This window comes from Bradyrhizobium sp. CIAT3101 (assembly GCF_029714945.1).
Classification (GTDB): Bacteria; Pseudomonadota; Alphaproteobacteria; order Rhizobiales; family Xanthobacteraceae; genus Bradyrhizobium.
In genome coordinates this window covers 7,890,418-7,944,707 of sequence record NZ_CP121634.1, presented here as the reverse complement: position 1 = coordinate 7,944,707, position 54,290 = coordinate 7,890,418, and the positions used below count along the sequence as shown (strand labels likewise).

General features: G+C 65.2%; 63 protein-coding genes and 1 riboswitch (1 of these 64 running past the window's edge). Of the genes, 35 read left to right on the top strand and 28 right to left on the bottom strand.

Features of this window, described 5'->3' with window-relative positions; all coding sequences use genetic code 11:
* The first annotated feature begins 3 nt into the window (after positions 1-3).
* Positions 4-178: riboswitch (FMN riboswitch) on the top strand.
* A 74-nt stretch (positions 179-252) separates the two neighbouring features.
* The 10 genes from QA645_RS37125 to QA645_RS37080 all read left to right on the top strand — a co-directional run bounded on the left by QA645_RS37125 (position 253) and on the right by QA645_RS37080 (position 10,947).
* Complete coding sequence (locus QA645_RS37125; RefSeq protein WP_254134382.1) at positions 253-804, top strand: 6,7-dimethyl-8-ribityllumazine synthase; 552 nt, start codon at positions 253-255, stop codon at positions 802-804.
* 254 nt (positions 805-1,058) lie between these two features.
* Complete coding sequence (locus tag QA645_RS37120; RefSeq protein WP_283046082.1) at positions 1,059-2,261, top strand: MHYT domain-containing protein; 1,203 nt, start codon at positions 1,059-1,061, stop codon at positions 2,259-2,261.
* A gap of 122 nt (positions 2,262-2,383) precedes the next feature.
* Positions 2,384-3,571: an IS481 family transposase gene (locus QA645_RS37115; protein WP_283046081.1), complete on the top strand. Its 1,188-nt coding sequence runs from the start codon at positions 2,384-2,386 to the stop codon at positions 3,569-3,571.
* Between the two features lie 191 nt (positions 3,572-3,762).
* A complete protein-coding gene (locus QA645_RS37110; RefSeq protein WP_283046080.1) occupies positions 3,763-4,626 on the top strand; it encodes a xanthine dehydrogenase family protein subunit M in 864 nt (287 codons plus the stop codon).
* A 13-nt stretch (positions 4,627-4,639) separates the two neighbouring features.
* Entirely contained in the window at positions 4,640-5,140 is a 501-nt protein-coding gene (locus QA645_RS37105) for a (2Fe-2S)-binding protein (protein ID WP_283046079.1), read from the top strand.
* The gene (locus tag QA645_RS37100; RefSeq protein ID WP_283046078.1) at positions 5,137-7,557 is read left to right on the top strand and encodes an aerobic carbon-monoxide dehydrogenase large subunit; all 2,421 of its coding nucleotides are present in this window, start codon (positions 5,137-5,139) and stop codon (positions 7,555-7,557) included. The genes QA645_RS37105 and QA645_RS37100 overlap by 4 nt, the downstream gene beginning before the upstream one ends.
* 2 nt (positions 7,558-7,559) lie before the next feature.
* Positions 7,560-8,426 (top strand): MoxR family ATPase, encoded by an 867-nt coding sequence (locus QA645_RS37095; RefSeq protein ID WP_283046077.1) that lies wholly within the window; start codon positions 7,560-7,562, stop codon positions 8,424-8,426.
* Positions 8,423-9,631, top strand: a complete 1,209-nt coding sequence (locus QA645_RS37090) for a VWA domain-containing protein (RefSeq protein ID WP_283046076.1) — start codon at positions 8,423-8,425, stop codon at positions 9,629-9,631. The genes QA645_RS37095 and QA645_RS37090 overlap by 4 nt, the downstream gene beginning before the upstream one ends.
* A gap of 11 nt (positions 9,632-9,642) precedes the next feature.
* The gene (locus QA645_RS37085; protein WP_283046075.1) at positions 9,643-10,482 is read left to right on the top strand and encodes an XdhC/CoxI family protein; all 840 of its coding nucleotides are present in this window, start codon (positions 9,643-9,645) and stop codon (positions 10,480-10,482) included.
* Between the two features lie 6 nt (positions 10,483-10,488).
* Positions 10,489-10,947, top strand: coding sequence for a carbon monoxide dehydrogenase subunit G (locus QA645_RS37080; RefSeq protein WP_283046074.1), 459 nt, complete (start codon positions 10,489-10,491; stop codon positions 10,945-10,947).
* Between the two features lie 90 nt (positions 10,948-11,037).
* On the opposite strand, the gene QA645_RS37075 is transcribed toward QA645_RS37080, so the two are convergent.
* Positions 11,038-11,613, bottom strand: a complete 576-nt coding sequence (locus QA645_RS37075) for a DUF1700 domain-containing protein (protein WP_254134374.1) — start codon at positions 11,611-11,613, stop codon at positions 11,038-11,040.
* Entirely contained in the window at positions 11,610-11,939 is a 330-nt protein-coding gene (locus tag QA645_RS37070; RefSeq protein WP_254134373.1) for a PadR family transcriptional regulator, read from the bottom strand. The genes QA645_RS37075 and QA645_RS37070 overlap by 4 nt, the downstream gene beginning before the upstream one ends.
* A gap of 97 nt (positions 11,940-12,036) precedes the next feature.
* Here QA645_RS37070 and QA645_RS37065 point away from each other — a divergent pair, with 97 nt between their 5' ends.
* The gene (locus tag QA645_RS37065; protein ID WP_283046073.1) at positions 12,037-13,122 is read left to right on the top strand and encodes a serine hydrolase domain-containing protein; all 1,086 of its coding nucleotides are present in this window, start codon (positions 12,037-12,039) and stop codon (positions 13,120-13,122) included.
* A 9-nt stretch (positions 13,123-13,131) separates the two neighbouring features.
* Here QA645_RS37065 and QA645_RS37060 read toward each other — a convergent pair whose 3' ends face one another.
* The 8 genes from QA645_RS37060 to QA645_RS37025 form a co-directional block, all read right to left on the bottom strand.
* Positions 13,132-14,166 (bottom strand): ATP-grasp domain-containing protein, encoded by a 1,035-nt coding sequence (locus tag QA645_RS37060; RefSeq protein WP_283046072.1) that lies wholly within the window; start codon positions 14,164-14,166, stop codon positions 13,132-13,134.
* Positions 14,163-15,191, bottom strand: a complete 1,029-nt coding sequence (locus tag QA645_RS37055; RefSeq protein ID WP_254134370.1) for a putative zinc-binding metallopeptidase — start codon at positions 15,189-15,191, stop codon at positions 14,163-14,165. Before QA645_RS37055 ends, QA645_RS37060 begins: the two co-directional genes overlap by 4 nt.
* 217 nt (positions 15,192-15,408) lie before the next feature.
* On the bottom strand, positions 15,409-16,362 hold the full coding sequence (locus QA645_RS37050; RefSeq protein WP_187437466.1) for a ribose-phosphate pyrophosphokinase: 954 nt from the start codon (positions 16,360-16,362) through the stop codon (positions 15,409-15,411).
* Between the two features lie 194 nt (positions 16,363-16,556).
* Complete coding sequence (locus tag QA645_RS37045; RefSeq protein ID WP_283046071.1) at positions 16,557-17,180, bottom strand: hypothetical protein; 624 nt, start codon at positions 17,178-17,180, stop codon at positions 16,557-16,559.
* A 119-nt stretch (positions 17,181-17,299) separates the two neighbouring features.
* Entirely contained in the window at positions 17,300-18,067 is a 768-nt protein-coding gene (gene pgeF / locus QA645_RS37040; protein ID WP_283046070.1) for a peptidoglycan editing factor PgeF, read from the bottom strand.
* Entirely contained in the window at positions 18,067-19,185 is a 1,119-nt protein-coding gene (locus QA645_RS37035) for an SAM-dependent methyltransferase (RefSeq protein WP_254134367.1), read from the bottom strand. Before QA645_RS37035 ends, pgeF begins: the two co-directional genes overlap by 1 nt.
* Before the next feature lie 18 nt (positions 19,186-19,203).
* Complete coding sequence (lgt, locus tag QA645_RS37030; protein WP_283046069.1) at positions 19,204-20,046, bottom strand: prolipoprotein diacylglyceryl transferase; 843 nt, start codon at positions 20,044-20,046, stop codon at positions 19,204-19,206.
* Positions 20,047-20,054: 8 nt separating this feature from the next.
* Positions 20,055-20,792, bottom strand: a complete 738-nt coding sequence (locus QA645_RS37025; RefSeq protein WP_283046068.1) for a dienelactone hydrolase family protein — start codon at positions 20,790-20,792, stop codon at positions 20,055-20,057.
* A 195-nt stretch (positions 20,793-20,987) separates the two neighbouring features.
* Here QA645_RS37025 and QA645_RS37020 point away from each other — a divergent pair, with 195 nt between their 5' ends.
* From QA645_RS37020 to ychF, 4 genes are all read left to right on the top strand, one after another.
* Positions 20,988-21,239, top strand: coding sequence for an accessory factor UbiK family protein (locus tag QA645_RS37020; protein ID WP_148777675.1), 252 nt, complete (start codon positions 20,988-20,990; stop codon positions 21,237-21,239).
* A 320-nt stretch (positions 21,240-21,559) separates the two neighbouring features.
* The gene (locus QA645_RS37015) at positions 21,560-22,285 is read left to right on the top strand and encodes a 50S ribosomal protein L25/general stress protein Ctc (RefSeq protein WP_254134364.1); all 726 of its coding nucleotides are present in this window, start codon (positions 21,560-21,562) and stop codon (positions 22,283-22,285) included.
* Between the two features lie 61 nt (positions 22,286-22,346).
* The gene (gene pth, locus QA645_RS37010; RefSeq protein WP_283046067.1) at positions 22,347-22,952 is read left to right on the top strand and encodes an aminoacyl-tRNA hydrolase; all 606 of its coding nucleotides are present in this window, start codon (positions 22,347-22,349) and stop codon (positions 22,950-22,952) included.
* Positions 22,953-22,957: 5 nt separating this feature from the next.
* Entirely contained in the window at positions 22,958-24,055 is a 1,098-nt protein-coding gene (ychF, locus tag QA645_RS37005; protein WP_254134362.1) for a redox-regulated ATPase YchF, read from the top strand.
* An 18-nt stretch (positions 24,056-24,073) separates the two neighbouring features.
* On the opposite strand, the gene QA645_RS37000 is transcribed toward ychF, so the two are convergent.
* Entirely contained in the window at positions 24,074-24,370 is a 297-nt protein-coding gene (locus QA645_RS37000) for a DUF4282 domain-containing protein (RefSeq protein ID WP_254134361.1), read from the bottom strand.
* Between the two features lie 159 nt (positions 24,371-24,529).
* Between QA645_RS37000 and QA645_RS36995 the strand changes: the two genes are divergently transcribed.
* The 3 genes from QA645_RS36995 (at position 24,530) to QA645_RS36985 (ending at position 25,824) form a co-directional block, all read left to right on the top strand.
* Complete coding sequence (locus tag QA645_RS36995; protein WP_283046066.1) at positions 24,530-24,982, top strand: MaoC family dehydratase; 453 nt, start codon at positions 24,530-24,532, stop codon at positions 24,980-24,982.
* Positions 24,982-25,461: a MaoC family dehydratase gene (locus QA645_RS36990; RefSeq protein WP_283046065.1), complete on the top strand. Its 480-nt coding sequence runs from the start codon at positions 24,982-24,984 to the stop codon at positions 25,459-25,461. The genes QA645_RS36995 and QA645_RS36990 overlap by 1 nt, the downstream gene beginning before the upstream one ends.
* A gap of 216 nt (positions 25,462-25,677) precedes the next feature.
* The gene (locus tag QA645_RS36985) at positions 25,678-25,824 is read left to right on the top strand and encodes a hypothetical protein (protein WP_283046064.1); all 147 of its coding nucleotides are present in this window, start codon (positions 25,678-25,680) and stop codon (positions 25,822-25,824) included.
* A gap of 65 nt (positions 25,825-25,889) precedes the next feature.
* On the opposite strand, the gene QA645_RS36980 is transcribed toward QA645_RS36985, so the two are convergent.
* The 6 genes from QA645_RS36980 to QA645_RS36955 form a co-directional block, all read right to left on the bottom strand.
* The gene (locus tag QA645_RS36980; RefSeq protein ID WP_254134358.1) at positions 25,890-26,027 is read right to left on the bottom strand and encodes a hypothetical protein; all 138 of its coding nucleotides are present in this window, start codon (positions 26,025-26,027) and stop codon (positions 25,890-25,892) included.
* A 293-nt stretch (positions 26,028-26,320) separates the two neighbouring features.
* Positions 26,321-26,752, bottom strand: coding sequence for a hypothetical protein (locus QA645_RS36975; RefSeq protein WP_254134357.1), 432 nt, complete (start codon positions 26,750-26,752; stop codon positions 26,321-26,323).
* Between the two features lie 172 nt (positions 26,753-26,924).
* The gene (locus QA645_RS36970; RefSeq protein WP_283046063.1) at positions 26,925-27,842 is read right to left on the bottom strand and encodes a hypothetical protein; all 918 of its coding nucleotides are present in this window, start codon (positions 27,840-27,842) and stop codon (positions 26,925-26,927) included.
* Between the two features lie 245 nt (positions 27,843-28,087).
* Positions 28,088-28,528 carry a nuclear transport factor 2 family protein gene (locus tag QA645_RS36965; RefSeq protein ID WP_254134355.1) on the bottom strand — a complete coding sequence of 147 codons (441 nt, stop codon included), beginning with the start codon at positions 28,526-28,528 and terminating at the stop codon, positions 28,088-28,090.
* Between the two features lie 200 nt (positions 28,529-28,728).
* A complete protein-coding gene (locus QA645_RS36960; RefSeq protein WP_254134354.1) occupies positions 28,729-28,992 on the bottom strand; it encodes a hypothetical protein in 264 nt (87 codons plus the stop codon).
* Positions 28,993-29,061: 69 nt separating this feature from the next.
* Positions 29,062-29,538 (bottom strand): nuclear transport factor 2 family protein, encoded by a 477-nt coding sequence (locus tag QA645_RS36955; protein WP_283046062.1) that lies wholly within the window; start codon positions 29,536-29,538, stop codon positions 29,062-29,064.
* Positions 29,539-29,788: 250 nt separating this feature from the next.
* Between QA645_RS36955 and QA645_RS36950 the strand changes: the two genes are divergently transcribed.
* The 3 genes from QA645_RS36950 (at position 29,789) to QA645_RS36940 (ending at position 30,802) form a co-directional block, all read left to right on the top strand.
* Complete coding sequence (locus tag QA645_RS36950) at positions 29,789-30,025, top strand: hypothetical protein (RefSeq protein ID WP_283046061.1); 237 nt, start codon at positions 29,789-29,791, stop codon at positions 30,023-30,025.
* Positions 30,026-30,122: 97 nt separating this feature from the next.
* Positions 30,123-30,305 (top strand): hypothetical protein, encoded by a 183-nt coding sequence (locus QA645_RS36945; RefSeq protein ID WP_283046060.1) that lies wholly within the window; start codon positions 30,123-30,125, stop codon positions 30,303-30,305.
* Between the two features lie 110 nt (positions 30,306-30,415).
* Complete coding sequence (locus QA645_RS36940) at positions 30,416-30,802, top strand: hypothetical protein (RefSeq protein ID WP_254134350.1); 387 nt, start codon at positions 30,416-30,418, stop codon at positions 30,800-30,802.
* Positions 30,803-30,915: 113 nt separating this feature from the next.
* On the opposite strand, the gene uvrB is transcribed toward QA645_RS36940, so the two are convergent.
* The 4 genes from uvrB to QA645_RS36920 form a co-directional block, all read right to left on the bottom strand.
* On the bottom strand, positions 30,916-33,879 hold the full coding sequence (gene uvrB / locus QA645_RS36935; protein WP_283046059.1) for an excinuclease ABC subunit UvrB: 2,964 nt from the start codon (positions 33,877-33,879) through the stop codon (positions 30,916-30,918).
* 92 nt (positions 33,880-33,971) lie between these two features.
* Positions 33,972-34,202, bottom strand: a complete 231-nt coding sequence (locus QA645_RS36930) for a hypothetical protein (protein ID WP_254134347.1) — start codon at positions 34,200-34,202, stop codon at positions 33,972-33,974.
* A gap of 43 nt (positions 34,203-34,245) precedes the next feature.
* The gene (locus tag QA645_RS36925) at positions 34,246-34,473 is read right to left on the bottom strand and encodes a hypothetical protein (protein WP_254134346.1); all 228 of its coding nucleotides are present in this window, start codon (positions 34,471-34,473) and stop codon (positions 34,246-34,248) included.
* Between the two features lie 174 nt (positions 34,474-34,647).
* Positions 34,648-35,562: a LysR substrate-binding domain-containing protein gene (locus tag QA645_RS36920; protein ID WP_254134345.1), complete on the bottom strand. Its 915-nt coding sequence runs from the start codon at positions 35,560-35,562 to the stop codon at positions 34,648-34,650.
* A 193-nt stretch (positions 35,563-35,755) separates the two neighbouring features.
* Between QA645_RS36920 and QA645_RS36915 the strand changes: the two genes are divergently transcribed.
* From QA645_RS36915 to QA645_RS36905, 3 genes are all read left to right on the top strand, one after another.
* The gene (locus QA645_RS36915; RefSeq protein WP_254134344.1) at positions 35,756-36,535 is read left to right on the top strand and encodes a sulfite exporter TauE/SafE family protein; all 780 of its coding nucleotides are present in this window, start codon (positions 35,756-35,758) and stop codon (positions 36,533-36,535) included.
* Entirely contained in the window at positions 36,532-36,762 is a 231-nt protein-coding gene (locus QA645_RS36910) for a hypothetical protein (RefSeq protein WP_283046058.1), read from the top strand. The genes QA645_RS36915 and QA645_RS36910 overlap by 4 nt, the downstream gene beginning before the upstream one ends.
* Before the next feature lie 99 nt (positions 36,763-36,861).
* On the top strand, positions 36,862-37,560 hold the full coding sequence (locus QA645_RS36905) for a glutathione S-transferase family protein (protein WP_283046057.1): 699 nt from the start codon (positions 36,862-36,864) through the stop codon (positions 37,558-37,560).
* A 77-nt stretch (positions 37,561-37,637) separates the two neighbouring features.
* On the opposite strand, the gene QA645_RS36900 is transcribed toward QA645_RS36905, so the two are convergent.
* Positions 37,638-37,841, bottom strand: coding sequence for a cysteine-rich CWC family protein (locus QA645_RS36900; RefSeq protein WP_283046056.1), 204 nt, complete (start codon positions 37,839-37,841; stop codon positions 37,638-37,640).
* 114 nt (positions 37,842-37,955) lie between these two features.
* Between QA645_RS36900 and QA645_RS36895 the strand changes: the two genes are divergently transcribed.
* The 3 genes from QA645_RS36895 (at position 37,956) to QA645_RS36885 (ending at position 41,169) form a co-directional block, all read left to right on the top strand.
* On the top strand, positions 37,956-39,539 hold the full coding sequence (locus QA645_RS36895) for a DUF1800 family protein (protein ID WP_283046055.1): 1,584 nt from the start codon (positions 37,956-37,958) through the stop codon (positions 39,537-39,539).
* Between the two features lie 2 nt (positions 39,540-39,541).
* Positions 39,542-40,759 (top strand): DUF1501 domain-containing protein, encoded by a 1,218-nt coding sequence (locus QA645_RS36890; RefSeq protein ID WP_283046054.1) that lies wholly within the window; start codon positions 39,542-39,544, stop codon positions 40,757-40,759.
* A gap of 86 nt (positions 40,760-40,845) precedes the next feature.
* Entirely contained in the window at positions 40,846-41,169 is a 324-nt protein-coding gene (locus tag QA645_RS36885; protein ID WP_283046053.1) for an antibiotic biosynthesis monooxygenase, read from the top strand.
* Between the two features lie 18 nt (positions 41,170-41,187).
* Here the strand turns inward: QA645_RS36885 and QA645_RS36880 are convergent, their stop codons facing one another.
* From QA645_RS36880 to QA645_RS36855, 6 genes are all read right to left on the bottom strand, one after another.
* Positions 41,188-42,129 (bottom strand): aldo/keto reductase, encoded by a 942-nt coding sequence (locus tag QA645_RS36880; RefSeq protein ID WP_283046052.1) that lies wholly within the window; start codon positions 42,127-42,129, stop codon positions 41,188-41,190.
* Between the two features lie 343 nt (positions 42,130-42,472).
* Positions 42,473-42,928, bottom strand: a complete 456-nt coding sequence (locus tag QA645_RS36875; protein ID WP_254134338.1) for a GNAT family N-acetyltransferase — start codon at positions 42,926-42,928, stop codon at positions 42,473-42,475.
* Between the two features lie 164 nt (positions 42,929-43,092).
* Entirely contained in the window at positions 43,093-43,899 is an 807-nt protein-coding gene (locus tag QA645_RS36870; protein WP_254134337.1) for a PAS-domain containing protein, read from the bottom strand.
* Between the two features lie 129 nt (positions 43,900-44,028).
* Entirely contained in the window at positions 44,029-44,175 is a 147-nt protein-coding gene (locus QA645_RS36865) for a hypothetical protein (protein WP_254135579.1), read from the bottom strand.
* Between the two features lie 84 nt (positions 44,176-44,259).
* Positions 44,260-44,436: a hypothetical protein gene (locus tag QA645_RS36860; RefSeq protein ID WP_254134336.1), complete on the bottom strand. Its 177-nt coding sequence runs from the start codon at positions 44,434-44,436 to the stop codon at positions 44,260-44,262.
* Positions 44,437-44,592: 156 nt separating this feature from the next.
* The gene (locus QA645_RS36855; RefSeq protein WP_254134335.1) at positions 44,593-45,243 is read right to left on the bottom strand and encodes a glutathione S-transferase family protein; all 651 of its coding nucleotides are present in this window, start codon (positions 45,241-45,243) and stop codon (positions 44,593-44,595) included.
* A 551-nt stretch (positions 45,244-45,794) separates the two neighbouring features.
* Between QA645_RS36855 and QA645_RS36850 the strand changes: the two genes are divergently transcribed.
* The 8 genes from QA645_RS36850 to QA645_RS36815 form a co-directional block, all read left to right on the top strand.
* Positions 45,795-46,997 carry a pyridoxal phosphate-dependent aminotransferase gene (locus tag QA645_RS36850; RefSeq protein ID WP_254134334.1) on the top strand — a complete coding sequence of 401 codons (1,203 nt, stop codon included), beginning with the start codon at positions 45,795-45,797 and terminating at the stop codon, positions 46,995-46,997.
* Positions 46,998-47,164: 167 nt separating this feature from the next.
* Positions 47,165-47,644, top strand: a complete 480-nt coding sequence (locus tag QA645_RS36845) for a DUF992 domain-containing protein (protein WP_254134333.1) — start codon at positions 47,165-47,167, stop codon at positions 47,642-47,644.
* Between the two features lie 188 nt (positions 47,645-47,832).
* On the top strand, positions 47,833-49,881 hold the full coding sequence (locus QA645_RS36840; RefSeq protein WP_283046051.1) for an elongation factor G: 2,049 nt from the start codon (positions 47,833-47,835) through the stop codon (positions 49,879-49,881).
* A 454-nt stretch (positions 49,882-50,335) separates the two neighbouring features.
* Positions 50,336-50,608: a helix-turn-helix transcriptional regulator gene (locus tag QA645_RS36835; RefSeq protein WP_254134331.1), complete on the top strand. Its 273-nt coding sequence runs from the start codon at positions 50,336-50,338 to the stop codon at positions 50,606-50,608.
* 95 nt (positions 50,609-50,703) lie between these two features.
* Positions 50,704-52,434 carry a SulP family inorganic anion transporter gene (locus QA645_RS36830; RefSeq protein ID WP_283046050.1) on the top strand — a complete coding sequence of 577 codons (1,731 nt, stop codon included), beginning with the start codon at positions 50,704-50,706 and terminating at the stop codon, positions 52,432-52,434.
* 67 nt (positions 52,435-52,501) lie between these two features.
* Entirely contained in the window at positions 52,502-53,146 is a 645-nt protein-coding gene (locus QA645_RS36825; protein WP_283046049.1) for a YoaK family protein, read from the top strand.
* Positions 53,147-53,206: 60 nt separating this feature from the next.
* A complete protein-coding gene (locus QA645_RS36820; protein ID WP_283046048.1) occupies positions 53,207-54,040 on the top strand; it encodes a shikimate dehydrogenase in 834 nt (277 codons plus the stop codon).
* A gap of 57 nt (positions 54,041-54,097) precedes the next feature.
* Positions 54,098-54,290, top strand: partial view of a hypothetical protein gene (locus QA645_RS36815; RefSeq protein WP_254134327.1) — the start only. It continues 434 nt past the right edge of the window; 193 of the gene's 627 nt are visible here — the first part of the coding sequence; the start codon lies at positions 54,098-54,100; the stop codon falls past the right edge of the window.

The window sequence follows — 54,290 nt, the reverse complement described above, 5'->3', positions numbered from 1 at the left end:
GGCCGATGTTCTCAGGGCGGGGTGAAAGTCCCCACCGGCGGTAAGGGCCGAAAGGCCTAAGCCCGCGAGCGCCTTCCCAGAGGGGTTTCCTGAAAAGGATTTTCTCCAAAGGAAAGGGTCAGCAGATTCGGTGCAACTCCGAAGCCGACGGTTAAAGTCCGGATGAAAGAGAACGGTCGGTGGCAGACGCATCGCAGGATGCGGCTGTTTGTCGTTCCGTGTGCCCTGATTCTGGTCCTTTGAAGGAAAGCCATGAATCAGATGTTGCAAGATCCCCAAACCGAAACTTCCGAAGTCGTCCAACCGCCGGTTCCACCGGCGACCGAACATCCGCGCTTCGCAAAGCCGCAGCGGGTGGCCTTCGTGCAGGCCTGCTGGCACCGCGACGTGGTCGAGGAAGCCCGCATCGCTTTCATCAAGGAAGCCGAGGCGCGGCATCTCACCCATGTCGACGTGTTCGAGGTGCCGGGCTCGTTCGAGATCCCGCTGCATGCGCAGGTCCTCGCCAAGACGCGGCGCTACACCGCGATCGTCGCGGCAGGCCTTGTCGTTGACGGTGGCATCTATCGCCACGAGTTCGTCGCCGACACCGTGATCAAGGCGCTGATGGACGTCCAGCTCCGCACCGAGGTGCCGGTGTTTTCCGCCGTGCTGACGCCGCAGCAATTCCACGAGACCGAAGTGCACTACGACTTCTTCCGCAGGCACTTCACGACCAAGGGCATCGAGGTCGCGGCCGCCTGTGCGGAGACGTTGCACGGCCTGGAGCGCCTGCGCGGCCAGGTCGCGGCGGGAATTGTGTAGGGGCGACAGAGACGCGCGCTCCTCATCCTGAGGAGCGCGTCAGCGCGTCTCGAAGGATGAAGGCCACAGTTGGGCCTGCATGGTTCTCCAGGCGATGCGAAGCATCGTCCGGAGACGGCGCTGCGCGCCTCCTCACCATGAGGGTCTGGCATTGCCGCCGCTTCACACGCCGCTGATTGTCAATCCCGCCGCCGTCCCTATAAAGTCGGCGGCGGGAGGAGGCCGGGCCGTGGAGACGGGCGGCCGACAAGATCATGTTCGAAGGACACGATCCCTATCTCGTCGCGCTCTCTGTGGCGATCGCGAGTCTGGGCGGCTATACCGGCTTTGCGCTTGCTGCTCGCATCCGCAACACGCCCGGCGTCAGCAACCGCGTTCTGCTCGCGGGTGCGGCCGCGTTTCTGGCCGTCGGCATCTGGACCATGCATTTCGTCGGCATGCTGGCGGCGCCGCTGCCGCCGGACACGGTGTATCTCGTTCTTCCCACCATCATCTCGTTCCTGATCTGCGCGCTGGTGGTCGGGATCTCGCTTTTCTTTGTCTCGATCGGCGAGCCGAGCTTGAAGCGCGTGGCGTCGTCGGCGGTGCTGCTCGGCGTCGGGATTGCGAGCATGCATTATGTCGGGATCCATGGACTGGCCGGTCCGTTCGGCATCGTGCACGACCCGGTCATGGTGCTGCTGTCGGTCGTGGTCGCGGTCGTCACGGCCTATGGCGGTCTGCGCGCTTTTCTGGCGCAGCAGGAAGGCGTTCGGCTGATCGTCAGTTCGATCGTCTTCGGCATTGCGGTCTCCGGCATGCACTATACGGCGATGCTGGGCATGCACTTCGAGCCGCTGACCGGTGCGGCGCATCACCATGCCGGCGTCGGCCTTGCCGCGTCGCAGCAAGTCTTGTCGATCATCGTCGCGGTGCTGTGCTTCGTCATCGCGGCGGGCTTCCTGTTGTCGCTGGTTCCCGACCAGCGGCGTCAGGCCTCGAATTCCGCTGCCGCCGAACCGGTTGCTTCGCCGGTAGCGGAGGCGGCCATTGAACTGATCGCCGCACCGGCCGCAGCTCCGCGCGCGGCGGCTCCGCTCGGTGGCCTTGGCCAGCCGCCGCGTGCGCCGGTTCCGAGGTTGCCGGTCGAAAGCGCTGACGGCACGCATTTCATCGAGACGGCCAATGTCCGTAGCGTCCGCGCCGACGCACATTACACCCGCGTCCATGACGGCACACGCGAGCGGATGTGCCCATGGTCGATCTCGGAAGCCGAGGCCCAGCTCGATCCCTCGCTGTTCCTCCGGGTGCATCGCAGCCATATCGTCGCCATCCCCCATGTCGCCCTGGTCCGCAAAGAGGGCGACGGTGCGGTGCTCGAGCTCGACGGCCCGTCGCCGCACCGGGTGCCGGTGAGCCGCGCCAAGATCGCCGAGGTGAAGGCGAGGCTGGGGCTGGTGAACCGGCGGCAGGCGTAGAGGTCACGAAGCACAGGAGGCGAGCCCACTTACCCTCCCCCTCTGTTCAGACCGGGGAGAAGGTGGACAGGTGTTCGGAGACATCGTGGACACTTTCGACAGCTCAGTAAGGAGGCTGTCGGATGCCGTTCCACGAGGTGTCCCGGATGGACGCGAGATCGGAGTTTGTCGTGCTGGCCTCGGACGAGGGAGCCAATGTTCGGCAGTTGTGCCGTCGGTTCGGCATCAGCCCGACGACCGGCTACAAGTGGCTGGAGCGTTGGCGAGCGGCCGGGATGAGCGGGCTTCAAGAGCAGTCGCGGCGGCCACAGACGTCGCCGGCACGCAGTGCTGCGGCGATCGAGGAGGCCGTGCTTGCGCTTCGAGCCGAGCATCCGGCCTGGGGCGGGCGGAAGATCGCCAGGCGGCTGAAGGATCTGGGGCAGGAAGCCGTTCCGTCGCCCTCGACGGTGACGGCAATCCTGAAGCGTCATGGGGTGGAACTGGGCAAGTTTGGTGGCGGCTCGCCCACCTTCACTCGCTTCGAGCGGTCGCGGTCGAACGAGTTGTGGCAGATGGACTTCAAGGGCCACGTGGCCATGCACACCGGCCGGCTTCATCCATTGACCGTGCTCGACGATCATTCGCGCTTTTCGGTGACACTGGCGGCGTGCGCCGACCAGCAGACCGAGACGGTCAGGCAGCACCTCATCGCGGCCTTCCGCCGCTATGGCCTGCCCGAGAGGATGATCACCGACAACGGTTCGCCCTGGGGCGACGGTCCGGGCAGCCCGTTTACCCCGCTTGGCGTCTGGTTGATCGAGCATGGCGTCAAGATCAGCCATTCCCGGCCCTATCATCCGCAGACCATGGGCAAGGACGAGCGCTTCCACCGCAGCCTCAAGGCCGAAGTGTTGTCGGCTCCTGCCTTCGCCGATATCGCTGCCGCTCAGCGGGCTTTCGAGCGATGGCGTACCGTCTATAACACGCAACGGCCGCACGAAGCGCTCCAGCTCGCAGTGCCGGCCAGCCGCTATCAACCGAGCCCGCGCGATTATGTCGAGACGATCGCGCCCTTCGAATACGCACCAAACGACGCTGTGCGCCGGGTTCAGCAGAGCGGTCACGTCAGCTTCCGCGGTCGCAATCTCAAAGTCCCGAAGGCCTTCCGCGGCAAAGACATCGCATTCCGGCCAACCATGGAGGATGGCGTCTTCGACGTCCTCTTCAGAACCCAGACGATTGCAACCGCCGACATCCGACCTCTCGACGGACGGCTCGAAAGTGTCCACGATGTCTCCGAACACCTGTCCACCTTCTCCCCGGTCTGAACACCCTCCAGGGGAGGGTAAGTGGCCGCGCCATACGTCGCCACACCTGACGCAATTCGTGCGTTCCCAGCCGCAACTCGTGCGAAATCCGCTGTTCCGTGCCCGAATGATTGCGGCTTGCCCGGTCCGGAGTGACCGTCCCCTCCAACGTCCGCGCCGTCACGCGCCAAGGACGAATATGGGAGGAGATGATGATCCCGGGCTCATTCAGCTATTACCGGCCGGCGAGTGTCGCCGACGCCGTGAAACTGTTGTCAGACCTCGGCGAGGATGCGCGGCCACTGGCCGGCGGGCACAGCCTGGTGCCGATGATGAAGCTTCGGCTCGCCACCCCCGCCCATCTGATCGACCTCCACGGCATCGCCGCCTTGAAGGGCATCAGCCGCAACGGCAATAATCTCGTCATCGGTGCGATGACCACCCAGCACGAGCTGCTGGCCTCCGATGACATCGCCAAATCCATGCCGATCCTGCATGAGGCGGCTCTGCTGATCGCCGACCCGCAGGTGCGCTACCGCGGCACGATCGGCGGTAATGTCGCCAACGGCGATCCCGGCAACGACATGCCGGCGCTGATGATGACACTGGGCGCGACCTACCGCCTCGAAGGCGCCGGCGGTGCCCGCGATGTCGCCGCGACCGACTTCTACCAAGGCGCCTATTTCACCGCGCTCGAGCCCGGCGAGATCCTGACCTCCATCTCTGTGCCCATGCCGGCGGCCGGCCACGGCTACGCCTATGAAAAGCTCAAGCGCAAGGTCGGCGACTACGCCACCGCGGCAGCGGCCGTCGTCCTCACCATGGCGAGCGGCAAGGTCGCGACCTGTTCGATCGGCCTCACCAATGTCCACGAGACACCGCTGCTTGCCGCTGACGCCGCCAAGGCCGTGATCGGAACGAGCCTCGATGCGGCCACCCTGAAGAAGGCCGCGGCCGCGGCCGAAGCGATCATGGCGCCGGCCGCCGATGCGCGCGGCCCGGTCGAATACCGCAAACATGTCGGCGGCATCATGGTGACACGGGCGCTGCAGCGCGCCGCGTCCGTCGCGAAATAAGGGGAGGGGACCGATGGCCAAAACACACGTCACCATGAAGGTGAACGGTACCGAGGTCGAAGGCCTCGTCGAGCCGCGCACGTTGCTGGTGCACTTCATCCGCGAGAACTTGCAGATGACCGGTACCCATATCGGCTGCGAGACCACCCATTGCGGCGCCTGCACCGTCGATATCGACGGCATGTCGGTGAAGTCCTGCACCATGTTCGCGGTGCAGGCCCAGGGAAGCGACATCACCACGGTCGAAGGCATGGCCCATGCCGACGGCACGCTGTCCGCGCTTCAGGAAGGCTTCCGCATGATGCACGGCCTGCAATGCGGCTTCTGCACGCCGGGCATGATTGTCCGCGCGCATCGGCTGCTGAAGGAGAATCCCTCGCCGAGCGAGCCGGAAATCCGGATGGGCATCTCCGGCAACATCTGCCGCTGCACCGGCTACCAGAACATCGTCAAAGCCATTCAATATGCGAGCGCCAAGATCAACGGCGTGGAATTCCGGGAGGCCGCAGAATGAACGACATGACTCCCACGCGGGAACAACGCACCGCCGCACTCGAAGGCATGGGCTGCAAGCGCAAGCGCGTCGAGGACATCCGCTTTACGCAAGGCAAGGGCAACTACGTCGACGACGTCAAGCTGCCGGGCATGCTGCACGGCGACTTCGTCCGCTCGCCGCATCCGCATGCGCGCGTCAAGAAGATTGACGACAGCGAGGCGCTGAAGGTCCCCGGCGTGCTCGCGGTCATCACCGCCGAGACGCTGAAGACCGTCAACCTCGCCTGGATGCCGACCCTGGCCGGCGACGTGCAGATGGTTCTGGCCGATGGCAAAGTGCTGTTCCAGAACCAGGAGGTCGCCTTCGTGGTCGCCACCGACCGCTATGCGGCTGACGACGGCATCAACAAGGTGGTCGTCGAATACGAGCCGTTGCCGCCTTTGGTCGATCCCTTCAAGTCGATGGACAAGGACGCGCCGGTGCTGCGCGAAGACCTCGTTGGCAAGATGTCGGGCGCGCACGGACCGCGCAAGCACGACAACCACATCTTCGAGTGGACCGTCGGCGACAAGGAGCTGACCGACGCGGCCTTCAACAAGGCCGAGGTCAAGATCAAGGAGATGATCTCCTACCACCGGACCCATCCGTCGCCGCTGGAGACTTGCCAGTGCGTCTGCTCCTTCGACAAGATCAAGGGCGAGCTGACGATCTACGGCACCTTCCAGGCCCCGCACGTGATCCGCACGGTGGTGGCGCTGATCGCCAAGCTGCCGGAGCAGAAGATCCACGTCATCGCCCCCGATATCGGCGGCGGTTTCGGCAACAAGGTCGGCGCCTATCCCGGCTATATCTGCGCCGCCGTCGCCTCCATCGTCACCGGCAAGCCGGTGAAATGGGTCGAGGACCGCATCGAGAACCTGACCGCGACCTCGTTCGCGCGCGACTATCACATGACCACCGAGATCGCCGCGACCAAGGACGGCAAGGTCACGGGGCTTCGTGTGCACGTGCTCGCCGATCACGGCGCGTTCGACGCTTGCGCCGACCCGTCGAAATGGCCGGCCGGCTTCTTCAACATCGTCACCGGTTCCTATGACTTCCCGACCGCGCATCTGGCTGTCGACGGCGTCTACACCAACAAGGCGCCCGGCGGCGTCGCCTACCGCTGCTCGTTCCGCGTCACGGAGGCCGCCTACTGCATCGAGCGCGCCATGGATATTCTGGCGCAGAAGCTCAACATGGATCCGGCGGAGCTAAGGCTGAAGAACTTCATCAAGCCGGAGCAGTTTCCGTATCACTCGGCACTGGGCTGGGAATACGATTCCGGCGACTACCACACCGCCATGCGCAAGATGATGGTGACCACCGGCTATGCCGCGCTCCGGAAGGAGCAGGCGGAGAAGCGGGCCGCGTTCGCCCGCGGCGAGACTCGTGAGATCATGGGCCTCGGCATCTCCTTCTTCACGGAGATTGTCGGCGCCGGCCCGTCGAAGAATTGCGACATCCTCGGCATCGCGATGTTCGATTCCTGCGAGATCCGCATGCATCCGACCGGTGCGGGTATCGCGCGCATGGGCACAAAGAGCCAGGGCCAGGGCCACGAGACCACCTGGGCCCAGATCATCGCGACCGAGATCGGCATTCCCGCCGACAACATCATGGTGGAAGAGGGCAACACCGACACCGCGCCTTACGGGCTCGGCACCTACGGTTCGCGCTCGACGCCGGTTGCTGGTGCGGCAATCGCCATGGCCGCGCGAAAGATCAAGGCCAAGGCGCAGATGATCGCGGCCTACAAGCTCGAGGTCCACGAGGACGATCTCGAATTCGACATCGACGGCTTCCGGGTGAAGGGCCTGCCGGAAAAATTCATGTCGATGAAGGATATCTGCTGGGCGGCTTATAACTCCGTGCCGCCGGGCATGGAGCCGGGACTGGAAGCGGTCAGCTACTACGATCCGCCCAACATGACCTATCCGTTCGGCGCCTATCTCTGCGTGATGGACATCGACGTCGATACCGGCGTGTACAAGGTCCGGCGCTTCTACGCGCTCGACGATTGCGGCACCCGCATCAACCCGATGATCATCGAGGGCCAGGTCCATGGTGGCCTCACCGAAGCCTTCGCGATCGCGATGGGCCAGGAGATCCGCTACGACGAGGTCGGCAATGTCGTCACCGGCTCGTTCATGGACTTCTTCATGCCGACCGCGGTGGAGACGCCGCATTGGGAGACCGACTTCACCGTCACCCCGTCGCCGCATCACCCGATCGGCGCCAAGGGCGTCGGCGAGAGCCCCAATGTCGGCGGCGTGCCGGCCTTTTCCAACGCCGTCAACGACGCGTTCTCGTTCCTGGGGTCCACGCACATCCAGATGCCGCACGATTTCTGGCGCAACTGGAAGGCGGCGAAGGATCTCGGGGCGGTGGCCTGACGATGAAAGGCCGTGACGAGATCGCGCAAGCGCTGGCCGCATCGGGCTACATCGCCGATGCGGACCTCGCGACCGCGATCTCGCTGATGCAATTGCTGCGACGTCCGCTGCTGCTGGAGGGCGAAGCGGGCGTCGGCAAGACCGAGGTGGCGAAGGCGCTCGCCAAGGTGCATGCGACCGAGCTGATCCGGCTGCAATGCTATGAGGGGCTCGACCAGTCCGCCGCGCTTTACGAGTGGAATTACCAGCGCCAATTGCTGGCCATCCAGGCCCATCGCGGCACCGACAGCATCGAGGACCAGGTCTTCTCGGAAAAATACCTGCTGGAGCGTCCCTTGCTCGCGGCGATCCGCCGCCCGCAGGCGCCGGTGCTGCTGATCGACGAGATCGACCGCGCCGACGACGAGTTCGAGGCGTTCCTGCTCGAGCTGCTATCCGATTTCCAGGTCTCGATCCCCGAGCTTGGCACCATCCCCGCAATCACCATCCCGCATGTCGTGCTGACCTCGAACGGCACGCGTGAGCTCTCCGACGCGCTACGCCGGCGCTGCCTCTATCACTATGTCGATTATCCCGACGTCGATCGCGAGACCCGCATCATTCTCGCGCGTGTCGCAGGCGCGAGCCCGTCGTTATCGCTGCAGATCGCGCGTATGGTCGAAGGCATGCGCAAGGAGGAGCTTCGCAAGGTTCCGGGCGTCGCGGAGACGCTGGACTGGGCAGCGGCGCTGGTCGGTCTCGACGTGCGCGATCTCCACGATGCGCCCGAAACCGTGCATGAGACGCTGGTCTGCCTGCTGAAGACCCACGAGGACCGCGCCCGGGTCACGCCCGAGGTGACGCAACGCCTGCTGGGGAAGGTCGCATGAGCTGCTGCGGCTCCAGTCCTGGATTTGATGATCTCAATGAGGTCTCCCGCCTCGTGTCCGCGCGGCTCGCCGCCTTCTTGCGCACGCTGCGCGATGCCGGCTTTCGCGTTGGATTGGCGGAGGGGCAGGATGCCGCGACGCTGATGTCATCAGGCTACGCCGCGCGACCGGGTCTGCTGCGTGCGGCGTTCAAGCATTTGTTCTCGGCGCGCAAGTCCGACTGGGACAGGTTCGACGGGCTGTTCGATGCGTTCTGGCTCGGCAAGCGCGTGCGCTCGCGGTCCCGCACCATGGGGTCGACGCCCGGCGCCAATAATCCGTCCTTGAAGCGCTTGCAGGATACGGCCGCAGAGCAGGGCGGCCATCAGTCCGTTGCTGATCAGCTTCCGTCCTCGGGCGATGCGCCGGAAGGCGGCGCAGGCGAGGGCCGCATGGAGGGCGCCTCGCGCACCGAGAACTTTGCCGAAGTCGATTTCCGAAAGCTCAGCGATCCCGACCAGGTTGCGCAGGCCCATGAGGCCGCGGCACAGCTCGCCAAGGCGATGCGCACGCGCCTGACCCGGCGGGATCTGGCGCGCCGGCGCGGTTACCGGCTCGATCTCCGGCGGACCATTCATCGCAACATCAGCCATGGCGGCGTGCCGATCAGCCTCGTCAAGCGGCAGCGCAAGGACAAGCCGCTGCGGTTGGTCGTGCTGCTCGATGCCTCCGGCTCGATGAGCATGTACACCGCCGTGTTCCTGCGCTTCATCCACGGCGTACTCGACCAATTCCGCGAGGCCGAGGCGTTCCTGTTCCACACGCGGCTCGCTTACGTCTCCGATGCGATGAAGGAGAGGGATGCAAGCCGCGCGCTCGACCGGCTCTCGATCATGGCGCAGGGCGCGGGCGGCGGCACCAGGATCGGCGAGTCCTTGCAGACCTTCAACCGCTGGCATGCCGCGCGCGTGATCCATTCACGCAGCTGCGTGATGATCGTGTCCGACGGTTACGAGACCGGCGATGCCTCGCTGCTCGGCCGCGAAATGGCGGCGCTGCACCGCCGCTGCCGGCGCATCGTCTGGCTCAATCCGATGATGGCCTGGGAGGGCTATACGCCCGAAGCCAGGGGCATCAAGGCGGCGCTGCCGCATGTCGATCTCTATGCGCCCGCGAATTCGCTGCAAAGCCTGCGTGCGCTCGAACCCTATCTGGCGAAGCTCTGAGGGATGTTGCGATGACCGTTCATGTCGAGGTGCTGGATCTCATAGCGCAGATGAAGGCTGCCGAGCGCGCCTTCGTGCTCGCGACGGTGGTGCGGACGGTTTCGGTGACCGCGGCGAAGGCTGGCGCCAAAGCGATCATCGCGGCCGACGGCACCATCGTCGCGGGTTGGATCGGCGGCGGCTGCGCCAAGGGCGCGGTGCTGAAGGCGGCGCGCGAGGCGCTCGCCGACGGCGAGCCGCGGATGGTCTCGGTGCAGCCGGAAAATTTGCTGGCCGAGCTCGGCGTCAGTGCCGGCGAGAGCCGCGACGGCATTCGCTTCGCCAGCAACATGTGCCCGAGCAAGGGCGCCATGGATATCTTCGTCGAGCCGGTGCTGCCGCATCCCTCGCTCGTCATTCTCGGTGCGAGCCCGGTAGCCCTGTCGCTCGCCGCACAGGCGCGCGTGCTTGGTTACCACGTCACGCTTGCCGCGCCTGCCGCCGATCTCACCGCGCCGCCGGATGCCGATATGATCATGGACGGCTACCAGCTCGGCGAGCTCAACGACGCCAAGCGTTTCGTCGTGGTCTCGACGCAAGGCAAGGGCGACGAGGCCGCCTTGCGCGCGGCGGTCGCGACCCGGGCCTGTTATCACGCCTTCGTCGGCAGCCGCCGAAAGATGGCTTCGCTTCGCGCAAAGCTCCTTGCGGAAGGCGCCGACGCTGCTGCGATCGATGATTTCAAGGCACCGGCCGGGCTCGATCTCGGCGCCATCACGCCCGAGGAGATCGCAATGTCGATCCTCGCCGAGATCACCGTCGAACGTAGGCGCGGTCAGCGCGCCGCCAATCAGCCAGCAAGCAGAGAGTGACCGATCATGCAGATGAACGACAGCCAGCGCATCCCGGCGTCACGCGAGCAGGTGTGGGCGGCGCTGAACGATCCCGCTGTGCTGAAGCAGTGCATTCCCGGCTGCCAGTCGCTCGATGTGACCGCGCCGAACGAGATGACCGCCACGGTGGTCTTCAAGGTCGGCCCGGTGAAGGCGACGTTCAGCGGCAAGGTGACCCTGTCCGATCTCGATCCGCCGAACGCCTATCGCATCTCGGGCGAAGGCTCCGGCGGCGTCGCCGGTTTTGCGAAAGGCGGCGCCGTGGTGCGGCTGGAATCCGAAAGCGCCGACGTCACGGTGCTGCACTATGAGGTCGACGCCCAGATCGGCGGCAAGCTCGCCCAGCTCGGCGCCAGGCTGATCAACTCGACCGCGACGAAGCTCGCGGGTGAGTTCTTCAAGTCATTTGCCGAGGTGGTGAGCGCGAAAGTAGACGCCGGCTAGGTGCCGTAGGGTGGGCAAAGGCGCAAAGCGCCGTGCCCGCGATCTTTTCCGATTGATGGAGATGGTGGGCACGCTTGCGCTTTGCCCACCCTACGAATGCGCGCTCGGGTCCGGCTTGAGCAACCGGTAATGCAGCCGCGCATAGTTGCCGAGCCATCGGACGGCTGTATTGAGCCCAAGCGCCAGTAGCGCAGCGAACCCTGCGCCCGTGGTCACCAGCGCGACGCCTGCCAGCCCGCGCAGGATCAGCTCGACGATCCGCCCGTCGCCGAAATGCTTGTAGACGCTGATCAGCAAGCCGATGCCGATGATCCCCAGCACGCACATCACGAAGGCGATCACGAGCAGGATCAGCAGAACGGCCAGCAGCAGCGGCAGCAGCAGGACGATATCGACCACGGCGAGGCCGCTGAGCGCGAACAGGGCGGCCGTCGAGTTGCGGAAGGAGTGATGGTTCTCCCACCGGCGCAATCCGGTCTCGGCGCGCAGCTCGCGCGCCAGCCGCCGGGGATCGCCAAGCGCGGCGGCGACGTCTTGCTCGGTCCGTCCTGACGCTCGCGCTTCCTCGAAATGAGCGGCGTAGTCGGCCAGGATGTCGTCGATCTCACGCGCGGGCAGCCCCGTGAGCCCATCGGCGAGGATGTGAAGGAAATCGTCGCGGGTCATCTGCTGTCTCCGAGGAGGCGGTCCACGGCGTCCGTAAAGCTTCGCCATTCGCGCTTTTGCGCGGTGAAGGCGGCGCGGCCGGCGGCCGTCAGCCGGTAGTATTTGCGCGGCGGGCCGCTGCTGGATTCCTCCAGGCGGGTATCGACCAGCCCGTCATCCTGCATGCGCCGCATCAGCGGATAGATCGTGCCTTCACCCATGCCGACGCCGGCCGACAGCGTGCTCGCGATCTCATAGGCATAGCTCTCGCCGCGCGCGAGCAGAGCGAGCACGCAGAGCTCCAGCGCGCCCTTCTTGAGCTGAACCTGATTCGACGAGTCGGCCATTTCCTCCTTGACTACACCGCTTTCAAGGGAGCTTATATAGCAAGGTACTATGTATTGCAAGGTACCTGTGAATACCCTATTCCGGAGGAAATGACCCATGGCCTATCTCAACCGTCGTCATCTGCTGGCTGGTCTTGGCGCGAGCGTCGTGCTTCCGCGGGCCATGCCCGCGATTGCCGCATCGTCCGATGCTGCCGAGCGGCTCGCCGCGCTGATGCAGGCCGGAAAGGCACCCGGTCTGCATGCGCTCCTGTTGAGCCAGGGTGGCAAGCTCGTGTTCGAGCACTATGGGGAAGGCGCCGACCAGGGCTGGGACCGGCAACTCGGCCAAGTAAAGTTTGGCCCCGACGTGCTGCACGATCTGCGGTCTGTCTCGAAGAGCGTCGTCGGTCTCGCCTATGGCATTGCGCTCGCGGAAGGCAAGGTGCCGCCGCCGGACGCGAAGCTCTACGCCCAGTTTCCGGAGTATGCCGATCTCGCCGCGCAGCCCGGCCGTGACAAGATCACGATCCATCACGTGCTCTCGATGACGCTTGGTTTGGATTGGGACGAGCTCACGATCGTCTACGGCGATCCACGTAACGCAGAGACGGCGATGGAGGCCGCGCCCGATCGTTATCGCTTCATTCTCGAACGCCCGATCGTTGGCGAGCCCGGCGCGAAGTGGAGCTATTGCGGCGGCGCCACCGCGCTGCTCGGCCGGCTCATAGCGAAGGGGACCGGAGAGGCCCTGCCGGCCTATTGCCGCCGTGTGCTGTTCGATCCTCTGGGCTTTGGTCCGTCCGACTGGAGTGTTGGTCGCGATGGCGAGGCGCGTGCGGCGTCGGGGGCGCGTCTGTTGCCACGCGATCTCGTCAAGGTTGGTCAGCTCATGCTGGCGAATGGCAGCTGGAATGGAAAGTCCATCGTTCCAGCCGAATGGGTGAAGCGCGTGACCACGCCTGTCGTCCAGACCCGCTTTGGCCGCGACTATGGCTATCACTGGTACATGGGCGACATAGCCGCCGCGCAACCGCTGCACTGGTTCGGTGGCATCGGCTGGGGCGGCCAATATCTGTTCGTCATTCCGGCGCGTGATCTCGCCGTCGTCATCCACTGTGGAAACTATCGGCTATCCGGCCAGGAACAGACCGCCGTGATGTTCGCACTCATGAAGGAGGTGGTGCTGCCGAGCTTTGCCTGAACCCCTCTCCTAGCCCAGAGATACGCCCGCCTTCGCCCGACTGATGCCAAGCGTCAGGATGCGATGCAGGAGCTCCCTGTATTTCAGCCCGTCATGCTGAGCCGCCGTGGCGAATTCCTGGCTCTTGGCGATCTCGGGATTGGGGTTGGCTTCGATGAAATACGGGGTGCCATCGGCGGCGAGGCGAAAGTCGATGCGCGCGTAGCCGTCGAGGCCCAGCGCCCGGTAGATGCGCTTTGCGGCACGCTGGATGCGTGCGGTGACCTCGGGCGCAAGGTCCTTCGCCGGCCCGTCAACGATGCCGACCTTCTCCTGATAGTCGGTGTCGTGCTTGGCTTTTTCGGTTGCGATGTGGCGTGAGCTGCGCCCGCCCATGCTGCCGAATTTCAATTCCCACACCGGCAGCACGCGCAGCCGGTTGTTGCCGAGCACGCCGACATAGAGCTCGCGGCCCTCGATGAACTGCTCGGCGATGGCGGCGGTCTCGACCCGCTCGTGGATGAAGGCAACGCGTTCAGCGAGCTTCTCGTCGGTATCGACGATGGAGGCCTGCGAGATGCCGAAGGAGCCGTCCATGTTGAGCGCCTTGACGATCAGCGGCAGCGCAAGATGCTTTGGCCGTTTCACCTTGCGCCGCATCGGGAACACGGCGAAAGCTGGCGCTGCGATGCGACGGTGATGCACCAGCGTCTTGGACAGATCCTTGCCGCGCGCCAGGATCAGGCCGCGCGGATTGCAGCCGGTGTAGGGCACCTTCATCAGCTCGAGATAGCTGGCGATGTGCTGGTCGTAAGCGACGTTGTTGTGAAATTCCTCGAGCAGCGTGAAAACCACGTGCGGCTTGAATTGCTCGATCGCCTCGCGCACCGGCCTGATTTCCTCCTGAGCGCCGAGGACGCGAACCTCATGTTTGGCGGCGCGCAAGGTGCTGACGACGTCGTATTCCGTCTTCCAGCTGTTGATTTCCTGTGGCGTGTATCCGTCGGTCGAGTCCGGCGGCATGAAGTCCGGATGCATCAGCACGAGAATACGGAGTCGTCTCATAGCGCGATCCATTTGCGCCGAGACGGGCCAAACAGCGCGTGCATCGTCTTGGCGGTCACGAGGACGGTGAAATCGAGAACGAGCTTCTGTTCAGGGCCCACCGCGCGCAAATCGAGCTCGCGGCAGCGGGAGATCATGTCGTCAAGCACGGCATCGAGCGTAAGCTGGTTCTCGCCGGTCCATCGCGCGACCAACTGCCTGATCTGGGCACGATGTCGCCTGATCAGGCTCGAAGCCGGTTGGGACCGATGATGCCGGGGATCGGCTGAAAACAGCCGGGAGAGGTCGCGGTCGTAGGTCTTCGGTGGCGTGAAGGCGTAGAAATCCTGCTTCTTCTTGTAGTGGTCTTCGAGCGTCTGGCTGAGCTTGCTCAGTGGATCGACGCGCTCCCGCGTCGTGATCAGCGGCCGCTTTCCCGCAATCTCGCCCATCAGCTCGTCGACATATTCGAGCTTCTTCAGCGCCGGCCAGCCGGCATATCGCGTCCGCCAGTTCGAGCGCGGCCGCAGCCATACCGCGAAGGTTTCGGCAAAGTCCTCGTCCGGGTGGCTCTGCGCGTACCAGAGCCGGAGATGCTGGACATAGCGCCGGCTTGCCGGGTTGGGCCGGTAGTAGCGCGGATAGTGCTTCGACGACGGACCGAACAGCTGCTGCCAGCGCCGGCGGCGCTGCAGCTGGTAGCCGTGCTGCAGCGCGTGGCCCGCCTCGTGGCGAAGGATGGCCATGCACTCGCGCCAGGTTCCGCCCTCGACGTCGAACATCATCTTTTTCTCGAGCTTCATCAGGCGGGGATGGGCGAGATAGAAGGGCAGCGCGATGCCGGGCACATCTCCCGGACTGAACCATTCGCTCGAGATCCACGTGTGCGGCCGTAGCCGGATGCCGCGCTCCTCGAGCTCTTCGTGAAGCGTGCCAACGCAGTCTTCGAGCCAGGTGCCCTCGACCGTGACCCTCAGGCTGGAGAGACGCTGCTTGAGCAACTCGTCATCCGACAATTTTTCCCAAGCGAATTTCCGGCGGGGCATCAGGCATCCAGAGGGCAGAGATGACTCGGTGTCATGATGATGTCATGGGCGGCAGCCGGCAACAACCCGCGGGTGCGGGGAGGGCGCTGCGTCAGGGCTCGGTGCCGTAGGGTGGGCAAAGCGCAAGCGTGCCCACCGTCTGCATCTCAAAAGAAAAAGGTGGGCACGGCGCTTTGCGCCTTTGCCCACCCTACGAGACCTTACAAGTCCGAAAAGCTTAGTCGAACAGGCTCGAGACCGACTCTTCCGCCGCGGTGCGCGCGATCGCATCCGAGATCAGGCTTGCGATCGGCAGCGTGCGGATGTTCGGCGCCTTGGTCACCGCTTCCGTCGCCAGGATCGAGTCGGTGATGACGAGCTCTTTCAGCTTCGAGCCGGCGATACGCGCGGCCGCGCCGCCGGAGAGCACGCCGTGGGTGATGTAGGCGTAGACATCCTTGGCGCCCTTGGCGATCAGCGCATCGGCCGCGTTCACCAGCGTGCCGCCGGAATCGACGATGTCGTCGACCAGGATACAGCTGTAACCGGAGACGTCGCCGATCACGTTCATGACCTCGGATTCACCCGGGCGTTCGCGGCGCTTGTCGACGATCGCGAGCGGGGTGTTGATGCGCTTGGCGAGGCCGCGGGCGCGGGCCACGCCGCCGACGTCGGGCGAGATCACCATCACCTTGGAGAGGTCGAAACGTTCGCGAATGTCGCGCACCATCACGGGGGCCGCGAACAAATTGTCGGTCGGGATATCGAAGAAGCCCTGGATCTGGCCGGCATGCAGGTCGAGCGTCATGACGCGGTCGACGCCGGCATGGGTGATCAGGTTGGCGACGAGCTTGGCCGAGATGGGTGTGCGCGAGCCGGAGCGGCGGTCCTGCCTGGCGTAGCCGAAATAGGGGATCACCGCGGTGATGCGGCGCGCCGAGGAGCGGCGCAGCGCGTCGGTGATGATCAGCAGCTCCATCAGATTGTCGTTCGCCGGAAACGAGGTCGACTGGATGATGAAGGCATCCGAGCCGCGGATGTTCTCCTGGACCTCGACGAAGATCTCCATGTCGGCGAAACGCCGGACCACTGCTTTGGTCAGCGGCACATCGAGGCCCTGCGCGATCGCTTGCGCGAGCGCGGGGTTGGAGTTGCCGGCGACAAGCTTGATGGAGCCGTTCTTGGCCGACATGGATGCTTCCTCCCGCGCTTTGCTGGATACGACGTTCAACATCAAAGAATACCCACTGGGAGCACGGTTACGACGGGCGAGGAAATATCAGGCGGGAGGCCGCAATGGCAACCCGGGATGCTACGTTTTCCCTCTGAAAATCCTGAGTCGGGCCAACGGCTTGGCTGGTAGTTGGGCCCGTGGTTTAGCGGTGGTTACTGCTGGGCGTAGCCGAGCGCCGAGGCCGGCACCTCCGGCGCCGCCGCCTCCGGCGTCGTGCTCGCCACCGCGGGCCCGCGCAGGCCGGGAACCGGGCCCGGCGCATCACCCGGAGCACCGTTGATCATATTGGAAAGTCCGCTGAATCCGGCCTGGGCGATCTTCCGCAGCACGAGGTCGTCGGCGGCAGTCCAGGGGTCGCGGCCACCCTTGGCCGTGGTCGGTTCCTCGCCCGAGAGGCGCAGCGCCCGCTGCTGGTTGGCGTCGTAAACGTCCCAGACCCAGGCGATCACGGTCTTGCCGCGGACCACCTGGGCGGAGAGGTAGCTGCGCACGCGGTAGGCAGCCGTCCCCTCGCGGGAGACCACGGACAGGCTGCGCAGCTTGGATTCGCTGTCGAGGACGCCGACCATACGGTCGAAAACCTGCGGCGGCGGCCCGTCGATGGACTCGAAGGCAACCGTCGCTCCGGAGCCGGCGCTTGGCGTCGCCATCGCATAGGAATTGGCGGCATTACCGCCGCCTCCGGCGCAGCCGGCCAGCGCGGTCGCTGCCGCCAGCAACATGACCGCGAGCCCGCGCGAACCGGCGCGGCGCAAGATGGATGACGCTTCCCTCATTGAGGGCAGCGATATCGTTAAAATCGATTAAGGTCTAGGGCAGAGGCGACACAGATCCGGTGCATTACGGGCGCGAAGTTTGTGCATCGCCCCGGAATGAAACGACGTTGCCTGTGTGTTCACCCTTCCAGTGCGATCGCGTGAACGTGGCGGCCGTAATCCGGCTCCTTGCGATGAACTGAACGGCGATAGCTGAAGAAGCGCTCGTCGGCATAGGTGTCCAGACCGAGATCGTCGATCATCAGAATGCCGGCGGCTTCCAGCCGCTTGCGGATGAAGCCGGCGAGGTCGAACATCGCGTGGCCCTCGCGCACCGACGGGATGAAGAACACGGCGTTGTCAGCATCCGCCTCGATGAAGCGCGCGACGAACTCGTTGCCGACCTCGTAGCTGTCCTGCCGGATCAGCGGGCCGATCGCGGCGATGATGCCGCTGCGGCTGGCGCCGAGCTTTTCCATCGCGAGAATCGTCGATTCCAGCACGCCCGTCAGCGCGCCCTTCCAGCCGGCATGCGCGCCGCCGATCACACCCGCGTTGGGATCGACGAACAGGACCGGTCCGCAATCGGCGGTGGAGACGCCGAGCGCGATGCCCGGCGTCTTGGTCACCAGCGCATCCCCCTTCGGCCGCGGGCCGCTCGGCCATGCGCGATCTGCGACGAGGACGTCGGGCGAATGGATCTGATGCAGGCTGACGAAGCGCTCCGGTGCAACGCCGACATGCTCGGCCATGCGGCGGCGGTTCTCCGCAACAAGGGTCTGATCGTCGCTGGAGCCGAGCCCGCCGTTCAGCGCCGCATAGATGCCGTTGGAAACACCGCCTTCACGGGTGAAGAAGGAATGGCGCAGGCCGGGCACCGCTGATAGCAGCGACGAGGTGAGAGTCATCAATGGCCTCCGGCCTGTTCGAGATCGCTGAGGCCAGCAAGGCCCGTCAGCCGCGGCTCGGAGATGCCGAGCACCTTGAACATCGTGCCCATGCCGCTGCGCCCGGTGTCGGTCAGCCGCTTCAGCGCCACGGAAATGTCGGTGGCCACCTCCGGCGTCGCCTTCTGCATCAGCGCGGCTGCGCGGGTGTCGATGCCGACGCGCTTGAGGAAATCGCCCTGCGTCACCGGCCCGTGCACGCGGGCGCCGACATCCTCGGCTGCCCGCGCCAGCGCCTGGAAGTCGACATGGGCGGTGACGTCGGCCTGGCCCGGCGCCTTCAGGGGATCAGTGAAGGTGTGACGTGCGATGGCCTGAAAGGTGTCGCCGGCATCGCTGCGCAAATGACCGTAATCGATGATCAGCGCCGCGCCGTCCTGGTCGCGCACGCGGGTGGCGAGCTTCATGATCTCGGTATCGGGCCGCCATTCGAACACCGCGCCGACGGGCGCCGCGCGTACCAGGGGCGGCAGCAGCACGTCGAAGCGCGGCGTCGGCTCGGCGGCCGCGCCGAACTGAAGCTTGCCGTTGGGATCGATCTCGATCACGCGCTCGTGCCAGCCGTCCTCGCGCTTCACCATCTGGTGAATCGGCAGCACGTCGAAATATTCGTTGGCGAGGATGATGCTCGGTCCTTCGGGCACGTCGTCGATGTTGTCGTGCCAGGTGATGCTGTTGCGCACGCCCGACAATGTCGCACTCTGCCGCTCGCGCAGGACCGGATTGACCTCGACCAGGTGGATGCTGAGCCCCTGATAGAGCGGCGGCAGCACGCGCAGTGCGCGCAGCGCGTCCGCCATCATGGTGCCGCGGCCGGGGCCGATCTCGATTAGCCGAAGGAATTGCGGCGAGCCCATCTGCTTCCAGACCGAGGCGGTCCACAATCCCAACAACTCGCCGAACATCTGGCTGACTTCGGGGGAGGTGGTGAAGTCGCCTTCGCGGCCCAATGGATCGCGCGAGACGTAATAACCGTAGCGCGGATGCATCAGGCACGCTTCCATGTATCGCCAGACCGGCATGGGGCCTGAGGATTTGATCAGCGCCTTGATCTCGTTCAGCAATGGCTGTTCGGTCACGTGTCTTCTCGAAATGAATTAACCAACGGCATCGACCGGCTTCGGCGCGCCGCGCCTGATAGCCCATACAATAAGTATACCGCCGACGATAAGCATCGGGATCGACAGCAGCATGCCCATGGTTAATCCGCCCCAGAGGTAGCCGAGCTGGACGTCCGGCTCGCGGAAATGCTCGCCGATGATCCGGGTCAGGCCGTAGATCAGGATGAAGCTGCCGAGGATGAGCCCCGGCCGCTTCAAGGCCCCCATCCGGATCATCACCGCGAGCACGACGAACAGCAGGATGCCCTCCATGCCCGCTTCGTACAGCTGGCTCGGATGGCGCGGTACGTCACCGCCGGTCGGGAAAATCATGGCCCAGGGCAGGCTCGGGTCGGCCGCGCGACCCCACAGCTCGCCATTGATGAAGTTCGTCAGCCGCACCAGGAAGATCCCGATCGGCGCAACGCCGCAGGTGATGTCGCCGAGCGACAGGATCGAGATGCCATTCCTCCGGGCGAACCACATCACCGCCACGACGCAGCCGAGGAAGCCGCCGTGGAAGGACATGCCGCCTTCCCACAATTTGAAGATGGCAGAGGGATGCTCGATGAAGAAGGGCAGATTGTAGAACAGGACGTAACCGGTGCGGCCGCCGACAATGATGCCGAGCGTCACCCACAGGATGAAATCGTCGATCTGCGTCAGGCTGATCGGCGACGCGCCGGCCCACAGCCTGTCTTTCTTGATCAGGGTACGCGCATAGAACCAGCCGAACGTGATCCCGCAGATATAGCCGAGCGCGTACCAGCGGATCGCGAACGGTCCGATCGCGACCGCGACCGGACTGAACGACGGAAAGTCGATAAGCAGAAAGGGCATCGCGCCTGCTAATGTTGGACGAGGTTGCGGCGATAGAGCGCCAGCAGACGCTCCCAATGCCGCTCGGCGGCGTCGCGGTCATAGACCGGACGCTTGGGGAAGGCGAAGCCGTGATGGGTGCCGGGATAGATCTCGACCTCGGCTTTGGCGCCGCTCATGCCCTGCTTGACCTTCTCGATGATCTCGGTCGGCGCATAGATGTCAGTCTCGGCGCAGGCGAAGTAGAGCTCGGCCTTGGTCTTGGCTGCCGCGAGATGCGGGCTGTCGTCCTGATCGGTCGCAAGCTGCGTGCCGTAGACCGAGGCGGCGGCCTTGACGCGATCGGGGAAATGCGTGGCGGCATTCACGGCGTAACGACCGCTCATGCAATAGCCGACGGTGCCGATGATTTTGGTGTTCGCGGCGGTCTGGCCCTCGGCATAGGTGAGCAGCGCGCGCGTGTCGTCCATGATCATGGGAATCGTGAGCGAGCCCATCAGCGCGAACATGCGCTTGCGCTCCGGCGCGTTCGGATCGACCGGCAGCGCGCCGAGCTCCATCACGCCGGAACGGTAATAGAGGTTCGGCAGCATCACGTAATAGCCTGACGTCGCGAGCCGGCGCGCCATGTCGCGCAGCTCCTCGCGGATGGCCGGCGCGTCCATGTAGAACAGGATGACCGGGAACGGTCCGCCACGCTCGGGATGGACGATGAAGGTCGCGGTGTGGCCGTCCTTGGTGGGAATAGCGATCTGCTGCTCGATCATGTCTTGCGTTCCGCCTTCTGATTCTTGTTATGCAGGGACGTGGAATACGATTGCAAGGAAACCGGGGCATGACAAGGATACCGCCGGCGGCCCTTGAACCGGCCTCCGCGGATTGCCATTGTCTTTTGGCGCGTTCGCGCAAAGTTTATCGCAGGCCGCCAAGAAACCGATCGAGAAACCGATCAGGAGACCGACATGACCCAGACCACCAACCGGTTTTTCGACGAGATCGGCCGCTTGATGAACGACGCCGCCGGGGCTGCCCAGGGTGCCAAGCGGGAGTTCGACACGGTGCTGCGCAATCAGGCCGAAAAATTCCTGCGCGACATGGACCTGGTCAAGCGCGAGGAGTTCGAGGTGGTCAAGGACATGGCCCGCCTCGCCCGTGAGGAGAACGAGGCCCTGAAGGCGCGCATCGCCGCGCTGGAGGCCAAGCTCGGCGGGTAGTCGCTCTTCTTACCCTCCCCTGGAGGGGGAGGGTCGCAGCGTATGGAGCGCAGCGGAATGCGCTGCGGGGTGGGGTGATCTCTCCACTCGGGCACCGCTTCAATGGATGGACTGTCACCCCACCCCGGCGCTACGCGCCGACCCTCCCCCTCCAGGGAGGGTAGGAACCCGGGCCGCCCGCCCATTCTCCTTGTCATTTCTGCATCTTCCGGGTAAAAGCCCGCCAGTTCGTGGCCCCCGCACCCCTGGAGGCTTGCTGCGAACGATGCCATGGGCCGCGCTGCGGCCCATTAACTTTTGCAAAAACAAGGACTTAGACTATGGCGACGACCGTCAAGGAATTGAAGGCGACCGCACGTCCGAAGAGCGGCAAGGGGGCCGCCCGGGCTGAGCGTCGCGCCGGGCGCGTACCCGGAGTGATCTATGGTAACAACCAGCCCCCGCTCCCGATCTCGGTTGATGATCGTGAACTGCGCCAGCGCATCCTCGCGGGCCGGTTCCTGACCACGCTGGTGGACGTCGAGCTCGACGGCAAGAAGCACCGCGTCATTCCGCGCGACTACCATCTTGATCCGGTCAAGGATTTCCCGATCCACGTCGACTTCATGCGTCTCGGCGAAGGCGCCACCATCCGCATCAGCGTCCCGCTGCATGTCGTGAAGGCTGAAGGTTCGCCCGGCGTGAAGCGCGGCGGCACCGTCAACATCGTCGCCCACGCGATCGAGCTCGAATGCGGCGTCGAGAGCATCCCGCAGTACATCGAGGCCGACGTCGGCGCGCTGGAAATCGGTCACTCGCTGCATCTGTCGGACGTCACGCTTCCGGCCGGCGTTAAGGCGCTGACCCGCGAGGACGCGACCCTCGTCACCATCGTGCCGCCGTCCGGCTACGCCGAAGAGCAGAAGGCCGCGGCTGCGGCTGCTGCTGGTGGCGCGGCTCCGGCGGCAGGTGCTGCTGCCCCGGCGGCAGGTGCTGCTCCGGCGGCGGGTGCTGCTGCTCCGGCGGCGGCTGCCAAGGCTCCGGCCGGCGGCGACAAGAAGAAGTAATCTCTCAGAGAAGCTGGCGCGCGGTCGCTGACCGCGTGCTGGCTGAGGGGCGCGCCGCGTCATGCGACTCTTTGTTGGGCTCGGCAATCCCGGCGCGAAATACGCACGTAACCGGCACAATATCGGCTTCATGGCCGTCGACGAGATTGCGCGGCGTCATGGTTTCGCACCATGGCGCCGTCGCTTTCAGGGCGAGACCTCGGAAGGCGCGCTCGGCACGGAGCGCATCATCCTGCTCAAGCCGACGACCTTTATGAACGACTCCGGCCGCAGCGTTCAGGAGGCGGCGAGCTTCTTCAAGATCGCGCCGGGCGACACCACGGTGTTTCACGACGAGCTCGAACTGCCGCCGGGCAAGGTGCGGGTGAAGATCGGCGGCGGCATCGCCGGGCATAACGGCCTGCGCTCGATCTCCGCGCATATCGGCAACGAGTATCGCCGGGTGCGGCTCGGCATCGGTCATCCCGGCGTCAAGGAGATGGTGCACGGCCATGTGCTGTCCGACTTCGCCAAGGCCGACAGCGACTGGGTGACGACGCTCTGCGATGCGGTGGCCGAGCATGCCGCGCTGATCGTCAAAGGCACGGACGCGACCTTCGCCAACAGGGTGCATCTCGCGATGCAGGCGAAGGGATTTTTGACCAAGGACGAGAACGGCAAGGAATAACGCTCGTGGGATTCAAATGCGGAATCGTCGGATTGCCCAATGTCGGCAAGTCGACCTTGTTCAATGCGCTGACCGAGACGGCCGCGGCGCAGGCCGCGAACTATCCGTTCTGCACCATCGAGCCGAATGTCGGCGAGGTCGCGGTACCCGATCCGCGGCTCGACAAGCTGTCGGCGATCGCCAAATCGGCGCAGATCATTCCGACCCGGCTGACTTTCGTCGACATCGCCGGCCTCGTGCGCGGCGCCTCCAAGGGCGAAGGCCTCGGCAACCAGTTCCTCGCCAACATCCGCGAGGTCGACGCCATCGCGCATGTCGTGCGCTGCTTTGAAGATTCCGACATCACCCATGTCGAGGGCAAGATCGCGCCACTCGCCGATATCGAGACCATCGAGACCGAGCTGATGCTGGCCGACCTCGACAGCCTCGAGAAGCGCGTCGACAACCTCACCAAGAAGGCCAAGGGCAACGACAAGGACGCCAAGGAGCAGCTCGACCTCGTCAACCGCACGCTGGTGCTGTTGCGCGAGGGCAAGCCCGCGCGCCTCGTCGAGCGCAAGGCGGAGGAAGAGCGCGCCTTCGGCATGCTCGGCCTGCTGTCGTCCAAGCCCGTGCTCTATGTCTGCAACGTCGAGGAAGGTTCGGCTGCCACCGGCAATTCGTTCTCGAAGGCGGTGCAGGACCAGGCCGCCAAGGAAGGCGCGGTTGCCGTCGTCATCTCCGCCAAGATCGAATCCGAGATCGCCACGATCTCGCGCGAGGAGCGCACCGACTTCCTGGAGACGCTGGGTCTCGAAGAGGCCGGCCTCGATCGCCTGATCCGCGCCGGCTACACGCTGCTCGACCTCATCACCTATTTCACGGTCGGACCGAAGGAAGCGCGCGCCTGGACCATCTATCGCGGTACCAAGGCGCCGGGCGCCGCCGGTGTGATCCACACCGATTTCGAGAAGGGCTTCATCCGCGCCGAGACGATCGCGTATGAGGACTACGTCGCGCTGAACGGCGAAGCCGGCGCCCGCGATGCCGGCAAGCTGCGCCTCGAAGGCAAGGAATATGTCGTCGCCGACGGCGACGTGATGCATTTCCGGTTCAATACGTAAGTCGCGGAGAGGGGCGCCTCAGCGCGCCCCGCCGCCCTGATCCCGGATCGCACCGAGATGCTCGTTGATGCGGAACACGATCAGGATCAATTCCGCGGCGATGCGCGAGAACACGATTCCGACGACGACACCCGCGATCGATTCCAGCACGACCAGGAAGCCGGCGAACGGGCTGATCGCCATCGCGGTGAGACCGGCAAAGATTCCGGAAAGCCCGAACAGGCAGATCACGCCGATCACCAGCCAGTAGAAGGTCTTGATGATCGTCGGCGTGATGAAGCGGTCCCATTGAAACAGATCGTTGAATGAAAACATCTCTCTCCCCCGGGCAGATCGCGCCCCCGGCCGCGCCAATCGAACAATGAGGCTGGTTCGGCCCGACTCGCCGAATGTAGCACGAGCCATGCGGGCCGGCGGGTTGAGATTGCCGCAAAGTGCGGCCACAATCTGTCATTCCCGCAAAGCATTCCCAAGATGACCCTGACCTTCGAAGATTTCCCGACCGGCCGGTATGGAACGTTCGGCCCGCGCCATGTCACCCGCGACGAGATCCTGGCTTTCGCCGCCGAGTTCGATCCGCAACCGATGCATCTGGACGAGGAGGCCGCCGGCAAAAGCATGCTGCGCGGCCTGTCCGGCTCGGGCTGGCACCTCTGCTCGCTGATGATGCGGATGATGGCCGACGGTTTCATCACGCGCGCCGCGTCGCTGGGGTCGCCCGGCGTCGACGAGGTGCGCTGGCTGTCCCCGCTTCGACCCGGCGACGACCTCACGCTCGACGTCGACGTCGTGGAAGCCCGGACTTCGAAGAGCAGGCCGAACCTCGGCATCGTCAAGTTCAAATGCACGATACGCAACGCCAGGGGCGAAGCGCTGTGCGAGATGACCTCGCCGATCCTGATCGAGCGGCGCGCGGGAGCGGTCTGATGCGGTTCTTCGAAGACATCGAGATCGGCCATCGCCGCGACATCGGCAGCTACAATTTCACGGCGGACTCCATCAAGACCTTTGCCGCGAAGTTCGATCCGCAGCGCTTCCACCTCGACGAGGAGGAGGGCAAGAACTCGCTGTTCGGCGGGTTAGCTGCGTCCGGCTGGCATGTCGGCTCGGCCTGCATGAGCCTGCTTGTCGCCGACGGCCAGCGCCTGGCGCGGGAGGCTGTGGCGCGCGGCGAGGAGGTTGCGGTGTGGGGGCCGTCACCGGGCTTTCGCGACCTGCGCTGGATCAAGCCGGTACTGGCCGGCGACACCATCAGCTATTCCAGCGTCGTCATCGACAAGCGTAGCTCCGCCTCGCGTCCCGGCTGGGGCATCCTGACCGCCCGCACCACAGGAACCAACCAGCGTGGCGAAGAGGTCTATTCCATCACCGCTTCGGCCTTCGTGCCGATGCGGAAGGGCGCTTAGACCAGTTCCAGAATGAACGGCCGAAATCAGCGCGCAGAAATCAGCGCGCAGGTGTTGCCCGCGCGCTATGGACGCGATTCCGGGCGGCTGGCATAAGCCTGTCCGAGATGGCCGGTCGTTGCGAAGCAGTTAACCGGAACCATCGAGTTGCTAACCAATTATGAACCTGTCGCTGTCTATTTGAACAAACTGGGCAGAGTACAGGGGACGAGAACAATGGCAGACCGCGGCGCACTCAAGCTGGTCGGATTTATCTTCGCTACCGCGACGCTGGCCGTGATGCTGATCGCCGGCATGGTGGTGAAGGGCTACGCCGACGGCGCCTACACCCTGGAAGCCTCCACGGTCGACGCGAGCCGTTAAGCACTCGTTAACTCCGCGGGGCCGCGAAGTGGCCTCCGCGTGGGGCCGCGATACGGCCTCCGCTCTCAGCGGCTATAGACGAACGCCAAGATCGCGATCGCAACCGCCAGCAGCCCGATAAAGCGCAGCATGATGGTCCCGAACTGGTTCGGCGCGGGCCGCAGCGGTATCGGGTCCGTGTTATCGGGCCGAATGCTTTCCATTTGAGATGTCCCCGAGGCCCGGCCGCAAGGCTGCGGGCGCTAGGCATTGGTCGGCGGGGATGGGCGGTGGGTTCAAACCGCTGGCTCGACCGGGGCATCCGGTACGCCGCGGCTTCTCGGTTCAGTCACTGTTGTCTCTGGAATACTGGATCACCCGCCCCAGTGCGCAATTGCGCACAAGGCGGGTGATGACGCCTTTCGTGTGAAGCGTGTGCACGCTCCTCACGTTTCCAGAATCAAAACCGCCGCGCCCCTTCCGGAGCGCGGCGGCTGGTGATGCTTGGTACGTGCGATCAGCTGTTGCGCAGGCCGTCGGCGGCGCGCTTCCACTGGGCGACGTTGTCGGCGATCATGCGGGTCGACTTCATCGCGGCCTGGCTGAGCTGGGCGTAGCCCGAGATCTCGCGCTGGACGCGCTGGCCTTCGGCATGAAGCAGGTCGCGCAGGCTCTCGAGCTCGGAGATCAGATTCTCGATCTCGGCAAGCGAGGTGCCGGCGACGCGCTGGATCAGCGAGTTGACGTTGGTGACGGTGGCCTCCGCGCTCGGATCGAGCGGCGGCGCGTCGGTCGTGGTGGCCGCGGCCGGCCGGCGCAGATAGGCGATGTCGTTGCGGACGAAATCGCGGATGCCGGCTTCGACTTCCGTCACGGCAGCGAGGTTGGTGTCGACCGTCTCGGTCTCGGCGGTGGTGGTCTCGGTCTTTTCCGGACGCATGGCGTTCATCGTTATTCCCCTGTTCGCGTTGAGCGCAGCGCGAGTGTCCCCCGCACGACGATATGTGTCAGGCCGGTGCATCAGGGCGTCCGATTTTGACCGCAAAGGGGCCGAGATGCGGCAAGGGCGGACCATTCGGGGGTTTTGCCGTGGCGTATGGTTACGGGATTCCTAAGAAAGCTCACCAGCTCTTCTTGAAGCCCGCGGTCAGGCTCTTGTTGATCGCGCCTTGCGAGGTTTCGCCGACCGAGCCGGACACGGTGACGTTGTCGAACAGCTTCTGCTCGGCGCCGACCTTGCGCAGCCATTTGTCGTCGGTGGTGGACATGGTCTGGCCGGCGGTAATGCTGGTGCCGGTGTCGGTAATGGTCACCTTGGCTGACTGATCGGTCTCGTAGTTTCGGGTGATGTGGCCGCCGACGCCGGGCAGCGCCGTCGTGCCCTGCTGGTTGACGCTGTAGCCGTTCTGGAGCGTCAGCGAATAATCGCCCGACAGCGGCACCGATTTGGTCAGCGATGCGCCGAGCTTGCTCTGCTCGGCGCCGGGATCGACGCGCGCTTCCACCGCGGTCTTGTCCCAGACCGCGCCCGCGCCGGGTGCGGTCGCGGCGGCCCAGGCACTGCCGGAGGATTGCGGCAGGTTGCCGCCATTGGCGGCCTTCTGCGCCATCAGCTCCGACATCGTGGTCGGCTCTTTCGCCACCGTCATGTCGGCGCCGACGCGGGTGTCCCAGAACGACGACACCGACTGCTTCACGGTCACGGCCGAGGAGCCGTTGGCGTTGGCGTTGGTCGACCAGTTCATGCCGTTATTGGCGGCGGCCTGCGCGCGCTTCTTGGCGGCGATGATATCGTTGAGCGTGCCGGCGTCGATGGCGAGCTGGCTCCAGTCGAGCTTGTCGACGTCGATGCCCTTGAGCACGTCGGTGTCATTGACGTTGGGGGCTTCCGCGACCTCGTCCTCCTCGTCGGGCGCCGTCGCAGCGGGGGGAGGGGAGAAGGGCGGGATGATTTGCGCCGGGGCCGTCAGCACAGAGCCGAAAATGAACGCGGCCGCCAGCGGCAGCCGGGTCCAGCCAAAACCTGTCGTGAATTCCATTGCCTTGCCCGCAAGCCCAGTTCGCGCACAGGATGCGGCGCTAACGTTGCGAAATTATGGCGCATGCCGCGACAGTTTGGAAGCTGCCCGGGCCTTCAGAATAACGAACCAACGGGCCGCGCGAGCAAGCGCGCGCCCGATGACGAGCATTTCCACGACGGCATCCGGCGGGGCTGGTGGCCAGGACAAGGTCGCGGAAGCATCAATCGATCGGTCCCGAATTGCGGAGCCCGTTGGTGTCCCCCTCAGCCGACGCTGGTCATCTTCGGCAGATGAATGGCGCGGCCGAGTGCCTGCTCGACCAGGTCGAAGGTGTCGATCAGCACGCGCATGCTGATGAGCCGGTCCGCCCTGAACTGGGCGAACTGCGCGACGCGCAAGCTGATCGGCTTGTCGGAATCAAGTGCCGTGAGCGAATAGCGCAGCATCGAGGAGGCGGAATCGACGCCCAGCATGATGCTCTCGCGCTCGAAGCGGCGGACGTGGAAATTGTCGGCGAGCTGGCGGATGACCTGGAGCACGGCCGCCTTGCCCTGGCGCGCGCCCAGGAACGGAAACATGTCGATCGGGCCATAGATCGCCCATTCGACGTCCTCGTCGATCAGGGCCTCGATGTCCTCGAAATGCCGGTCGTTGATCGCGCGGTGCAACGCACGCGAGAAACGCCAGAGGCTGTGCTCTGTCATTTTGGGCAGTCCTGACGCTGGGTTTGTAGAAAAACGGAAAACAACCCCATGCACCGCAATGTGCCCCGGGGCCGGTCAACTCATTTGTATGCGAACAAATACGGGATTTCGGCCAAAACGCAATTCACGTTTTTGCAATGCACAAGTGAGCGCCAAGTGTGAGATTTACAATAGAACCCCGTAATCTTACCGGAGTTCGATCAGTCGTGGCCGCGTGCCGGTTCCCGCTCGATCGCGATGGCATCGTCGCGCATAGCCATCATGGCGAAGAGAGCGGCGCCGCCGATCCCGCCGATCGCAGCCCCCACTGGCATGAAGGTGAGGAACACCAGCATGCCGCTATAGCCTTCGAAGCTGGTGGTCTGTGCGATCTCGACCCAGGCGAGTCCGGCGCCGACGCCGAGCGCGGCTCCCCCCAACGCCCCCAGGAACAGCCCCAAGATTGCAAGCAACGCGACTTTCATCGGCAAACATCACCAGAGCCGGCGTGCATGACGCCCCGAGGAATAAGTCGGGGAAGCGGTGAGGGAGGTTCAAGCGCGAGGCGGTGCCCAGTACTCGATGTCGTCCACCCCCGCCCGCGTGATCAGCGGCCCGATCTCCCGCTCCAGCACCTGCTGCACCAGATCGTAGGAATCGATGATCTCTCGGATCTGCGCGATCTGTCCGTTCCGGAAGGTATAAAACACCGCCATGTCGAACTGCACGATGCGGCCGTTGCTGCGCTTGGTGAAATAGGTGTGCAGGTAGGTCGCGACATCGTCGCCGTCGGCGACGACGTGCGGCGCCTTGTAGCGGATCTCGGAATAGCGCGACCACACCGTCTGCCAAAGCTCGCGCAGCTCGGCCTTGCCGTGGCGCGGGCCCATATGCGGCAGCACGTCGATCGGCGCGTGGGTGAGGAAGTCGACGTCGTCGGTGCAGCACGACAGCGCCGCCTCGATGTCGCCGCGCGCAAAATTATCGAGCAGATGCAGCACGCGTTGCCTGTTCAACTTTTCAACCGTCATGCTGCTCCAGCCTTCATTGGCCACGGATTGAGGAACGCTATGGCCCGGCGCGCGGGTCCATCAATCCGCGAAAACACCGGGCTACCGAGCGATTGGTCACGCTGCAATGTACGTGGGTTCACACCATTCAATGGCGGATTGCGCTTGCATCCGCATGCACGAATTTCAATCGTTGCCGCGTGGCGAGCGCTGGAACCCGGAGCGGCCCACGCTCGTTGAGACGGCGACACCGTATCCGGAGACATCGATCATGAAATCCCCGCTCATCGCCGTCACTGCCGCGCTGCTCATGCTAGGCGCGAGCTCCGCCGCCAACGCCAAGGGCTGCATCAAAGGCGCCGTGGTCGGCGGCGTCGCCGGCCATTATGCCGGCCATCATGGCGTGCTCGGCGCTGCCGCCGGCTGCCTCTACGGCCGCCACCGCGCCAACGAGCAGGACAAGCAGCAGCAACAGCAGAGCCAGGTGAACGGGCAGGGCAAGCTGTAGAGACGCCGAAAAACCTCGCACCGGCGGCCTTCTGTCCAGGTCGTGCCGATGGTAAATTCCAGCCGCAAACGCTGGGGTTGAGTCGGGCGAGGGAACGATGGACGTCGGGAAGTCCTTGTGGGGCGTCGTCGTCGTCGCAATCGTGTTCCTCTATTGCGTCGTCGCTTTCGTGGGAAACGCGTCCCGTTCGCAGGGCGTCAAATACAATTGGCTCAGCGTCTTGCTGTCGTTCTCGACGATTGGCCTCGCCATCTATCTCGTCTTCTTCCGCCAGCTCTGAGTTCCTTCAGCCGGCTTCACGCCGCGGGCCCCGGCACCGCGTGAGCCAGCTCACATCTCGCTTTTGACATCGCGGCTAACATTATCCGCATGTCATCAGGGAGACGTGCCATGGCCGTCACCGCCGCTGCGCGAAAGTCCCGCCTGCGCAACGCGCTCGAGGGCTTTGCGCTGACCGCGATCCTGCAGAGCTTCCCGACCTTCGCCGCCGCCGCGCTGCTGCTCAAGCTGTGCGGCAATCACGACCTCGTCGGCGACCCCGGCGTCGCCATCTTCGTCGCCTTCGCCTCGCTGGTTCATGCGACCATCGCGGTCACGCTCGGGCCGATCTTCCCGGCCCTGTTCAAGACTCTCTACGAGCCAAGTTTCTTCGATGGCACCCTGTCGCTCTCCGACAAGATCACCGAATGGCGCACCCACCCGGTCGCCTCGCTCCAGCTCGTGACCATCGTGCTGCTGCTGTCCGTGATGGCGGTGGTGACGGCGAGCGTGGGGTGAGGAGCCTCAATCCGCCACGTCATTTCCGGAGCGGCGCACACCGGCGAGCTATGATGCGCAATTGCGCATCTGAGAATCCATGGTCACGACAAGTGCGGACGATATGCAGTCGCCTACCTCTTCTTCCACCCACCCCGCCGCCCCGGCATCCCGCCCGTCGACTTCGGCGCCGGCCCGAACTCCGGCCCGGACTGCCGTGAGTCCGTCGGCTGGATGATCCGGCTGGTGCTTCCGAACGGCTTTGACGGCAGCGTCTGTTTCTCGCGGTAGGGCAGGGATTCCGGGCCGTGCATCTCGTCGAGATGCGGCTTGTGGACCTTCGAGCCGCTGCTGCTGCCACCGCCGCTGGCCTTCAGCGCGGAGCTCACGGTCTTCTTCTTCATCGCACTGACGGGGAGGTTGGCGGCGTCGCCGTACTTCCTGGTGCCGGCATAGGCGCCGGCCTTGCCGGCGACGGTGCGCTGTTTCGCGGTGGGATCGTCGACGACCGCGAGCTCGGTGGCGCGCAGGCGCTTGACCTCGTCGCGCAGGCGCGCGGCCTCCTCGAAGTTCAGATCGGCGGCGGCCTCGCGCATCCGCGTCTCCAGATCGGCGAGCACGGCTTCGAAATTGTGGCCGATCGAGATGACGTCGTCGGTCATGTCGTGGCCGCCGACCTCGACCAGCACGTGGTCGCGCTCGTAGACGGAGTTGAGGATGTCGCCGATCTGCTTCTTCACGCTCTCCGGCGTGATGCCGTTGGCGGTGTTGTATTCGACCTGCTTTTCGCGGCGGCGGTTGGTCTCGGCGATGGCGCGCTCCATCGAGCCCGTCATCTGGTCGGCATAGAGGATCACCTGGCCGTCGACGTTGCGCGCGGCGCGGCCGATGGTCTGGATCAGCGAGGTCTCGCTGCGCAGAAAACCTTCCTTGTCGGCGTCGAGAATGGCGACCAGCGCGCATTCGGGAATGTCGAGGCCTTCGCGCAAGAGGTTGATGCCGACCAGCGCGTCGAAGGCGCCGAGCCGGAGGTCGCGAATGATCTCGATGCGCTCGATGGTGTCGATGTCCGAGTGCATGTAGCGGACGCGAATGCCCTGCTCATGCAGATATTCGGTGAGGTCCTCCGCCATGCGCTTGGTCAGCACGGTGATCAGCGAGCGGTAGCCGGCCTGCGCGGTGGCGCGCACCTCGCCGACGAGATCGTCGACCTGGGTGCGGGCCGGGCGAATGTTCACCGGGGGATCAATGAGCCCCGTCGGGCGGATGACCTGCTCGACGAATACGCCGCCGCTCTCGTTCAGCTCCCAGCCGCCGGGTGTCGCCGACACCGCGACCGTCTGCGGCCGCATCATGTCCCATTCCTCGAAGCGGAGCGGGCGGTTGTCCATGCAGGAGGGCAGGCGGAAACCGTATTCGGCCAGCGTCGCCTTGCGGCGGAAGTCGCCGCGGAACATGCCGCCGATCTGCGGCACGGTGACGTGGCTTTCGTCGGCGAACACCAGCGCGTTGTCGGGGACGTATTCGAACAGCGTCGGCGGCGGCTCGCCGGGCAGGCGCCCGGTGAGATAGCGCGAATAGTTCTCGATGCCGGCGCAGCTTCCCGTCGCTTCCATCATCTCGAGGTCGAAGGTGGTGCGCTGCTCCAGCCGCTGCGCTTCCAGCAGGCGACCCTGATTGTTCAGCTGGTCGAGCCGCTGCTTCAGCTCCGATTTGATCGACTTGATCGCCTGCACCAGCGTCGGGCGCGGCGTTACATAGTGCGAGTTGGCGTACATCTTGATGAATTCGAGCTCGTCCTGCTTGTGGCCGGTGAGCGGATCGAATTCCTCGATATTCTCGATGGTGTCGCCGAACAGATTCACGCGCCAGGCGCGGTCTTCATAGTGCGCCGGGAAGATGTCGATGACGTCGCCCCGCACGCGAAAGGTACCGCGGGTGAAATCGGCCTGCGTGCGCTTGTACTGGAGCGCGACGAGATCGGCGATCAGCTGGCGCTGGTCGATGCGCTCGCCCTTCTTCAGCGCGAAGGTCATCGCGGTGTAGGTTTCGACCGAGCCGATACCGTAGATGCAGGACACGGACGCGACGATGATGACGTCGTCGCGTTCGAGCAGCGCGCGCGTCGCCGAGTGGCGCATGCGGTCGATCTGCTCGTTGATGGACGAGTCCTTCTCGATATAGGTGTCGGTGCGCGGAACGTAGGCTTCCGGCTGGTAGTAGTCGTAATAACTGACGAAATACTCGACCGCGTTGTCGGGAAAGAAGCTCTTGAACTCGCCATAGAGCTGGGCGGCGAGCGTCTTGTTCGGCGCCAGGATAATGGCCGGCCGCTGCGTCGCCTCGATCACCTTGGCCATGGTGTAGGTCTTGCCGGAGCCGGTGACGCCGAGCAGCACCTGCGAACGGTCGTTGCGCTGGATGCCCTCGACGAGCTCCGCGATCGCGGTCGGCTGGTCGCCGCGCGGCTGGTAGGGCGACTTGATCTCGAAGCGCACACCGCCTTCGGACTTCTCCGGGCGCGGCGGCCGGTGCGGGGTCCACACCTTGGTGGAGCCGTCATCCTTGCGGAACTCCGGCCGGCCCTCGCGGATCAGCGATTCCAGCGCATCTGCGGTGGCCTTGACGCCGAGCGCCTCCATCTTGGTGCGCGGCGGACGCGCCAGCGCTTCGGCATCGTCCTCTTCGGTGGGAAGGCCGAGCTGCCGCGCCAGTTCCGGATCGAGCGTCGGGATCGTGGCCGCCGTTCCGTAATTGGCCTGCGGCGCCTCGTCGAAGCCCGCATCGCGAGTTCCGGGCGGTTGCGGATTGGGCCGCAGCGGCATCGGCCGATCCTGCGGAAACTCCTTCGGCGTCGAGGCCCGCGCCCGATGCGCGGCGGCCTCGCCGCCGGAGCGACGGTCGCGCGAATTGTCCGGCGGCGGTTGCAGCCCGGTGCCCGATCCCAGCCCGGCATCGCCGCGATTGATCGCGGGATTGAGCAATTCGGCCAGGGCCGGCCCGATCGGCTGCACATCGGGTCGATGTGCCTTCGAGTTCGGCGCCTTGTTGGCAGTCTTGGATTTCGGGGATTTTGGGGGAGCAGCTTTCTTCGCCATGCCCCGAATATGGGACGAGTCCGCCCCTCAGAAAAGGGCGAATACCCGTCCACACGCAGGCTGCTGACAGCAGGTTGGCAGCAGGGGCGCGACTATGCCGCCGGCAGCGGTCCGTCGCCGTCCACGACCGTCAGGCGCGGCTCGAGGATGTCGAGATGGATCCCGCCGCAATCGGTGCAGCGCATGGTCCAGTACTCGCACCCGGCGCGGCCGCCGATCACACGGAGGACCGTGAGATCGCCGTTACATTCCGGGCATATCGCCAGCACCTTGCGCGAATAAATCCGCGGCCGCGGACCGTCTTCGAAATCGATGACCGACATCAACCGGTGTCCCCCTGTGGCGCCTCGCTGTCGTTCGACAGGTCTATTCGTCGTCGATGTCGTCGGCGCGTCGGCGGAAGCGATCGATGTGATGCTTGGCGTCCGCGATCGCGGCGTCGGGATCGGGCCAGGCGAAGCCGACTTCCATGGCCGGAAACAGCACACCGTCGATGGCAACCGGGCTGAAATCGGCGCGCCGGATCCGGGCGTGCCACAGTCCCTTGCCAGCTTCGAAGGATTCGATGTCAAAGCCGTCGTAAAGGGTCGTCATAGGTAGTCCCCAAATGCTCTCTTGTCGGAGGGTTAGAGGACCACGTTTGCGGATTTCGAAATGTGAAGCCGTTCACACGCGGCCGGCTTTTTCACCCGATCGGGTGATGGGCCAGAGCGTTTTCGAGCGAAGTGGATACCGGTTCGCGTAAAGAAAACGCGTCAAAACAAGAATCTAGCCCCGTCCGGCGGCGCGGCTCGACCGGCGCGGCCGGGCTGCGGGTTCCGCTGCGGAACGCATGATCCAGCGGCGGAACGCGGCAAAATCGCGCTGTTCGGTCTGAAAGCTGCGGTAGAGCAGGTACCAGCGCATGCCTTTTGGCACCGAGAGGTCGAACGGCGCGATCAGGCGTCCGGCGGCGAGATCGTCGTCGATATAGGGCCGGATGCCCATGGCGATGCCGAGCCCGTCGGCGGCGGCCTGGAGCGCCTGGCCATAGAACTGGAACTCCGGCCCGCGCGCATTGATGCGGGGCAGGCCCGCGGCTTTCAGCCAGATCGGCCAGTCCTCGGTTGAATGGGTGACGCGGATCAGGCTCGGGCCTTTGAGATCGGCCGGGCGTTTCAGGCCGGAGGCGAGGCGCGGCACGCAGACCGGCGTGAGGTCGCCGGCGAACAGCGGCTCGGCGACGAGCCCTGGCCAGTCGCCGGTGCCAAGCTTGATGCCACAGCTCCAATCCTCGCCGAACGGCACCTCGGCGCCGCCGGTGGTGAAGCGCACCTCGATGTCGGGCTCCTCGCTGCGAAACTCCGACAGCCGCGGGATCAGCCAGCGCATCGCGAACGTATGTCCGACTCCGATGGTGAGCACGCGAACGCCGGAGGGCGCCGTCACCTGTGCGGTGAGGCTGGCGAGCGCGTCGAAGATCGGCGTCAGGCCGCTCTGATAGGCGCGGCCCGCCTGCGTCAGCACGAGCTTGTTGGCCTTGCGCTCGAACAGCGCGACGCCGAGCCGCTCTTCCAGCAGATGCACCATGCGGCTGACGGCGGCCGCCGACACGCTCAGCTCGACGCCGGCCGCGGCGAAGCTGCCGGTCCGCGCCGCCGCCTCGAATGCCTTGATGCCGTTGAGAAAGAGCAGCCGCCGCAACCGAAGGACCCTCAGGAAAGCTGATGCCAGGGCAAGATAACTCAGTTTGCCCGAACGGAGCAAGCGAGGCACAAATATCAGCGTAATTCATGCTGATTTGAGCCGGAGGCGCCCTTCTTCGCTTCTCCCCCAAACGGGGCGAAGGGGATTGAGCAGTCTGCGTCCCTGACCATTCCAATAGGAGACCCCTCGCGTGACGCCCATCATGATCGCTGCCCTCGGATTGCTGATGGTCGCCACGGCGTTCCTGTCGGGGTTGTTCGGCATGGCGGGCGGGCTGATCCTGATCGGCGTGCTGCTGGCGCTGATGCCGCTGCCGACCGCGATGGTGCTGCACGCGATCACGCAGATGGCTTCCAACGGCTGGCGCGCGCTGCTGTGGCGCGCCCATATCCGCTGGCGGCCGGTCGCGAACTACATGGTCGGCGCGGCCATCGCGCTGGCGGCCTGGTCGCTCACCCGCTACGTGCCGGACAAGCCGATGGCGCTCCTGATGCTCGGTGCCACGCCGTTCATGGCGCGGCTGCTGCCGACGAATATCAAGCCCGATCCGGACCGCCTCTGGCAGGGCACCGTCTACGGCACGATCTGCATGGGCCTGATGCTGATGACCGGCGTCTCCGGTCCGCTGCTCGACACCTTCTTTCTCGGCGGCGATTTCGGCCGGCGCGAGAAGGTGGCGACCAAGGCGATGTGCCAGCTCGTCAGCCATTTCACCAAGCTGATCTATTTCGGCGGAATCATCGACCAGGCCGCGACGCTCGATCCCGTCCTCGCCGGTATCGCCATTGCAGCCTCGATGATCGGCACCTCGCTGGCGCGGCGCATTCTCGAAGCCATGACCGATCAGCAATTCATCGCCTGGTCGAACAAGCTGATCACCACCATCGCCTGCTATTACATCGCCTATGGTGGCTGGCTCCTGCTTCGCACGCCGGTGCTGGCTGCCTTCGACAAGGGAGGTTTGCAATGAGCGAGACCGCCGACCCGCTGGTGCTGGACTTCGTCGAATGGATCGCGCGCGAGCCGCGCGCCTATGCCGAGGTGATCTCGACCTGGAAGACCTCGTGCCCGCGCCTCACCATCTGGGAGGACGCCGCCGATCGCGGCTTCGTCGCGCGCGAGACGCTGCCCGGCATCGGCCTGATCATCGCGGTGACGGAAGACGGCGAAAGGTGGCTGCGAACCCACGGGCGGTGACGCCACAACGTCATTGCGAGCGCAAGCGAAGCAATCCAGAATGTCTCCGCAGCGGCAGACTGGATTGCTTCGCTGCGCTCGCAATGACGGAACACCACCATGTCGCTCAAGCTCTTCGAACTCGTCGGCACCGACGCCTCGCGCCCCTTCAGTCCCTATTGCTGGCGCACGCGGATGGCGCTCGCGCACAAGGGGCTGACGGCGGACTCGCTGCCTTGGCGCTTCACCGAGAAGAGCATGATCGCGCCGCACGGCTCGGAGAAGGTTCCGGTGCTGCTGCATCACGACAAGCCCGTGGTCGATTCCTGGGCGATCGCGAACTATCTCGAAGACAATTTCCCCGATCGCCCATCGCTGTTCGGCGGCGAGGGCGGGCGCGCCATGGCGCGCATGATCAATGCCTGGGGCGACATCGCCATCGTCGGCGGCATCTTTCCGCTGATCATCGCCGACATCCCGAACAATCTCGCCGAGGTCGATGCCGCCTATTTTCGCCAATCGCGCGAGGCTCGTTTCGGCGGCAAGAGGCTGGAAGAGATCATGGCGAGCCGCGACAGCGGTGTCGTCGCGTTCCGCAAATCGCTGGAGATCATGCGGCAGACGTTCAAGACGCAAGCCTATCTCGGCGGCGCCGCGCCGAACTATGCCGACTACATCGTGTTCGGCGGCTTCCAGTGGGCGCGCGTGGTGAGCCCGTTCAAGCTGATCGAGGCCGATGATCCCGTCTATGCCTGGCGCGAGAAGCTGCTCGATGCGTTCGACGGCATGGCGCGGAAGTCGCCGGGGTTTGCTGTGTAGACTTCGTAGGGTGGGCAAAGGCGCAGAGCGCCGTGCCCACGCAATGAAAATGGTGGGCACGCTTCGCTTTGCCCACCCTACGATACTGTCGCCCCCGCCGCCTTCCGCAGACACTCCCGGCACAGGCAATCCTCGCCCTTCACCGGCATCGGCAGCTTTGCCGTCTCCTCGGCGCACCAGCACTCGCCCGAGAGATCGCAGCCGAATTCGGCGCCGCATCGGGAGCAGGCGAGGCGGCGCGGGGCCGGTTGCGGGAGCGTGATTTCTTTCGGATTTGTCATGATTTACGCAAAAGCCTCGCCGTCATTTTCATGTCGGGTTCATCTCCGGCTGCGGTATATTAGGCGCCACGCCCGGACCAGGGAAGCGGTTGGCACCGCGCGGAGGACAAATCGATGGCCCGCGATTCGCAAGCCGCCCTCGTCGCGCTGAACCGCTTCGGCTTCGGCGCCCGCGGCGGAGCCTCCGGCGATCTCATCAATGCGGCTTCCGATCCCCGCGGTTTTGTGAAGGCGGAGCTGGCGCGTCCGGTGGGCGCGCTGCTGGAGGCGCCGGGCCTGCAATCGACGCCGCAACTCGGCCAAGCCGCGTTCGCCTATCAGGACCAGGTCAAGCAGGCGCGCGAGGCCGCGAAGGCGGCAGCTCCCACCGAAGCGCCGGCGCCGCAGCCGCCCGCCGATCCGAAGCCCGACAATCAGTTGCGGCGCAATCTCTCGCTCAACACGGTGATGACCGAGATCGCAGGTCAGCAGATGGCCGAGGCCAAACCTGCCGCCGACAACAAGCCTGCCGATCCTGCGATGAAGCCCGATACCATGCAGCCCGGTGCCGCCGCGCCGGCTGCTGCAAAACCGGCGCAGCCGCTCAACGTGATCCAGAAGACCTTTCGCGCCGAGGCACTGGCGCGGCTGCAGCGCGCGATGATGGTCGATTGCGGCTTCACCGAGCGTCTGGTCGTGTTCTGGTCCAACCATTTCTGCATCTCCGCAAGCAAGGGCGAGCTGGCGCGGATGTGGGCCGGCGCGTTCGAGCGCGAGGCGATCCGCCCGCACGTGCTTGGACGCTTCGCCGACATGCTGAAGGCGGTCGAGCAGCATCCGGCGATGCTGTTCTTCCTCGACAACCAGCAATCGCTCGGACCGGATTCGCGCGCGGGCCAGAACCGAAAGCGCGGGCTGAACGAGAATCTCGCGCGCGAGATCATGGAGCTGCATACGCTCGGCGTCGGCGGCGGCTATACGCAGGAGGACGTCACCTCGCTCGCGCGCATTATCACCGGCTGGACCTTTGCCGGCCGGCAGGGTCAGCTCGGAGCGCCCGGCTCGTTCGTCTTCAACGCCAATGCGCATCAGCCCGGGCCGCAAATGCTGCTCGGCAAGACCTACGAGGCGACGGGCCTTGCGCAGGGCGAGGCCGCGCTCGCCGACATTGCGCGCCATCCCGCGACCGCGAATTTCATCGCCACCAAATTCGTCCGTCACTTCGTCGCCGACGATCCGCCGCCCGTGCTGGTCGCGCGGCTGCGCGATGTCTTCGTCAAGACCGACGGCGATCTGAAGGCGCTTGCCGCCGCTCTGGTCGATTCCAACGAGGCCTGGCAGGTGCCGCTGGCCAAGATGCGCTCGCCTTACGATTTCCTGGTCGCGAGCGGCCGGCTGCTCGCGCGCGTGCCGGAGGATCCCGGCTTCTATCTCAACAATCTGAACCTGCTCGGCCAGCCCTTGTGGACGCCGGCCGGACCGAACGGTTTCCCCGACACGTCTGCGGCTTGGGCCGCACCCGAAGGCATGAAGCTCCGGCTCGACATCGCTTCGCAGATGGGCGCGCGGCTCGGGCCCAACATCGATCCGCTCGATCTCCTGGAATTCGCTGCGGCGGATGCGGCCTCGGTCGAAACGCGCAAGACCATCGAGCGCGCGGAATCGCGCCAGCAGGCGCTGGCACTGCTGCTGATGTCGCCGGAAATGCAGAGGAGATGATGATGATCGACTGCGTCGAAAACCGGCTCCTCACCTCGCGCCGCGGCCTTCTGCTCGGCGGCGCCTCGTTCGCGGCCTGGGCCTATTTGCCGAAATTCGCGCGCGCGGCCGACGGACGCGACCCGCGCCTGGTCGTGGTGATCCTGCGCGGCGCGCTCGACGGGCTCGCGACCGTCGCGCCGATCGGCGATCCCGATTATGCCGGCCTGCACGGCTCGATCGCGCTTGCGGCGGATGGCGCGCATCCCGCGCTGATGCTCGACAGCTTCTTCGCGCTGCATCCGTCGATGCCGGAATTCGCGCGGATGTATCGCGCGCAGCATGCCGCGGTGATTCATGCGGTGGCGACGCCGTATCGCGATCGCTCGCATTTCGACGGTCAGGACGTGCTCGAGAGCGGCTATGCCGGCCCGGGCCGCGTGCAGTCCGGCTGGCTCAATCGCGCGCTGGAAGCGCTGCCGCGCGGCGAACGCGTGTCGAGCGGTCTTGCGGTCGGCCCGACCACGCCGCTGGTGCTGCGCGGCAATGCGCCGACCGTCGGCTGGGCGCCGGTCGCGCTGCCGCAGGCCGACGACGACACTGCGATGCGGCTCGTCGATCTCTATCGCCATCGCGATCCCGCTTTGGCCTTGGCGCTGTCGCAGGGTCTCCAGCTCGAAAAGGCGGCATCCGGCGACGACATGAAGCCGAAGCCCGGCAATCAGGTCGCCCAGATGCGCCAGGTCGCGCGCGGCGCGGCGAAGCTGATGGCCGCCGATGACGGTCCGCGTATTGCCGCACTCGCCTTCGATGGTTGGGATACGCATGCCAATGAAGGCGGCCCGGTCGGGCGTCTCGCCTTCCTGCTCGGCGGTCTCGACGGCGCGCTCGCCGAGTTCGAAAGCGGCCTCGGTGAGCGCTGGCGCGACACCGTCGTCGTCGTCGCCACCGAATTCGGCCGCACCGCGCGCATCAACGGCACCGACGGTACCGACCACGGCACCGGCACCATCGCGCTGCTCGCCGGCGGCGCCGTGAAAGGCGGCCGCGTCATCTCCGACTGGCCCGGCCTCAAGCCCGCCAATCTCTATGAGGCCCGCGACCTCAAGCCCACCACCGATCTCCGCTCCGTGATCAAGGGCGTGCTGCAGAGTCAGTTCGGCCTGTCGGATCAGGTGCTGGCCCAGACCGTCTTCCCGGACAGCGCAAGCGCAAGGCCGATGAAGGGGCTGGTGGCTTAGCCGCGGCCGCCGTCATCCTGCGCCCGCGCCTTGCAGCGCGTCGCGGAATGACGACATGATCGCGTGAGCATCAGGAGACCACCCGCATGTACATCGCCATGAACCGCTTTCGCGTCACCAAAGGCTCCGAGGCTGCCTTCGAGCAGGTTTGGGCGTCGCGCGACACGCATCTGGACAAGGTGCCGGGCTTCGTCGAATTCCATCTGCTCAAAGGCCCCGAGTTCGAGGACCACACGCTCTATGCCTCGCATACGGTGTGGGCCAATCATGCGGCGTTCGAGGCCTGGACCAAGTCGGAGGCGTTCCGCGCGGCGCATGCCCGTGCCGGCGACAACAAGCCACTCTATCAGGGGCATCCCCAGTTCGAAGGGTTTGAGGTCAAGCAGACCGTCGGACGCGGCGCGAAGTAGCGCGCCGCGTCGCCAGGATCATCCCAGCGTGATCTTGTCGATCTCGGCAAGATCGTCCGCGCTGAGCTGCCAGGCGATCGCCTTGACGTTCTGCTCGACCTGCTCGACGCGGGTGGCGCCGGCGATCACGCTCGACACCTGCGGGCGCGCGGCGAGCCAGGAGAAGGCGAGCTCGAGCATCGAATGGCCGCGGGCCTGCGCAAAGCTCTGGAGCTTCTCGACGATGTCCTCGTTGCGCGGCGTGACGTAGCGGTCGCGCAGCGCCGGTGCCTTGCCGAAGCGCGTGTCGGCGGGCGCTGCCGTGCCGCGCTGGTATTTGCCGGTGAGCAGGCCGCTTGCGAGCGGGAAGAACGGCAGCAGGCCGAGCTTGTACTCCTGGGCTGCGGGCAGCAGATCCTTCTCGATGTCGCGGACGACGAGGCTGTACTCGTCCTGCGCCGAGACGAAGCGGCTGACGTTCATCGCGCGCGCGGTGAACTCGGCCTCCGCGATGCGCCACGCCGGGAAGTTGGAATGGCCGATGTAGCGGACCTTGCCCTGGCGGACGAGATCGTCGAGCGCGCGCAGCGTCTCTTCCAGCGGCGTCAGCGGATCGTAATCATGCTGCTGGTAGAGATCGATGTAATCGGTCTTGAGCCGCGTCAGGCTGGCCTCGACCGCATTCATGATGTAGCGGCGCGAGGCGCCCTGCTTGGTTCCGTCGGCCGCCATCGGCTTGGAATATTTGGTGGCGAGCACGATGTCCTTGCGGCGATCGCCGAGCACGGTGCCGAGCACCGTCTCGGAACCGCCCTGGCCGGCATAGATGTCGGCGGTGTCGAACAGCGTGATACCGAGGTCGATCGCGCGGTGGATCACCTTGCGCGACGTTTCCAGATCGGTGCGCTGGCCGAAATTGTTGCAGCCGAGCCCGACTGCAGACACGCGCAGGCCGGAGCCGCCGAGATTACGAATTTCCATGGGAGATCCTGTCAGAAAAAGCAGGCGGCCATTGTGACCGCGGCGTGCCGCACCGGCAAGCGGCTGGCTGCGTTGCAGCCATGCTGAAAGGAACTGCGGACAAAAAAATGCGGCCCCTGTCAGACGCGGCGACTGACGGGGACCGCTTGGGGCGCTTGATCGGTGACGGGGGGCCTGATCAGACGCAACTGCAACTTAGTCCCGGTGTGTTACGCGCCGGTGACAACCAAAGTTATCCACAGGCAGCATGATCCGGAAAAGTGCGTAGCGGTTTTCCGAAAAGATCATGCTCAAAACGAACCGGGGCGCGATGATGGTTCATCGCGCCCCTGTCCGGGAAAAATCAGAAAATCTTGCGATAGACGATGAAGCCGGAGCGTTCCGCGACCTTGTCGTACAGGCTCTGCGCCGTGGTGTTGGTCTCATGGGTCTGCCAGTAGACCCGTGGGGAGCCCGCGAGCTTCGCGCGCTCGTAAACGCCATAGATCAGTGCCGAGGCGACGCCCTTGCCGCGCGAGGCCTCCAGCGTGAACAGATCCTGCAGGTAGCACGATGGCTCGATCGCCGTGGTGCTGCGATGAAACAGATAGTTCGTCATGCCGAGCAGGCGGCCGTCGCTCTCGGCGACCAGCCCATGCACCGGCTCATAGGCATCGAAGAAGCGCTGCCACGTCACCTTCGTAATCTCGGGCGCGAGCGCGGTCGGGCCGGAGCGGCCGTAGAAGGCGTTGTAGCCATCCCACAGCGGCAGCCATTGATCGTAATCCTGCCGGGTGACGGAGCGAATGGTGAGCGACATCTGGGAAATCCGCGATCGATGAGGTTTCCTTCATACGGGATGAAGGGCGCGCTGATCAATCGCATGTCGATGAGTTGAATCGGTGGCGGCTCGGACTTCGGTCACCTCTCCCCGTCGGGGAGAGGTGAACCTCGAGCGCCGCCAGAGCTTCGGTCCAATCTGTTCTATTCCGCAACGCGCAAGTACCGGAGCAGCTTGCGTCCCGTCGGATCGCGCAGTGAGCGATAATAATCCGCGCGTGCGGGCGCGTCGGTGTGGCGCACCAGATCGGTCACCGGCGTGTAGCTCAGCATGCGGCCGCCGTCGGGCAGCGCGGTGCAGACGAACCGCAGCACCTCGCCGTTGCGCAAATTGATGTTGATCGGCGTGGCGTCGCCGACCCGCACCATCTCCATCCGCTGCGCGATGAAGACGCCGAGCTCGTCCTCCGGCAGCTCGAATGCGCCGGTGTCGCGGCTGTGATACATCAGTGCGATGAAGGGCGGCTTGTCGTCGGCCTTTTCGTCCGGCAGCGCGAAGTAATCGCGGAACGCACGATTGATGAATTCGGCGCGGGTCTCGGCATCGAGCAGCACGATGCCGATATCGACCTGGTCGAGCGCTGCCGACAGCCGCGCGGCAATGGCGTGGCTCTGGCGCTCGGCCGCAAAGGTGTCGAGCAGCCGCTCGCGCATGAGGCCGGTGATGCCTGCGGTGCCGAAGGCCGTCACTGCGAGGAGCCCGACCAGATCGGCGGCAGCATGGAACGGCATGGCGCGGTGGCCGAGGAAGAACAGCGCGGCGCCGATCACGGCGAGCGCCGCGCTGGTCATGGCGGAAGCGAAGCCCGACAGCGCGCCCGCAAGCGCGACAACACAGACGAACAGCGGCGCAGGCGAGGGAAGGGGGACGGCGCGATCGAGCACGATCGCCAGCAGTGCGATCGCTGCCGTGAGCACGGGACCGGAAATGGCACGCCATCCGAACCACATGGGCCTGACTCGTTCCTCCCTGAACGAGATAACGGCGTCAGACTGGCGCATGGTTGCGCGCGCGCAAGACGATTTCGCGCGGTGCGCTTAAGAGGCGCTTGCCCGCGCGCCCAAAGCTTTCGGATGATTTTAGACCAAATGCGCGTGCTTGATACGCTCCTGCAGCGTCGGCGCATTCCATGTCGACGTGCCCGGGCCCTTGCGGGTGCCTACGAAGATCAAAAGCGACGCCGCGACCAGGATGGCCGCAGTCAGGGTGATTGCAACGACTACCACAGGCGATTTCATTGGTGTCCCGTCGCGATGCTGATCGGCGCGGGGCCGCGCGGCACCTTGAAGGTCATCCAGATGAAACGGGGATCAGACCGGCAGACCCATCGCCATGGTCGCCTTGGTCGACAGCACCGTGAGGGTGACGATCAGGCAAAGCGAGAGGGCGGCGACGGCGAGCGAGGCCGCGACCGCATTGGTCAGCCGGGAAGACGAGACGGTATCGGTTTGGCCCTGAAAGCCGACCGTGCCGGACGCCCGCATCATGGGTCTAAATCCTTCAACGTGCGAGCGAATCACCCGCGACATCGAACAACGTCACAATTTCAACCGGCAATATTGCGGCGGCGGTCGCGTTGAAAATGGCGGGATTGGGGCAAAGGTTAACGCAATGCCCGCTATTCCTTAACGCCGCACCGGTTTTTAGACCCCGGCGGCAATGCTGGCGGAGTCGTCGATGTCGGCGGGGCGCCAGTCCATCGCCACGAAGCCGGGCGCGGCCTCGACGCGCTTCAGCCAGTCCCGGATCGCCGGGAAGGGCGCCAAATCGAAATCGCAGCGGTCGGCGAGGTGGGTGTAGCCGTACAGTGCGATGTCGGCGACCGTGAGCTGGCGGGCGGCGAAATAGGCGTTGGTCTTGAGGTGGTTTTCCATCACCTGGAGCGCGCCGTAGCCACGCTCCATCCAGTCCTCCAGCGCGTGGGTCTGCAGGTCACGGCCGCCCTTGACCAGCGACAGCCAGAAATATGCCGCGCCGATGTTGGGCTCGAGCGCGTGCTGCTCGAAGAACATCCATTGCAGCGCCTCGGCGCGGTCGATCCGGTTCTCAGGCGCGAGCGGCGTGCCGACGGCGACGTACCACAAGATGGCGTTGGACTCGGCGAGATAGCGATTGTCGCCGACCTCGAGCAGCGGCACCTGTCCGGACGGGTTCTTCGACAGGAAGTCCGGCGTCTTGCTCTCGCCGCGCAGAATGTCCACCTCGATGGGTTCGTAGGGCACGTTCAAAAGCGCCAGCGCAAGGCGGACCTTGTAGCTGTTGCCCGAGCGCTGCATCGAATAGAGCTTGTACATTCTGGGAGTTCGATTCCAAGGGACGGCAAAGGACGGAAAGGCGCGGCTTGTTGCCCCGCACCGCGGCTAAACAATGATGCCGATGCGAATCCGCCGCAAGGGCTGACCTATAGAAAAACTCGAAAACCCTACCGCACTGCAACGCTGCGGAAGATCATGTTCGTGCCACGCCGCAAATCAGATCACGCTTGCGTCAACGTGTGCGACAAGTCGCGTCGCGCGATCGTGTGCGAAGCGGTGATGGGTCGCGATCTCGCCACCCGCTGCCGATCGGTCGCTGGCCTCGCGCGTCAGCCCGCCGTCAGTCTCGTGGCACTTGAGCGGCTTCAAAATTGCTCCGAGGACAAGCCTTGCGGGATATGAGCGGTTTGCCCGGCAAAGTTGCGGAAAATTGCGGGAAATCGCGCCTTGAAACGCTCCAAACCCCGTAAACTTTTTCGAGATCGGGCCGAAGTTTCTTGCGGTGCAGCGGCACACGTTTTAGGGTGTCTGCATTCCCACAATCAGAGTCGTGAGGCCAAAGGGTTCACGACGCTTGTCAGGAGATGACGATGGCCTTCCTTGCTGCTGCGCTCGACCGTGTGAAGCCGTCCGCGACCATCGCGGTCACGGATAAAGCACGCGCGCTGAAAGCGGCGGGCCGCAACGTCATCGGCCTCGGCGCCGGCGAGCCCGACTTCGATACGCCCGCCAACATCAAGCTGGCGGCGATCCACGCCATCGAAGCCGGCAAGACCAAGTACACTGCGGTCGACGGTATCCCCGAGCTGAAGGAAGCCATCATCGGCAAATTTCAGCGCGAGAACGGCGTCGTCTACAAGCCGAACCAGATCATCGTCGGCACCGGCGGCAAGCAGGTGCTCTACAATGCGCTGATGGCGACCATCAATCCGGGTGACGAGGTGATCATCCCCGCGCCGTACTGGGTCAGCTATCCCGAGATGGTGGCGCTCGCCGGCGGTGAGCCGGTGTCGGTGGTCTGCACCGCCGCGACCGGCTTCAAGCTCCAGGCCGATGCGCTCGAGCGCGCGATCACGCCGAAGACCAAATGGGTCATCCTGTGCTCGCCGTCGAACCCGACCGGCGCGGCCTACACCCGCGCCGAGCTGAAGGCGCTCACCGACGTGCTGGTCAAGCATCCGCATGTGTGGGTGATGACCGACGACATGTACGAGCACCTCGTCTACGACGACTTCCAGTTCACCACCGTCGCGCAGGTCGAGCCCAGCCTCTACGACCGCACGCTCACCGTGAACGGCGTGTCGAAGGCCTATTGCATGACCGGCTGGCGCATCGGTTACGCCGGTGGTCCTGCGCAGCTGATCAAGGCGATGTCGACGATCCAGTCGCAGTCGACCTCGAACCCGTCGTCGATTGCGCAGTGGGCTGCGGTCGAAGCGCTGAACGGTCCGCAGGACTTCATCCCCGCGAACAACAAGGTGTTCAAGGAGCGCCGCGACCTCGTCGTCTCCATGCTCAACCAGGCCAAGGGCATCGAGTGCCCGCGTCCGGAAGGCGCGTTCTATGTCTATCCGTCCTGCGCCGGCACGATCGGCAAGACCGCGCCGTCGGGCAAGGTGATCGACAACGACGAGACCTTCGTGACCGAGCTGCTCGAGACCGAAGGCGTCGCGGTGGTGCAGGGTTCGGCCTTCGGCCTCGGCCCGGCCTTCCGCATCTCCTACGCGACCAAGACCTCGGACCTCGAAGACGCCTGCAAGCGCATCCAGCGCTTCTGCGGCAATCTGCGCTAAGCCCGCAGTAACGATCCGACACGAAAGGGCCCGCGTAGCGCGGGCCCTTTTTTCTTTCACGTCCGCGCGATCTGGCACGTCCGCGCCACTTGTGGCATAGACCGTCCTGCGGCGTCCCGCCGCGCTTCTCCAATGCCCGCATCACATTCATCGCCGGAGACATTTTCATGCGCCGCTCACTCCTTCTTGCCGGACTCACGGCCGCCAGCCTCGTTGCCTCCGTTGCGGGCGCCAGCGCGCAGTCGCGACTGGTGCAGGTCGGCGTGCTCGAATGCCGTGGCGGCGCCAGCGTCGGCTTCGTGGTCGGATCGGTGACGCATCTCGGCTGCGTCTTGCGCGTCGATGGCATGCCCGACGACCGCTATGTCGCGACGATCAGCAAAATCGGCATCGACCTCGGCATCACCCAGGAGACGGCGCTTGCCTGGGGCGTGTTCGCACCCGTCAACCGCCTCGGCCCCGGCGATCTCTCCGGCAATTATGCCGGCGCGCAGGGCAGCGCCTCGGTCGGCGTCGGCCTCGGCGGTAACGTGCTGGTCGGTGGCTCCAACAATTCGATCGCGCTTCAGCCGCTCAGCGTGCAGGGCCAGGTCGGCCTCAACGTTGCGGCCGGACTCGAGAGCCTGGAACTCCGTCCGGGCCGTTGAGACGCGCCAATGGTAGTGCTGCTCCACCTCTCTCCGCTGGCGAGAGGTGGAACACCATCCGTTAAGACCTGATCTCACTGACGACGCACCGCAGCGACGTTTGATGCTTGCCAAATCTCGGGGACGGGCAGAGCATCTGCGTTTGCCGACCCAATCATGGGCCGAGCTCCACACCAAGGAGGCGGCGAATGGGACAAGACGTCAGAAGTCCCCGAGGTCCACGGTGCATTGCGCTGGTGGGCCCTTTCCAAAGCGGTAAAACCACACTTCTCGAAGCGATCCTGGCGCGAACGGGCGCAATCCCGCGTGCCGGCAGCGTTGACGCCGGAACCTCCGTCGGCGACGCCACGCCCGAGGCCCGTCATCACAAGATGACCGTCGGGCTTACTGCCGCCACCACGAGTTTCATGGGCGACAGCTATACCTTCCTGGATTGTCCCGGTTCCGTCGAGTTCGCCCACGACATGCGCGCCGCGCTTCCTGCCGTCGACGCCGCCATCGTGGTCTGCGAGGCCGACGAGAAGAAGCTGCCGCAGCTTCAGATCATCCTGCGCGAGCTGGAGGAGCTGAAGATCCCGCGTTTCCTGTTCCTCAACAAGATCGACCGCGCCAACAAGCGCATCCGCGAGACGCTCGCGATGCTCCAGCCTGCCTCGCGCGTGCCGCTGGTGCTGCGCCAGATCCCGATCTGGAAGGGCGAGCTGATCGAGGGCTTTGTCGATCTCGCGCTGGAACGAGCTTTCGTCTATCGCGAGCACAAGGCATCCGAAGTGGTCGCGCTCGAAGGCGGCGATCTCGATCGCGAGAAGGAGGCCCGCTTCTCGATGCTCGAGAAGCTTGCCGATCACGATGACGCGCTGATGGAGCAATTGCTGGAGGATATCCAGCCGCCGCGCGATGCCGTGTTCGACGATCTCGCCCGCGAGCTGCGCGAGGGCGTGATCTGCCCGGTCCTGCTCGGAGCTGCCGCGCGCGAAAACGGCGTGTTGCGTCTGATGAAGGCGCTGCGCCACGAGGCGCCCGGCATTGCGGAGACCGCAAAACGTCTCGGCGCCCCCTCCACCAAGGACGCGCTCGGCTTCGTCTTCAAGACGCTGCACTCGCAGCACGGCGGAAAACTGTCGCTGACGCGGCTGCTCGCCGGCCATCTCGACGACGGCGCCACGCTGCAATCCTCCTCCGGCGGAACGAGCCGCATCTCCGGCATCCTCGCCGTCAACGGCGCTTACGACACCAAGCGTGCCACGGCGGAAGCCGGTGACACCGTGGCGCTCGCCAAGCTCGATCCGATCAAGACCGGCGATACGGTGTCGAGCGGCAAGGCGCCGCCCGCGGGACTGACTGCCCCGGAACCGACGCCGCCGGTGCTCGCCATCTCGGTTGCGGCCACCGACCGCAAGGACGACGTCAAGCTCGGCCAGGCGTTGATGCGGCTTCATGAGGAGGATCCGTCGCTCGTCGTCGTGCAGAACCCCCAGACCCACGACACCGTGTTGTGGGGACAGGGCGAGATGCACTTACGTGTCGCGAGCGAGCGGCTGCGCGACCGCTTCGGCGTCAAGATCGCCTCGCATCCGCCCGCCATCGGCTACCAGGAGACCATCCGCAAGCCGATCGTCCAGCGTGGCCGCCACAAGAAGCAATCCGGCGGTCACGGCCAGTTCGGCGATGTCGTGCTCGACATCAAGCCGCTGCCGCGCGGCGAAGGCTTCAAGTTCGCCGAGAAGGTCGTCGGCGGTGCGGTGCCGCGCAACTATATCGGTGCGGTGGAAGAGGGCGTCGTCGACGGGCTCGCCCGCGGCCCGCTCGGCTTCCCCGTGACCGATCTGCAGGTGACGCTGACCGACGGCTCGTATCATAGCGTCGATTCCTCCGACCTCGCCTTCCGTACGGCGGCGCGGGTCGGGCTCAACGAAGGCCTGCCGCAATGCCAGTCGGTGCTGCTGGAGCCGATCCACGTGGTCGAGATCGTCTGTCCGACTGATGCCACCGCCAAGATCAACGCGATCCTGTCGGCGCGGCGCGGTCAGATCCTCGGCTTCGACACCCGCGACGGCTGGAGCGGCTGGGACTGCGTTCGCGCCATGATGCCGGAAGCCGAGATCGGCGAGCTCATCGTCGAGCTGCGTTCGGCAACGGCAGGTGCGGGCAGCTTCACCCGTCAGTTCGACCACATGGCCGAAGTCACCGGCCGCGCCGCCGACCAGATCATCGCCGCGCATCAACACGCGGCGTGATTCTGTGAAGGAGGTCATTCTCCCGCTCCTCTTCCCGCTCGCGCGGGGAGAGGAGATGTGCTGCAGCCGCTCCACGCGTCGCTGCGAGGAGCGAAGCGACGAAGCAATCCAGTCTGCCTCCATCGCGGGATTTCTGGATTGCTTCGCTACGCTCGCGATGACGGAAGAGGAGCTTGGCGCTCATCTATCACCGTCACCCTGAGGTGCTCGTCTTGCGAGGCAAGGCGAGCCTCGAAGGGCGACGGCCCGGCTGCATCGTGGCCGTACATCCTTCGAGGCTCCCCGAACGGCGCGCCGCGCCGCTCGGCTCGCACCTCAGGATGACGGAGCTACGGCAGGTTCATTGGCAGATGGATTGGCGGTGAGAGCGCTTGCGTTCGCCGTTTCATGATGTATTTTACATCATTGTGAATGCTTCATATATCACTTATAACTCCTGACACGTGAGGCCCAGGTGATCACGTCATTCCAGATGCGGGCAGCCCGCGCGCTGCTTGGCATCGACCAGAAAGCCCTGGCCGAGCTCGCCGGCGTGTCGCTGCCGACCATCCAGCGGATGGAGGCGTCCACCGGCAATGTGCGTGGCGTGGTCGAGACCTTGATCAAGGTGGTCGAGGCGTTCGACCGGGCCGGCGTCGAACTGATCGGCGAACAGGCCCGCAGCGACAGCGGCGGGCGGGGCGTTCGCCTGAAGCAGCCGGGGCCGCCGCGCCGCGTGGGGGCATGATCGCGATGATCGTGCCCGGGATCAGGATGAACTAACGCACCGTCGCGTCCGATCGCGGCCGCACGATGCAGTTGAGCATTGTGGGGCAGCGGAGCATGAGCATCACCAGCGAGCGGGCAGGCGGGCTGCGTCAGCCGACCTTTGCCGAACTCTATCTGCCGAAGCTCATCACCGTCTGGCGCGAAGGCTATGGCGTCGCGGATTTCCGCGCCGACATATTTGCGGGCCTCACCGTTGCGATCGTCGCGCTGCCGCTGTCGATGGCGATCGCTATCGCCTCGGGCGTGACGCCGGACCGCGGGCTCTATACAGCGGTCGTCGGCGGCTTCATCGTGTCGCTGCTCGGCGGCAGCCGGTTTCAGATCGGCGGGCCCGCGGGGGCCTTCATCGTGCTCGTCGCGGTGACCGCGGAGCGGCACGGCGTCGACGGCGTCATCCTCGCCACCATGATGGCGGGAATGGTGTTGATCGCCGCGGGTTTCTTGCGCATCGGCACCTACATCAAGTTCATTCCCTATCCCGTCACGGTCGGCTTCACCGCCGGCATCGCCGTGATCATCTTTTCGAGCCAGCTCCGCGATCTCTCGGGGATTACGCTTGCCGGGAAGGAGCCGAGCGAGTTCGTTCCAAAGCTCGTCGCGCTGGCCGGCGGCTTGCACACGATCAATCCGTCGGCGGTCGCGGTCGCGCTCGCCAGCATCGCCATCATCGCCGGCTTGCGGATCTGGCGGCCGTCCTGGCCCGGCATCCTGATCGCGGTGGTGTTCGCGGCCGTCGTCTGCGCGGTGTTCGCGCTGCCGGTGGAAACCATCGGCTCGCGCTTCGGCGGCATCCCGCGCGAACTGCCGTCACCGGCGCTGCCGGCGTTCTCGCTCGACAAGGCGAAAGCGGTGCTGCCCGATGCGATCTCGTTCGCGCTGCTGGCCGCGATTGAATCATTGTTGTCGGCGGTGGTCGCCGACGGCATGACCGGCCGCCGTCACCGCTCCAATTGCGAACTGGTGGCGCAAGGTGCCGCCAATATCGGCGCGGCGCTGTTCGGCGGCATCTGCGTCACGGGCCTGATCGCGCGCACCGCGACCAACATCCGCGCCGGCGCGCGCGGGCCCTTGGCGGGCATGCTGCACTCCATCTTCCTGCTGCTGTTCATGCTGGTCGCAGCCCCGCTCGCGAGCTACATCCCGCTCGCCGCACTGGCCGCCGTGCTGGTCGTGGTGTCCTGGACCATGGCAGAGAAGCACGAATTCGCAACGCTGCTGCGATCGTCCTGGGGCGATGCCGTCGTGCTGCTGGCAACCTTCCTGCTCACGATCTTCCGCGATCTGACCGAAGGCATTCTGGTCGGCTTCGCGCTCGGTGCGGTGCTGTTCATCCATCGCATGGCCGAGATGACCGGCATCGAGGAGCGCTTGCCGCTGGTCGCGGCCGATCGCCCCGATGACGGCAATGGCGAGCGCGTGCCTTACGATCCCGCGCTCGCGGTCGATCGCGACGTGCTGGTCTATCGCATCACCGGCGCGTTCTTCTTCGGTGCGGCGTCGGCGATCGGCAACGTGCTCGACGGCGTCGCCGACGAGCGCAAGGGCTTTGTCGTCGATTTCGCCGCGGTGCCGTTCCTGGATTCCACCGCGGCCAACGTGCTCGGCCGCGTCGCCGCCAAGGCGCACCGCCAGGACATCAAGCTGTTCATCACTGCCGCCTCGCCCTCCGTCCGCGAAGCGCTGCAGACCCATGGCGTCACCGAGCCGCACGCGCATTATCGCGAGACGATCGAGCGCGCGGTCGCCGACATCAAGGGCGGCGAAGCCGCGATTCTCGCGAGCTGACGTCGCGCACTTCTCAAGCCCGCCGATTTGACCGACACTGCCGCATCGCGGCGGTGGTGTCTTCAACATGCTCAATTCGGGTCGCAACATTGCGCTGGCATGCGCGCTCAGCATGCTGGCAGGCTATGTCGATGGCATCGGCTTCCTGCATCTAGGCGGCCTGTTCGTCTCGTTCATGAGCGGCAATTCCACGCGCCTCGGCGTCAGCCTGGCGGAGACGCAGTGGTGGCAGGCCGCCGGCGCGCTTGGCCTGATCGCCCTGTTCGTGGCGGGCGCCGCAGCCGGCAGCCTCGTGGTGCTCGGGGGCGGCACCGAGCGGCAGCCCTGGCTCTTGCTGATCGAAGCCGCACTGCTGGCCGGCGCCGGACTTTGCCATGCCTTTGGCCTGCAAACCCTCGCGATCACGGGGATCGTGCTCGCGATGGGCCTGGAGAATGCCGTGTTCCAGATCGACGGCGGCGCGGGCCTCGGTCTCACCTATGTCACGGGCGCGCTGGTGAAGGCCGGTCAGCTCCTCGCGGTCAGCCTCACCGGGGGACCGCGCTGGGGCTGGGCGCCGAACCTGCTGCTGTGGGCGGCGCTGGTCGCGGGCTCCGCAGCCGGAGCGCTCGCCTATCTGAGGATCAATCTCGCCGCGATCTGGTTTGCCGCGGGCGCGGCGCTGGCGCTGGCCGCGATCGTCGCTGCCGCGATGCGGCGCCCGCGCGCTTGACAGCGCCTGCGGGACGCGAAATGGATCGCCTCCCACGCTCTGTTTCAGGGGACGACGATTGTGACCAAACCGCCCGCAGCCTGTTTGATCGGATGGCCGGCAGCGCATTCGCGCTCACCGCTGATCCATCATTACTGGCTGCGTACGCTCGGCATTGCAGGCGGCTATGTCATCGAGGCCGTTCCGCCCGAGGATCTGCGCGATTTCGTGCTGCGGCTGTCGCTGCGCGGCTTCGTCGGCGCCAATGTCACCATCCCGCACAAGGTCGGCGTGCTGGAGCTTTCGATCCCCGATGCACGTGCCCGGGCCGTGGGCGCTGCCAACACGCTGTGGTTTGCCGACGGTGAGCTGCGTTCGACCAATACCGATGTCGAGGGCTTTCTCGGCAATCTCGACGCCAGCGCGCCCGGTTGGGACGGGGCCAACGAAGCGCTGGTGATGGGGGCCGGCGGCTCCTCGCGCGCGGTGGTGTTCGGCCTGCTCGAACGCGGCTTCAAGCGCATTCATCTCGCCAACCGCACTTTGGCGCGGGCCGAGGCGCTGGCCGCGCAATTCGGGCCGAACGTGCATCCGCTCGGCTGGGACGGGATCAATGACGTCCTGCCGCGGGCAAAACTTCTCGTGAACACGACCTCGCTCGGCATGCACGGCCAGCCCGCGCTCGAGGTCGATGTGGCGCACCTGCCGGCAGACGCCGTCGTTGCCGACCTCGTCTATGTCCCGCTGGTGACGCCGCTGCTGGCGGCGGCCGAAGCCCGCGGGCTGAAGACCGGCGACGGGCTCGGCATGCTGCTGCACCAGGCGGTGCGCGGCTTCGAGCTGTGGTTCGGCCAGCGGCCCGAGGTGACCGCGGAGCTGCGCGCGCTGGTCGAGGCCGATCTCACAAAGACTTGAGAGAATAGTGCGCCGTCTCCGGCGTTCACTATTCGTGGGGACAATCGGAGACAATTCATGACGATCCAACGTGCCAGTTTCACGCGCCCGCTCATCGCCGTTGCGATGGTGGCTGCTTCCACCTTTGCTGCCGTCGCGCAAAAGGCGCCGGTGCCGACCCGCGTGCGCGGCACGATCGAGAGCGTCGATGGTGACACGCTGCAGGTCAAGTCGCGCAGCGGCGAGGACGTCAAGCTCCACATCGCATCCG

Coding starts and splice junctions, on each gene's coding strand:
- QA645_RS37125 (WP_254134382.1), top strand. CDS start 253: ATGAATCAGATGTTGCAAGATCCCCAAACCGAAACTTCCGAAGTCGTC.
- QA645_RS37120 (WP_283046082.1), top strand. CDS start 1,059: ATGTTCGAAGGACACGATCCCTATCTCGTCGCGCTCTCTGTGGCGATC.
- QA645_RS37115 (WP_283046081.1), top strand. CDS start 2,384: ATGCCGTTCCACGAGGTGTCCCGGATGGACGCGAGATCGGAGTTTGTC.
- QA645_RS37110 (WP_283046080.1), top strand. CDS start 3,763: ATGATCCCGGGCTCATTCAGCTATTACCGGCCGGCGAGTGTCGCCGAC.
- QA645_RS37105 (WP_283046079.1), top strand. CDS start 4,640: ATGGCCAAAACACACGTCACCATGAAGGTGAACGGTACCGAGGTCGAA.
- QA645_RS37100 (WP_283046078.1), top strand. CDS start 5,137: ATGAACGACATGACTCCCACGCGGGAACAACGCACCGCCGCACTCGAA.
- QA645_RS37095 (WP_283046077.1), top strand. CDS start 7,560: ATGAAAGGCCGTGACGAGATCGCGCAAGCGCTGGCCGCATCGGGCTAC.
- QA645_RS37090 (WP_283046076.1), top strand. CDS start 8,423: ATGAGCTGCTGCGGCTCCAGTCCTGGATTTGATGATCTCAATGAGGTC.
- QA645_RS37085 (WP_283046075.1), top strand. CDS start 9,643: ATGACCGTTCATGTCGAGGTGCTGGATCTCATAGCGCAGATGAAGGCT.
- QA645_RS37080 (WP_283046074.1), top strand. CDS start 10,489: ATGCAGATGAACGACAGCCAGCGCATCCCGGCGTCACGCGAGCAGGTG.
- QA645_RS37075 (WP_254134374.1), bottom strand. CDS start 11,613: ATGACCCGCGACGATTTCCTTCACATCCTCGCCGATGGGCTCACGGGG.
- QA645_RS37070 (WP_254134373.1), bottom strand. CDS start 11,939: ATGGCCGACTCGTCGAATCAGGTTCAGCTCAAGAAGGGCGCGCTGGAG.
- QA645_RS37065 (WP_283046073.1), top strand. CDS start 12,037: ATGGCCTATCTCAACCGTCGTCATCTGCTGGCTGGTCTTGGCGCGAGC.
- QA645_RS37060 (WP_283046072.1), bottom strand. CDS start 14,166: ATGAGACGACTCCGTATTCTCGTGCTGATGCATCCGGACTTCATGCCG.
- QA645_RS37055 (WP_254134370.1), bottom strand. CDS start 15,191: ATGCCCCGCCGGAAATTCGCTTGGGAAAAATTGTCGGATGACGAGTTG.
- QA645_RS37050 (WP_187437466.1), bottom strand. CDS start 16,362: ATGTCGGCCAAGAACGGCTCCATCAAGCTTGTCGCCGGCAACTCCAAC.
- QA645_RS37045 (WP_283046071.1), bottom strand. CDS start 17,180: ATGAGGGAAGCGTCATCCATCTTGCGCCGCGCCGGTTCGCGCGGGCTC.
- pgeF (WP_283046070.1), bottom strand. CDS start 18,067: ATGACTCTCACCTCGTCGCTGCTATCAGCGGTGCCCGGCCTGCGCCAT.
- lgt (WP_283046069.1), bottom strand. CDS start 20,046: ATGCCCTTTCTGCTTATCGACTTTCCGTCGTTCAGTCCGGTCGCGGTC.
- QA645_RS37025 (WP_283046068.1), bottom strand. CDS start 20,792: ATGATCGAGCAGCAGATCGCTATTCCCACCAAGGACGGCCACACCGCG.
- QA645_RS37020 (WP_148777675.1), top strand. CDS start 20,988: ATGACCCAGACCACCAACCGGTTTTTCGACGAGATCGGCCGCTTGATG.
- QA645_RS37015 (WP_254134364.1), top strand. CDS start 21,560: ATGGCGACGACCGTCAAGGAATTGAAGGCGACCGCACGTCCGAAGAGC.
- pth (WP_283046067.1), top strand. CDS start 22,347: ATGCGACTCTTTGTTGGGCTCGGCAATCCCGGCGCGAAATACGCACGT.
- QA645_RS37000 (WP_254134361.1), bottom strand. CDS start 24,370: ATGTTTTCATTCAACGATCTGTTTCAATGGGACCGCTTCATCACGCCG.
- QA645_RS36995 (WP_283046066.1), top strand. CDS start 24,530: ATGACCCTGACCTTCGAAGATTTCCCGACCGGCCGGTATGGAACGTTC.
- QA645_RS36990 (WP_283046065.1), top strand. CDS start 24,982: ATGCGGTTCTTCGAAGACATCGAGATCGGCCATCGCCGCGACATCGGC.
- QA645_RS36985 (WP_283046064.1), top strand. CDS start 25,678: ATGGCAGACCGCGGCGCACTCAAGCTGGTCGGATTTATCTTCGCTACC.
- QA645_RS36980 (WP_254134358.1), bottom strand. CDS start 26,027: ATGGAAAGCATTCGGCCCGATAACACGGACCCGATACCGCTGCGGCCC.
- QA645_RS36975 (WP_254134357.1), bottom strand. CDS start 26,752: ATGAACGCCATGCGTCCGGAAAAGACCGAGACCACCACCGCCGAGACC.
- QA645_RS36970 (WP_283046063.1), bottom strand. CDS start 27,842: ATGGAATTCACGACAGGTTTTGGCTGGACCCGGCTGCCGCTGGCGGCC.
- QA645_RS36965 (WP_254134355.1), bottom strand. CDS start 28,528: ATGACAGAGCACAGCCTCTGGCGTTTCTCGCGTGCGTTGCACCGCGCG.
- QA645_RS36960 (WP_254134354.1), bottom strand. CDS start 28,992: ATGAAAGTCGCGTTGCTTGCAATCTTGGGGCTGTTCCTGGGGGCGTTG.
- QA645_RS36955 (WP_283046062.1), bottom strand. CDS start 29,538: ATGACGGTTGAAAAGTTGAACAGGCAACGCGTGCTGCATCTGCTCGAT.
- QA645_RS36950 (WP_283046061.1), top strand. CDS start 29,789: ATGAAATCCCCGCTCATCGCCGTCACTGCCGCGCTGCTCATGCTAGGC.
- QA645_RS36945 (WP_283046060.1), top strand. CDS start 30,123: ATGGACGTCGGGAAGTCCTTGTGGGGCGTCGTCGTCGTCGCAATCGTG.
- QA645_RS36940 (WP_254134350.1), top strand. CDS start 30,416: ATGGCCGTCACCGCCGCTGCGCGAAAGTCCCGCCTGCGCAACGCGCTC.
- uvrB (WP_283046059.1), bottom strand. CDS start 33,879: ATGGCGAAGAAAGCTGCTCCCCCAAAATCCCCGAAATCCAAGACTGCC.
- QA645_RS36930 (WP_254134347.1), bottom strand. CDS start 34,202: ATGTCGGTCATCGATTTCGAAGACGGTCCGCGGCCGCGGATTTATTCG.
- QA645_RS36925 (WP_254134346.1), bottom strand. CDS start 34,473: ATGACGACCCTTTACGACGGCTTTGACATCGAATCCTTCGAAGCTGGC.
- QA645_RS36910 (WP_283046058.1), top strand. CDS start 36,532: ATGAGCGAGACCGCCGACCCGCTGGTGCTGGACTTCGTCGAATGGATC.
- QA645_RS36905 (WP_283046057.1), top strand. CDS start 36,862: ATGTCGCTCAAGCTCTTCGAACTCGTCGGCACCGACGCCTCGCGCCCC.
- QA645_RS36900 (WP_283046056.1), bottom strand. CDS start 37,841: ATGACAAATCCGAAAGAAATCACGCTCCCGCAACCGGCCCCGCGCCGC.
- QA645_RS36895 (WP_283046055.1), top strand. CDS start 37,956: ATGGCCCGCGATTCGCAAGCCGCCCTCGTCGCGCTGAACCGCTTCGGC.
- QA645_RS36890 (WP_283046054.1), top strand. CDS start 39,542: ATGATCGACTGCGTCGAAAACCGGCTCCTCACCTCGCGCCGCGGCCTT.
- QA645_RS36885 (WP_283046053.1), top strand. CDS start 40,846: ATGTACATCGCCATGAACCGCTTTCGCGTCACCAAAGGCTCCGAGGCT.
- QA645_RS36880 (WP_283046052.1), bottom strand. CDS start 42,129: ATGGAAATTCGTAATCTCGGCGGCTCCGGCCTGCGCGTGTCTGCAGTC.
- QA645_RS36875 (WP_254134338.1), bottom strand. CDS start 42,928: ATGTCGCTCACCATTCGCTCCGTCACCCGGCAGGATTACGATCAATGG.
- QA645_RS36870 (WP_254134337.1), bottom strand. CDS start 43,899: ATGTGGTTCGGATGGCGTGCCATTTCCGGTCCCGTGCTCACGGCAGCG.
- QA645_RS36860 (WP_254134336.1), bottom strand. CDS start 44,436: ATGATGCGGGCGTCCGGCACGGTCGGCTTTCAGGGCCAAACCGATACC.
- QA645_RS36855 (WP_254134335.1), bottom strand. CDS start 45,243: ATGTACAAGCTCTATTCGATGCAGCGCTCGGGCAACAGCTACAAGGTC.
- QA645_RS36850 (WP_254134334.1), top strand. CDS start 45,795: ATGGCCTTCCTTGCTGCTGCGCTCGACCGTGTGAAGCCGTCCGCGACC.
- QA645_RS36845 (WP_254134333.1), top strand. CDS start 47,165: ATGCGCCGCTCACTCCTTCTTGCCGGACTCACGGCCGCCAGCCTCGTT.
- QA645_RS36840 (WP_283046051.1), top strand. CDS start 47,833: ATGGGACAAGACGTCAGAAGTCCCCGAGGTCCACGGTGCATTGCGCTG.
- QA645_RS36830 (WP_283046050.1), top strand. CDS start 50,704: ATGAGCATCACCAGCGAGCGGGCAGGCGGGCTGCGTCAGCCGACCTTT.
- QA645_RS36825 (WP_283046049.1), top strand. CDS start 52,502: ATGCTCAATTCGGGTCGCAACATTGCGCTGGCATGCGCGCTCAGCATG.